Origin of the sequence: Fibrobacter sp. UWH9, from assembly GCF_900129715.1 — a bacterium.
Taxonomy (GTDB): domain Bacteria; phylum Fibrobacterota; class Fibrobacteria; order Fibrobacterales; family Fibrobacteraceae; genus Fibrobacter.
In genome coordinates this window covers 1-57,445 of sequence record NZ_FQWP01000019.1, presented here as the reverse complement: position 1 = coordinate 57,445, position 57,445 = coordinate 1, and the positions used below count along the sequence as shown (strand labels likewise).

The 57,445-nt window shown below is 48.3% G+C and carries 55 protein-coding genes and 2 pseudogenes (1 of these 57 cut by a window edge); 24 read left to right on the top strand and 33 right to left on the bottom strand.

The window, feature by feature from the left end; translation table 11 throughout:
• Positions 1–115, top strand: partial view of a replication-associated recombination protein A gene (locus BUB94_RS13150; RefSeq protein ID WP_073161208.1) — the 3' portion only. It extends 1,220 nt beyond the left edge of the window; the window shows 115 of its 1,335 coding nt (coding positions 1,221–1,335); its start codon lies off the left edge, out of view; the stop codon is at positions 113–115.
• An 83-nt stretch (positions 116–198) separates the two neighbouring features.
• On the opposite strand, the gene BUB94_RS13145 is transcribed toward BUB94_RS13150, so the two are convergent.
• From BUB94_RS13145 to BUB94_RS13115, 7 genes are all read right to left on the bottom strand, one after another.
• On the bottom strand, positions 199–1,272 hold the full coding sequence (locus BUB94_RS13145) for a M48 family metallopeptidase (RefSeq protein WP_073237791.1): 1,074 nt from the start codon (positions 1,270–1,272) through the stop codon (positions 199–201).
• Between the two features lie 79 nt (positions 1,273–1,351).
• Positions 1,352–1,912: a LemA family protein gene (locus BUB94_RS13140; protein ID WP_073237788.1), complete on the bottom strand. Its 561-nt coding sequence runs from the start codon at positions 1,910–1,912 to the stop codon at positions 1,352–1,354.
• Positions 1,913–2,006: 94 nt separating this feature from the next.
• Positions 2,007–2,471, bottom strand: coding sequence for a nuclease-related domain-containing protein (locus BUB94_RS13135; RefSeq protein WP_254793741.1), 465 nt, complete (start codon positions 2,469–2,471; stop codon positions 2,007–2,009).
• A complete protein-coding gene (locus BUB94_RS13130; RefSeq protein ID WP_139259245.1) occupies positions 2,405–2,809 on the bottom strand; it encodes a hypothetical protein in 405 nt (134 codons plus the stop codon). The genes BUB94_RS13135 and BUB94_RS13130 overlap by 67 nt, the downstream gene beginning before the upstream one ends.
• 15 nt (positions 2,810–2,824) lie before the next feature.
• Positions 2,825–3,628, bottom strand: coding sequence for a YggS family pyridoxal phosphate-dependent enzyme (locus tag BUB94_RS13125; RefSeq protein ID WP_073237782.1), 804 nt, complete (start codon positions 3,626–3,628; stop codon positions 2,825–2,827).
• Between the two features lie 116 nt (positions 3,629–3,744).
• Positions 3,745–4,455 (bottom strand): fibrobacter succinogenes major paralogous domain-containing protein, encoded by a 711-nt coding sequence (locus tag BUB94_RS13120; protein ID WP_254793740.1) that lies wholly within the window; start codon positions 4,453–4,455, stop codon positions 3,745–3,747.
• An 89-nt stretch (positions 4,456–4,544) separates the two neighbouring features.
• Entirely contained in the window at positions 4,545–5,078 is a 534-nt protein-coding gene (locus tag BUB94_RS13115; RefSeq protein WP_073161215.1) for a hypothetical protein, read from the bottom strand.
• Positions 5,079–5,275: 197 nt separating this feature from the next.
• Here BUB94_RS13115 and BUB94_RS13110 point away from each other — a divergent pair, with 197 nt between their 5' ends.
• Entirely contained in the window at positions 5,276–5,800 is a 525-nt protein-coding gene (locus BUB94_RS13110; protein WP_073237779.1) for a phospholipase D-like domain-containing protein, read from the top strand.
• Between the two features lie 2 nt (positions 5,801–5,802).
• Here the strand turns inward: BUB94_RS13110 and BUB94_RS13105 are convergent, their stop codons facing one another.
• The 3 genes from BUB94_RS13105 to BUB94_RS13095 form a co-directional block, all read right to left on the bottom strand.
• Complete coding sequence (locus BUB94_RS13105; RefSeq protein WP_083538283.1) at positions 5,803–6,450, bottom strand: fibrobacter succinogenes major paralogous domain-containing protein; 648 nt, start codon at positions 6,448–6,450, stop codon at positions 5,803–5,805.
• 119 nt (positions 6,451–6,569) lie between these two features.
• Positions 6,570–7,508 (bottom strand): hypothetical protein, encoded by a 939-nt coding sequence (locus tag BUB94_RS13100; RefSeq protein WP_139260235.1) that lies wholly within the window; start codon positions 7,506–7,508, stop codon positions 6,570–6,572.
• A 710-nt stretch (positions 7,509–8,218) separates the two neighbouring features.
• Positions 8,219–9,538 (bottom strand): aspartate kinase, encoded by a 1,320-nt coding sequence (locus BUB94_RS13095; protein ID WP_073237773.1) that lies wholly within the window; start codon positions 9,536–9,538, stop codon positions 8,219–8,221.
• 241 nt (positions 9,539–9,779) lie between these two features.
• Between BUB94_RS13095 and BUB94_RS13090 the strand changes: the two genes are divergently transcribed.
• Positions 9,780–10,748, top strand: a complete 969-nt coding sequence (locus BUB94_RS13090) for a sigma 54-interacting transcriptional regulator (protein WP_249269393.1) — start codon at positions 9,780–9,782, stop codon at positions 10,746–10,748.
• On the opposite strand, the gene BUB94_RS13085 is transcribed toward BUB94_RS13090, so the two are convergent.
• Both BUB94_RS13085 and BUB94_RS13080 read right to left on the bottom strand, forming a co-directional pair.
• The gene (locus tag BUB94_RS13085) at positions 10,737–11,663 is read right to left on the bottom strand and encodes a PorV/PorQ family protein (RefSeq protein WP_073161220.1); all 927 of its coding nucleotides are present in this window, start codon (positions 11,661–11,663) and stop codon (positions 10,737–10,739) included. The two genes, BUB94_RS13090 and BUB94_RS13085, sit on opposite strands and share 12 nt — an antisense overlap.
• Before the next feature lie 74 nt (positions 11,664–11,737).
• Entirely contained in the window at positions 11,738–13,276 is a 1,539-nt protein-coding gene (locus BUB94_RS13080) for a phosphomannomutase (RefSeq protein WP_073161221.1), read from the bottom strand.
• 58 nt (positions 13,277–13,334) lie between these two features.
• Here BUB94_RS13080 and BUB94_RS13075 point away from each other — a divergent pair, with 58 nt between their 5' ends.
• The 3 genes from BUB94_RS13075 to rsmA are packed head-to-tail and all read left to right on the top strand — an operon-like array spanning position 13,335 to position 16,729.
• Positions 13,335–15,041, top strand: a complete 1,707-nt coding sequence (locus tag BUB94_RS13075; RefSeq protein WP_139260233.1) for a hypothetical protein — start codon at positions 13,335–13,337, stop codon at positions 15,039–15,041.
• A 6-nt stretch (positions 15,042–15,047) separates the two neighbouring features.
• On the top strand, positions 15,048–15,947 hold the full coding sequence (locus BUB94_RS13070; protein ID WP_254793739.1) for a patatin-like phospholipase family protein: 900 nt from the start codon (positions 15,048–15,050) through the stop codon (positions 15,945–15,947).
• Between the two features lie 2 nt (positions 15,948–15,949).
• On the top strand, positions 15,950–16,729 hold the full coding sequence (gene rsmA, locus BUB94_RS13065; protein WP_073161224.1) for a 16S rRNA (adenine(1518)-N(6)/adenine(1519)-N(6))-dimethyltransferase RsmA: 780 nt from the start codon (positions 15,950–15,952) through the stop codon (positions 16,727–16,729).
• Positions 16,730–16,742: 13 nt separating this feature from the next.
• Here the strand turns inward: rsmA and BUB94_RS13060 are convergent, their stop codons facing one another.
• Positions 16,743–17,828 carry a glycoside hydrolase family 5 protein gene (locus BUB94_RS13060; protein WP_073237765.1) on the bottom strand — a complete coding sequence of 362 codons (1,086 nt, stop codon included), beginning with the start codon at positions 17,826–17,828 and terminating at the stop codon, positions 16,743–16,745.
• 148 nt (positions 17,829–17,976) lie between these two features.
• On the opposite strand from BUB94_RS13060, the gene BUB94_RS13055 reads away from it, so the two are divergent.
• Both BUB94_RS13055 and BUB94_RS13050 read left to right on the top strand, forming a co-directional pair.
• A complete protein-coding gene (locus BUB94_RS13055; protein WP_073287236.1) occupies positions 17,977–19,554 on the top strand; it encodes a ribonuclease E domain-containing protein in 1,578 nt (525 codons plus the stop codon).
• 98 nt (positions 19,555–19,652) lie between these two features.
• Positions 19,653–20,213 carry a flavin reductase family protein gene (locus BUB94_RS13050; protein WP_073161227.1) on the top strand — a complete coding sequence of 187 codons (561 nt, stop codon included), beginning with the start codon at positions 19,653–19,655 and terminating at the stop codon, positions 20,211–20,213.
• Here the strand turns inward: BUB94_RS13050 and BUB94_RS13045 are convergent.
• Positions 20,206–20,799 (bottom strand): hypothetical protein, encoded by a 594-nt coding sequence (locus tag BUB94_RS13045; RefSeq protein ID WP_254793738.1) that lies wholly within the window; start codon positions 20,797–20,799, stop codon positions 20,206–20,208. The two genes, BUB94_RS13050 and BUB94_RS13045, sit on opposite strands and share 8 nt — an antisense overlap.
• 32 nt (positions 20,800–20,831) lie before the next feature.
• The gene (locus tag BUB94_RS13040; protein WP_073237757.1) at positions 20,832–21,671 is read right to left on the bottom strand and encodes a metallophosphoesterase; all 840 of its coding nucleotides are present in this window, start codon (positions 21,669–21,671) and stop codon (positions 20,832–20,834) included.
• Positions 21,672–21,715: 44 nt separating this feature from the next.
• On the opposite strand from BUB94_RS13040, the gene BUB94_RS13035 reads away from it, so the two are divergent.
• Positions 21,716–22,291, top strand: coding sequence for a GNAT family N-acetyltransferase (locus BUB94_RS13035; protein WP_217653138.1), 576 nt, complete (start codon positions 21,716–21,718; stop codon positions 22,289–22,291).
• 345 nt (positions 22,292–22,636) lie between these two features.
• On the opposite strand, the gene BUB94_RS13025 is transcribed toward BUB94_RS13035, so the two are convergent.
• From BUB94_RS13025 to BUB94_RS13000, 6 genes and pseudogenes are all read right to left on the bottom strand, one after another.
• Complete coding sequence (locus BUB94_RS13025; protein WP_073237752.1) at positions 22,637–22,999, bottom strand: DUF1016 N-terminal domain-containing protein; 363 nt, start codon at positions 22,997–22,999, stop codon at positions 22,637–22,639.
• A gap of 21 nt (positions 23,000–23,020) precedes the next feature.
• Positions 23,021–24,103 (bottom strand): annotated as a pseudogene (locus tag BUB94_RS13020) (YhcG family protein).
• Between the two features lie 155 nt (positions 24,104–24,258).
• Positions 24,259–24,915 carry an HAD family hydrolase gene (locus BUB94_RS13015; RefSeq protein WP_073237749.1) on the bottom strand — a complete coding sequence of 219 codons (657 nt, stop codon included), beginning with the start codon at positions 24,913–24,915 and terminating at the stop codon, positions 24,259–24,261.
• 14 nt (positions 24,916–24,929) lie between these two features.
• The gene (locus BUB94_RS13010; RefSeq protein ID WP_139260231.1) at positions 24,930–25,976 is read right to left on the bottom strand and encodes a polysaccharide lyase; all 1,047 of its coding nucleotides are present in this window, start codon (positions 25,974–25,976) and stop codon (positions 24,930–24,932) included.
• Positions 25,977–26,062: 86 nt separating this feature from the next.
• Positions 26,063–27,241: a hypothetical protein gene (locus tag BUB94_RS13005; protein WP_073237744.1), complete on the bottom strand. Its 1,179-nt coding sequence runs from the start codon at positions 27,239–27,241 to the stop codon at positions 26,063–26,065.
• Positions 27,238–28,068, bottom strand: a complete 831-nt coding sequence (locus BUB94_RS13000) for a TIGR02147 family protein (RefSeq protein WP_346348721.1) — start codon at positions 28,066–28,068, stop codon at positions 27,238–27,240. Before BUB94_RS13000 ends, BUB94_RS13005 begins: the two co-directional genes overlap by 4 nt.
• A 238-nt stretch (positions 28,069–28,306) precedes the next feature.
• Here BUB94_RS13000 and BUB94_RS17520 point away from each other — a divergent pair.
• From BUB94_RS17520 to BUB94_RS12975, 5 genes and pseudogenes are all read left to right on the top strand, one after another.
• Positions 28,307–28,411, top strand: a pseudogene (locus BUB94_RS17520) (DUF763 domain-containing protein); the annotation flags it as partial.
• Between the two features lie 640 nt (positions 28,412–29,051).
• A complete protein-coding gene (locus tag BUB94_RS12990) occupies positions 29,052–29,711 on the top strand; it encodes a hypothetical protein (protein ID WP_073237741.1) in 660 nt (219 codons plus the stop codon).
• A gap of 21 nt (positions 29,712–29,732) precedes the next feature.
• Entirely contained in the window at positions 29,733–30,383 is a 651-nt protein-coding gene (locus tag BUB94_RS12985; protein ID WP_073237738.1) for a S41 family peptidase, read from the top strand.
• Positions 30,384–30,669: 286 nt separating this feature from the next.
• Complete coding sequence (locus tag BUB94_RS12980; RefSeq protein ID WP_073161239.1) at positions 30,670–31,677, top strand: virulence RhuM family protein; 1,008 nt, start codon at positions 30,670–30,672, stop codon at positions 31,675–31,677.
• 41 nt (positions 31,678–31,718) lie between these two features.
• Positions 31,719–33,008, top strand: a complete 1,290-nt coding sequence (locus BUB94_RS12975; protein ID WP_073161240.1) for a DUF763 domain-containing protein — start codon at positions 31,719–31,721, stop codon at positions 33,006–33,008.
• Positions 33,009–33,011: 3 nt separating this feature from the next.
• Here BUB94_RS12975 and BUB94_RS12970 read toward each other — a convergent pair whose 3' ends face one another.
• The 5 genes from BUB94_RS12970 to BUB94_RS17230 all read right to left on the bottom strand — a co-directional run bounded on the left by BUB94_RS12970 (position 33,012) and on the right by BUB94_RS17230 (position 36,688).
• Positions 33,012–33,227 carry a BrnA antitoxin family protein gene (locus BUB94_RS12970; protein WP_073161241.1) on the bottom strand — a complete coding sequence of 72 codons (216 nt, stop codon included), beginning with the start codon at positions 33,225–33,227 and terminating at the stop codon, positions 33,012–33,014.
• Entirely contained in the window at positions 33,224–33,538 is a 315-nt protein-coding gene (locus BUB94_RS12965) for a BrnT family toxin (RefSeq protein ID WP_199505716.1), read from the bottom strand. The genes BUB94_RS12970 and BUB94_RS12965 overlap by 4 nt, the downstream gene beginning before the upstream one ends.
• Before the next feature lie 272 nt (positions 33,539–33,810).
• A complete protein-coding gene (locus BUB94_RS12960; protein ID WP_073161243.1) occupies positions 33,811–34,422 on the bottom strand; it encodes a DUF1349 domain-containing protein in 612 nt (203 codons plus the stop codon).
• Positions 34,422–35,009, bottom strand: coding sequence for a fibrobacter succinogenes major paralogous domain-containing protein (locus tag BUB94_RS12955; RefSeq protein ID WP_158535551.1), 588 nt, complete (start codon positions 35,007–35,009; stop codon positions 34,422–34,424). Before BUB94_RS12955 ends, BUB94_RS12960 begins: the two co-directional genes overlap by 1 nt.
• Positions 35,010–35,122: 113 nt before the next feature.
• Positions 35,123–36,688, bottom strand: coding sequence for a sialate O-acetylesterase (locus tag BUB94_RS17230; RefSeq protein WP_254793736.1), 1,566 nt, complete (start codon positions 36,686–36,688; stop codon positions 35,123–35,125).
• Between the two features lie 132 nt (positions 36,689–36,820).
• Here BUB94_RS17230 and BUB94_RS12945 point away from each other — a divergent pair, with 132 nt between their 5' ends.
• Together BUB94_RS12945 and BUB94_RS12940 are read left to right on the top strand one after the other, a co-directional pair.
• A complete protein-coding gene (locus BUB94_RS12945; protein ID WP_073237729.1) occupies positions 36,821–37,726 on the top strand; it encodes an MBL fold metallo-hydrolase in 906 nt (301 codons plus the stop codon).
• A gap of 92 nt (positions 37,727–37,818) precedes the next feature.
• Positions 37,819–39,237: a Na+/H+ antiporter NhaC family protein gene (locus BUB94_RS12940; protein ID WP_073237726.1), complete on the top strand. Its 1,419-nt coding sequence runs from the start codon at positions 37,819–37,821 to the stop codon at positions 39,235–39,237.
• Between the two features lie 506 nt (positions 39,238–39,743).
• Here the strand turns inward: BUB94_RS12940 and BUB94_RS12935 are convergent.
• Positions 39,744–40,745, bottom strand: a complete 1,002-nt coding sequence (locus BUB94_RS12935) for a hypothetical protein (RefSeq protein ID WP_249506461.1) — start codon at positions 40,743–40,745, stop codon at positions 39,744–39,746.
• A gap of 125 nt (positions 40,746–40,870) precedes the next feature.
• On the opposite strand from BUB94_RS12935, the gene BUB94_RS12930 reads away from it, so the two are divergent.
• Entirely contained in the window at positions 40,871–41,902 is a 1,032-nt protein-coding gene (locus BUB94_RS12930) for a hypothetical protein (RefSeq protein WP_073237723.1), read from the top strand.
• 70 nt (positions 41,903–41,972) lie between these two features.
• On the opposite strand, the gene BUB94_RS12925 is transcribed toward BUB94_RS12930, so the two are convergent.
• Positions 41,973–42,527, bottom strand: a complete 555-nt coding sequence (locus BUB94_RS12925) for a M48 family metalloprotease (protein WP_073237719.1) — start codon at positions 42,525–42,527, stop codon at positions 41,973–41,975.
• Between the two features lie 3 nt (positions 42,528–42,530).
• Complete coding sequence (locus BUB94_RS12920; protein WP_254793735.1) at positions 42,531–44,390, bottom strand: DUF4954 family protein; 1,860 nt, start codon at positions 44,388–44,390, stop codon at positions 42,531–42,533.
• 55 nt (positions 44,391–44,445) lie between these two features.
• Between BUB94_RS12920 and BUB94_RS12915 the strand changes: the two genes are divergently transcribed.
• Both BUB94_RS12915 and BUB94_RS12910 read left to right on the top strand, forming a co-directional pair.
• Positions 44,446–44,925: a hypothetical protein gene (locus BUB94_RS12915; RefSeq protein WP_073161251.1), complete on the top strand. Its 480-nt coding sequence runs from the start codon at positions 44,446–44,448 to the stop codon at positions 44,923–44,925.
• A gap of 1 nt (position 44,926) precedes the next feature.
• Positions 44,927–46,138, top strand: coding sequence for a glycosyltransferase (locus BUB94_RS12910; RefSeq protein WP_073237716.1), 1,212 nt, complete (start codon positions 44,927–44,929; stop codon positions 46,136–46,138).
• 10 nt (positions 46,139–46,148) lie between these two features.
• Here BUB94_RS12910 and BUB94_RS12905 read toward each other — a convergent pair whose 3' ends face one another.
• From BUB94_RS12905 to BUB94_RS12890, 4 genes are all read right to left on the bottom strand, one after another.
• The gene (locus tag BUB94_RS12905; protein ID WP_083538282.1) at positions 46,149–48,320 is read right to left on the bottom strand and encodes an ATP-binding protein; all 2,172 of its coding nucleotides are present in this window, start codon (positions 48,318–48,320) and stop codon (positions 46,149–46,151) included.
• 96 nt (positions 48,321–48,416) lie between these two features.
• Positions 48,417–49,031, bottom strand: a complete 615-nt coding sequence (locus BUB94_RS12900) for a chromate transporter (protein WP_073237710.1) — start codon at positions 49,029–49,031, stop codon at positions 48,417–48,419.
• Positions 49,028–49,648 (bottom strand): chromate transporter, encoded by a 621-nt coding sequence (locus tag BUB94_RS12895; protein ID WP_083538281.1) that lies wholly within the window; start codon positions 49,646–49,648, stop codon positions 49,028–49,030. Before BUB94_RS12895 ends, BUB94_RS12900 begins: the two co-directional genes overlap by 4 nt.
• 18 nt (positions 49,649–49,666) lie before the next feature.
• Positions 49,667–51,445, bottom strand: a complete 1,779-nt coding sequence (locus tag BUB94_RS12890; protein WP_073237708.1) for an AAA family ATPase — start codon at positions 51,443–51,445, stop codon at positions 49,667–49,669.
• 192 nt (positions 51,446–51,637) lie between these two features.
• On the opposite strand from BUB94_RS12890, the gene BUB94_RS12885 reads away from it, so the two are divergent.
• From BUB94_RS12885 to BUB94_RS12865, 5 genes are all read left to right on the top strand, one after another.
• The gene (locus tag BUB94_RS12885; RefSeq protein WP_073161256.1) at positions 51,638–52,261 is read left to right on the top strand and encodes a TM1812 family CRISPR-associated protein; all 624 of its coding nucleotides are present in this window, start codon (positions 51,638–51,640) and stop codon (positions 52,259–52,261) included.
• Between the two features lie 2 nt (positions 52,262–52,263).
• A complete protein-coding gene (locus tag BUB94_RS12880) occupies positions 52,264–52,974 on the top strand; it encodes a hypothetical protein (protein WP_073237705.1) in 711 nt (236 codons plus the stop codon).
• 8 nt (positions 52,975–52,982) lie between these two features.
• Positions 52,983–55,706: a hypothetical protein gene (locus BUB94_RS12875; protein WP_139260229.1), complete on the top strand. Its 2,724-nt coding sequence runs from the start codon at positions 52,983–52,985 to the stop codon at positions 55,704–55,706.
• A gap of 226 nt (positions 55,707–55,932) precedes the next feature.
• Positions 55,933–56,175, top strand: a complete 243-nt coding sequence (locus BUB94_RS12870; protein ID WP_073161259.1) for a hypothetical protein — start codon at positions 55,933–55,935, stop codon at positions 56,173–56,175.
• A 16-nt stretch (positions 56,176–56,191) separates the two neighbouring features.
• On the top strand, positions 56,192–57,193 hold the full coding sequence (locus tag BUB94_RS12865; RefSeq protein WP_073237699.1) for a viperin family antiviral radical SAM protein: 1,002 nt from the start codon (positions 56,192–56,194) through the stop codon (positions 57,191–57,193).
• Positions 57,194–57,445 lie beyond the last annotated feature (252 nt).

Below are 57,445 nucleotides of genomic sequence, written 5' to 3'. Positions count from 1 at the left end.
GGAAAAACTTTTTGCGGAACGCCTGGAACAGCTGAAAGCCATCAAGAAGCAGAAGAACGGCAAGCCCGACGAACCTGCCAGCGGCGAAAAAGACGTTCCTGCCGGCGAAAAATAACGAACCCTTTATATTCAAAATGCCGCGGTTTTAACCGTGGCATTTTTTATAGTTAGCGGGACCTGCCCTATGTCCACCCATAATCAGAACTGTTCCAGGATCTGGATTCGTTCGGGGGTGTCGGGATGGGTCCAGAAAATGGAATCCACCTTCTTGGCGATGCTTCGGAAAACGCCGTTGTCTTCCTCTTCTTCGGGATGGATGATGTAGAGCTGGGCCACGTCGTTTCGCTGGACGTTCACAAGGCCCGGGGTCTCGGAGATTTTGCGGAGGGCGCTTGCCAAGGCCAGTGGGTCGCCGCAGAGTTCCGCCGCACCGGCGTCGGCCACGTATTCGCGCTTGCGGGAAATGGCCAGGCGGTTGATGAAGCTGAAGAAATAGGCGATCGAGGTAATGACCACGCCTACCAGCGCAAAGAAGATGATGATTATGGCTCCGCCATCGCCCTTCCTTCGGCCACGGGAACGCCTGGAGCCGCGGACCATGCCCTTGAGGATTTCGATAAAGACGGTCTGCATCAGCGAAACCATGCCCACAAAGACAATGCACACCACCATCAGTCGGGTGTCACGGTTTTTGATGTGGGTCAGTTCGTGGGCCACTACGGCGGATAGTTCCTCGTCGTTCAGCTTTTCAACGATGCCGGTGGTCAGGGTGATGGTGAATGTCTTTACGTCGATGCCGCTGGCGAACGCGTTCAGGCCGGGTTCTTCCACAATGTTGATTTGCGGCATTTCGATACCGCCCGCAATGCAGAGGTTTTCGACAATGTTGTAGACGCGGACGTTTTCCTTGCGTTCCAGGGGGCGGGCGCGGGTAATGCGGCGGATGATGGAAACGTTACTGCTGTAGGCCAGGGCAAACCAGGTGGTGACAACGATCGCCACCGCAGGCAGAGCCTTTAAGAAGCAGAACCACACCACAGGCCAGCGGGTGCCATAGGTCATGGGATTTTCGCGGCAGACATCGCCAATGGTGGTTATGGGCGATCCGCTGATGAGGGCGTCAGGCGTAAAACTGCAGAACACCCCGAAATAGTCCATCACAAAGACAAAGGCCCAGAACATGGCAAAAATGATAATAGGGTACATAAACAACAGGATGACGGTGTTCCTGTTGTTCCGCCAGATCTGGGTTTGCATTCCAACGTATTTCATAGAGCCATGAGCCGTGCGTAGCGAGCTGTGAGCAATGAGTAGTAAAATTTTCTCGTAGCTCAAAACTCAAAGCGTGTCGCTAGAATTTGACTTCGGGAGCCTTGTTCAGGGTATCGCGACTTTCGGTAGCTTCGTACATGGCGGCGCGGCGGAAGCCGAACATGCCAGCGAAAATATTGTTGGGGAAAACTTCGCAGGCGTTGTTGAATTCCTTGGTGGCGGAATTGAAGAAGCGACGGGCTGCGGCCAGCTTGTTCTCGATGTCGGAAAGTTCGTTCTGGAGCTGCAGGAAGTTAGTGTTGGCCTTCAGTTCCGGGTAAGCTTCCAATGTGACCTTGAGGCCGGCGAGGGCACCGGACATGGCCTTGTCGGCGGCAACCTTTTCGTCGACGGTGGAGGCGCTCATGGCGGAATTACGGGCGGCGATGACCTTTTCCAGAGTTTCCTTTTCGTGGGAGGCATAACCCTTGACGGAAGATACCAGCTGGGGCACCAGATCGTAGCGCTGCTTCAGCTGGACGTCGATATTTGCAAATGCGTTTTCGCGGTTGTTGCGAAGTTTGACCAGGCCGTTGTAAATGCCAGCCACGATGATGACCAGAACAACGATAACGCCAACGGCGGCGAGTGCGATTGCCATAAAATTCTCCTTGATAGCTTTTTTACAAATGTATATAAAAAAGTTTGAATATGAAAAAAAGCGGGAATAAAATCCGCTAACTTTTTATAGTTCATTAATTGTGATGATGCAGCCTTTGAATAGACTCTGCATGCGATTTTTTTACAGATTCATCAACATTTACACAAGATTGCAGTTCTTTCCACCAAGTTTCAAGTTGCTTTGAATGATAAATAGAAGGCCGTTTCATCATAGACTCCTTAAGAACACCTTTCAACTCACTCAAATGCAGCAAACGCCAGCAATCATCACCCCGTCCAAAAGTTCCACTTACAGGGGCAAGACGTAATGTACAGCGATCACTAAAGACAATAAAAGAATAAATCGGTGTTTTCTCAAGCCTTACATGCAATTTATGCAAAAGAGCTCGCATATGTCCCATATTCTGCAACACAGGATTATAGAAGGAATGGGAAGCACGACTATTGACAATCTGACTCCACTGCTTCTGTTCTATGCTACCAGAAATGGCTCCAGAAATATTTTTCGTTTCAAAAACATAGATTCCAGTCTCATGCAGAAGAACAGTATCAATTTCAGTGAATCCCGAATGAGTCGAAACATAAACATTTTTCCATGTTTGTCATCTGCAAGACTGGCATCAATTTTTTCGGCATTCTTTGGATCGATAAAAGCCTCTTTCTCATTTCGATATTTGACATTTTGGGATTTCCAAAACGCCTTCTCATCAAAAGGTTTTGTCTGCGAAAAATCTTTATGTGGTGGATTGTATCGTATTTTCGTTTTTTGGAATTTTTGTCGTTGAACGAAATCACGTCGTTTAACCCGCTCTCGTTTTTCTTGTTTTGGAGAGACAAGCAACAACAGGACGCCAAAAACAACTATCGCAATTAACACAAAATACATTTCTAATTACACAGGATCGTTAACGGGCTTGCTGTAGTCGCGTTCGCCGAAGAGGGCTGTGCCTACGCGGATCATGGTGGAGCCTTCTTCAATGGCGACTTCCAGGTCGCCGGTCATGCCCATAGACAGCTGATCGAATGCAGCGAATACGCCGCCGCGAGCCAGGTACTTCTGCTGGAGATTGCGGAGGAAGGCGAAACATTCGCGGGAATCTTCGGCCACGCCGGTGTTCTTGCCGATGGTCATGAGGCCACGGAATTTAAGGTGAGGGAATTTTTCGCTCTTGCCGTCAGGGCCACAGGCGCCCGCGACTTTTTCAAGTTCGGCAAGGAAGGCGTCGGCATTGGCAACGTCCAGACCACTCTTTGTTTCTTCTTCGCCGGCGTTCACCTGGAAGAGAATTTCCAGAGTTTTGCCTTCGGGGTGGGCGGCATCGGCGAGACCAGCACAAACCTTCTCCAACTTTTCAACGGCTTCCATGTTTGCGATGGAGTGAATGCAGTCGGCAACGATGGCGGCCTTCTTCAGTTTGTTGCTCTGCACAGGTCCAATCACATGGCACTGCACGGTCGAGCCGTCCAGAGCGATGCGGCGTTCGCTGAACTTGGATTCCGCTTCCTGCACGCGGTTTTCGCCAAAGACCTTTGCGCCCAGGGCAATTGCGTTTTCTACAGCTTCGGCCGGATGGAACTTGCTCACCCAAACCAGAAGCACGGATTCACGGGAACGTCCAGCCTTTTCGCAAGCGGCAGAAATTCTCGTTTCTAGTTTGGCCAGCTGGCCACGCATTTCTTCAAGAGTGAATTCCATTTTCCAAATTCCTGTTAAACAGTTTGCGGGACCTTTATGACATCAAGCCCCTTTTTATCAAAAATAAAAAAACGACAACGAAATGACGTGCCCACCGAAATAATCCGCCAGGAGAATCAGTTTTTGACGCAGCGGACGGAGCGGGCCGAATTCTTGTCGAAGGATTTCATTTCGGCGGCAGGGCTGCTGAAATCCAAAAAGAGATAATGGGCGAAGGCGGGTTCAACCGCATCCAGGGTGGAGCTCCAGAAATAGGCGTAGCCACCGATGCCGTCAAACTTGCCCACTGCGGGTTGATTGCTATCGGATTGATTATCGGAGGATTCTGCCGCTGCCATGTAGCCTGCGGGAAGAGCGGCGAAACCTACAGCGTCTATACCATTGCCATTCTTGAACCAGCCGCTGGTGGATTTCAGCAGTTTACCGACAGTTGTAATGTTGGTTGCCTGAGCCATGGCGGCGCCACGAGTATCCGTTGCGGCAACAGCCAGGAACATGGCGTTAAATTCATCGGCGGTGGGCAGGCGCCAACCTGCGGGGCATGCGTTCTGCGCCGCATTCCATGTGTAGAGGCGACCGTACTTTTTGCAGTTGCGATTGTCGCCCTCGGGGCAGAAACTTTCTGCTGCAATAGTTTTGTCGAAGGCATCGCCAGCCGCGTCGCCAGCGAAGTTCAAGTTCTCAGCCATCCAGAGTTGAGAACCGATTTGCACCACGCCGTAGCTCTGCCCGTCACGATCATCGGTAATGGACTGGCCGCAAGAAGTAATGGCGCAAAAAAGCATTCCGTAAAAACAGCACGCCACAAGGGCCCCAAGAAATTTCATCCGTTTCATTTTTTCCAGTTTGCGTTAATAAATCTGACAACCAAATAAATAGAAAAACCCGCCAACCCTGCGGGTCAAAATCAAGGGTTTTAGAACACCTCCACCCTCTTGCCATTATTTTTCGCCCGGTTGTAAATGGACTGCACAAGGCCCCCCTCTTTCATAGACCAGATGGCAAGACTGCTTGAATACCTGTCGGCAAGCTGGGCACAATAGCGGGCCGTGGCATAGGAATGATGTTCGCGATTAAAACAGGAGACCATCAGCAGGCGGCCTTTTCGAATGGCACCCTTGCAAAAGTTGGGCAGTTCCGCAGGGAGCGCACACCCCATAAGCCACACCGCCGACCCGCCAAATTTCAGCACATGGTAAAGAATCTCACATTCCCCCGGAGAATGAAATGTACCGATGATGCAACAGCGCTTGCGCCCCTTGGACATGGCCCACTGTTCCCGAAGTATCCCCATGGCCGGATCCGTAGAACGCGAGGCGAATACCCCGACGCGTTTCCAGGGCAAAGTCAAGAGCGTGGGGTCTCCAATGTAATTGCCGCCGACCATTTCCAATTTTTCAAAGCGCACCGGATGAGGGAGCAAAGCTTCTTTCATTTTCTTGCGATTCATTTTACCACCTTTTCTGTTTCAGCCACTGCAACCATTTTAGCCGCGAACGATTCAGCAATCCGCGAACGTTTTAAAAACAAAAAAGACCGCCCCTGCGGTCCGCCGGCAAAATCCGGTTTCTGGCAGGATAGCGATCTATTAATTATTTTTTGTGTTACGTCAATATAGTAAAAGCTACCTGTTTTGAGAAAGAAAAGATGGCAGAAATTTTCACCAAGTACATCGCCAACGAAGAGCATTACAGCGAAGTCATCGAACGCATCGCAAAAGTTCGTGACACCCTGTGGATCGGTACCGCCGACATCAAGGACTTGTACGTAAAGCAGAACGGCGAGGCCATTCCTTTGCTGGGGCAGATTGCAGGCTTGTTGAAACGCGGTGTGGGCGTGCGCCTGGTACACGCAAAAGAACCCGGGCCAAATTTTCGCGAGGACTTCGACCGATTCCCAATTTTGGCGACGGACCTGGAACGAGTGCTTTGTCCGCGAGTGCATTTCAAGATGGTGATCTTCGACCTGGAAGTGGCCTACATCGGATCTGCCAACTTGACAGGTGCGGGCATCGGCATGAAAAGCGCCCTAAGGCGAAACTTCGAGGCAGGCATTCTCACCAACGACCCGCAAATCGTCGAAGCCGCCATCAACCAGTTTGACACCCTATGGATGGGCGCCCACTGCAAAAACTGCGGTCGTCTGGAATATTGCGGGGATAGGATTAAATAGGGCTAGGGATTTTTGACACAACGAACCGAGAAGCCGCTACTCTTATCGTAGTCGTACACGCCGGCGCCCTCGTAGGAGCAGTCCAAAACCAGGTAGTACGCATCGTTACTAGAGTACTCCGTAGAAGACCAGAAGAGCGCGTAGTTGCCCTCGTCGTGGAAGTCGTCGAGGTCGCTGAAGTAGCTGCCAGCGGGCAACGCCCCAAAGCCGAGGCCGTCGGTACCGTTTCCACTCTTGCCGCTATTTACCTTCCAGCCAGTACTAGACTTCAACACGGTTCCTGCCATGTCAATACCAGCCTTTTGACCGGCCGTTATTTTCAAATCTTCAAGTTCCTGCTTATTAGGCAGGTGCCAGCCATCCGGGCAAGCGGTAACGGCTTCACTCCAAACATAAAGGCGGCCATACTTGTCGCAGTTTTCGGGTTTGTTGTCGTAACACTTGCTTTCGCCGGTCTGATAGTTCAGGTTTTCCGCCATCCAGACCTTGTCACCGATTTTCACGGTCTTGTAGGTCTTGCCATCGCGAGAGTCAACCATTTTTGCATCGGCATAAGGATTCGTTCCAGAATCTTCGCCGCAGCCACTCAAGGCCATAACCGTTCCAAGAGCCAGCAGAACAGCACCAATCTTTGCAATAAAGTTCTTCATAGGATTTCCTTTCACTTGTACAAGGTAATTATAGAAAATTTATCTAAAATTCCATCGTCGCTTCACAATTTCTACAAAAAAACATGCTGACTACTTTCAACATGGTTTGATCCAAAACATTACAGCAAATATTTCCTCGCCAGCGCCTCCACGGTGGCGGGGTTCAGCGGGCGTTCCTGATTTTCCATGGTGAAGATGAGGGTTTCGCCGGGGAAGATTCCGTTGGCGATGTAGGTCTCGAATTTTCCTAGAGTTTCTGCGATGTATTCGGAATCGTCCATTCGCCCGAAATGCTCCCAGATGAATTCACGGCGGGTGCGGAGATTGAGGCAGGTGAAATCCGGATGGAACGTTACAGTGCGGCGAGAGCTGTCGTGTTTACGCGAGTTGTCTTGCCTGCAGAAGTTTTCGGATGGACTGCCTTGCAGATTGCGAGATCCGTCACCTTGCCTGCAGAAGTTTTCGGGTTGACGGCTCTGCATGCGGATGTCGTCGGACGGATTGACCTGCGGGTTGCGTAATGCGGCGCCAGCAGGGTCTATTGCCGCAGCGACACCTCGCCCGCGGCTGTTTCTGCGGACTTTCAGCTGGTGCGGAAATTCATAGCGGTAAGGAATTTTCAGGCGGTCGAGGGTATCCGCGATGATGACCTCCGACTTGGAGCGGACCCGCTCCCCGCGGGAGGTTTCCAGCAGGGGCGCGTCAGCAGCCATCCCCTTCCCGCTGTACTTTACCGCAAGCCACTGCTCCGCATATTCCTCGTCGGGGAGATGCACTGGCTGTACAAAATGCTGACGTTCTGGAGCAAGATTGCTGTAAACCGCATTGAGACGCTCCGGCTGATATTCCTTAAGAAACTTGTCAATTACGAAAAGTTCCCGCTGCAGTTCCTTGAGAGCGCATTTATCATAATCCTTCTGCGCCAAAGCTTTGATGGTCGCCACATCTGATTGAGGAATATAATCGCCAACAATATCGGCAGAACTTTTTACATGAAAGTAATGTACTAATTTTTTGCGACGGGCCATACGGAGACGCCCCTCTATTGATTTCCTCAAACGCTTATCAATTGTGGTAATTGCAGCAAGTAGCTCTTCCGCTTTTGCCTGAACAACAGACACCAGCTTATCCGGCGAAATCAATTCTTTAAATTGCATCTGCACTCCTTTTTTAGGGCATAAAAAAAGACCGCCTCTGCGGTCCGCCGGCAAATTCCGGTTTTATGCAGGATGGCGATCTATGAACTATGCCTCAAATATACAAATAATTGGTGGTTCGGCCAATTTTGTTGCCATGCAAAAGGACTTTTTGTCAAAATGGGTTACTAAATGGGTAATATAAAGGCATCTAGTAACCCGATTATTATTTTGTACGCAAACAAAAGTCTCAAAAAAGGAACGTCTTCTTAATTACCCATACCCCAAAGGTTACTAAAATAGGGATTTTCGGTTAGTTAGTAACCTATTTTCTAACTAAACCATGGCATTGTAATTAATTTATTTGTAAAACAGGTTACTAAAAAGATGTTTTTCGGCCGTTTAGTAACCTAATTTCGTGTTTCAGCCCCATCCAGCGACCAAATTTTCCCATCCAGCCCCTCCCCATGCGCCGCAGCGACCACACCTAGGTACAAAAAAGCCCGCAGCGTTGAACTGCGGGCTTTTTTGCGACTTTCGACACGCTCGGGGCCTTTGCTAGATCCTTCGCGCCACAGGCGCTCAGGATGACACGCCGCAAGCGCCCCCTCGGCAATCCCGAGGGTTTCACCTTACTTTGTGAATGCGTCGTAGATGGCCTTGATGGCCTTGTTCATGTCGTCTTCATCCACACCGGTGATGATGTTGATCTGGGAAGAACCCTGGTCGATGATTCGGACGTTCACCTGGTTTTCTGCAAGGGCGGTGAAGAGCTTTGCAGCGACACCGATCTTGTTGGTCATGCCATGGCCAACGGTAGCGATAAGGCTGATGCCCTTGAAGATCTTGATGCGGTCCGGATGCATCTGCTGAGTGATGTCTTCCATGACGACATGTTCAACAGCTTCCAGCTTCTTGGTATCCACAACGATGCTCATGGAGTCGATAGCGCTGGGGCACAGTTCGTAGGAAAGGCCTTCGCTTTCCAGAACGGCAAGCACGCGGCGACCGAAACCAACTTCCTTGTTCATCATGGACTTTTCGATGTAGATCATGGAGAAGCCCTTACGGCCGGCAACGCCGGTGATGGGAAGCTTGGTGGATTCCGGAGTGGGGCCGATGATGGTGCCGGCGTCTTCGGGGCGGTTGGTGTTGCGGATATTGATAGGAATCTTCTTGGCGCGGCAAGGAGCGATGGATTCGTCATGAAGGACGCTTGCGCCGGAGTAGGCCAGTTCGCGGATTTCGCGGTAGGACACGTATTCGATGGGCAGCGGATTTTCGACGATGCGGGGGTCAGCCATCAGCATGCCGGAAACGTCGGTCCAGTTTTCGTAGGTTTCCGCGTCGATGGCGTGAGCGAGAATTGCGCCGGTAATGTCGGAGCCGCCGCGGCTGAAGGTCTTCAGTTCGCCACGGGTGTTGGAACCATAGAAGCCCGGAAGCACATAGAGCTTGTTTTCGTCGGAAAGGGCCTTTGCGATGGTTTCGTAGCTGGAGGGAAGAATGCGGTACTTTTCATCGAAAGTGATGATGGGGAAAGTATCCACGAATTCAGCGCCCAGATAGACGGACATGACGCGGGCGCTCAGGTATTCACCGCGGCTCACCAGGTAATCGGTGGTGATGGATTCAACGTCGTCGCGGAGCTGCTTTTCCAGGATGTCCAGGTCTTCGGCAACCTTGGGTTCGATACCCAGGTCTGCACAAATTTCGAGATAGCGGTTACGGATCAAGTTCCAGGGCTGAGAGAAATCCAGGTGCTTGGAAGCCAGATCATAGGTGCTGTAGAGAAGGTCGGTCAGCTTGGTTTCCTTGGGATTGCGCTTGCCCGGAGCAGAAACCACAACCACTTTGCGCTTTGCGTCGGAGGAAACGATGTTCTTGATTTTCTTGAACTGACCAGCGTCGGCAACGGAGCTGCCGCCGAACTTACATACGATTCTAGACATTTTTATCCTTTGGACCACCAGACCTCTCGCCTTCGAACAGAACCGCTCAATCACGATTCACACCCCACCCGGGATGCCGCTCAAGACTACCCACCTGGCCAGCCCTATTTGTTTGTCTTTATGTGATGCGCCTCTACAAAATCAGCCGTATTTTCTGCGACTTTTGTAAAAAAATCAGCGCGGGCGTAAAAATAGTAATAAAGAGGGGTGCGTAAAAGGGAAAAACACGTGTATATCAATTATGAAGTACAAAAATTTGATGCTCATCGCCGCAAAATCCAACATGTCCGTACTCCTGCAAGGTGAATCCGGAGCCGGAAAGGAAGTTGCCGCCCGTTACATACACGACAACAGCCACCGAAAATCAGGCCCCTTTGTGGCCCTGAACTGTGGCGCCATCGCCAGGAATCTGGCCGAAAGCATTCTTGAAGGAGCTCGAAAGGGAGCCTTCACCGGAGCCACCGACCAACAGGGCGTCGTCCGCGCCGCCGAAGGGGGAACCCTGTTCCTAGATGAAATTGGGGAGATGCCGCTGGACACACAATGCAAACTGTTAAGAGTCCTGCAAGAAAGATCCGTTCTGCCCCTGGGGCAAACCCAGAGCATACCGGTAAACTTCAGGCTAATCTGCGCCACCAACCGCGACCTGAAAACTGAAGTGGCCGCCGGGCGTTTCCGTGAAGACCTTTATTTTAGGCTGAACGTTTTCCCAGTAAAAATTCCAGCCCTTAGAGAAAGGGATGACATCAGGGAGTTATCGCAAACCTTATGGGCTGACGCCCTAAAAGAAATATACCCCATCGAGAACGCCTATCACACCCATAATTCAAACGCCGAAGATGAACTGCTCTGCTCCCTGAACGAACAGGAACTACGGATTATTTCTCAAAAGCGTTGGCCCGGGAACGTCCGTCAGCTGAAAAACGTACTGCAACGCTACGCCCTGCTGAAACCCCACGGAATAACCTTATACGAAATCATCACCGATGAATACGACAACCAGGGATCCCTGCAAGATTCCGGGAAGAGTTTCACAACTCCAGTTCCCATTGCAAGCACAAGGCCATACGCCACAGCCCCCAATTGGGGCACCATCTTCACGGAACTGCAAAACACCGGATGGAACAAATCCGTTGCCGCCAAGAACCTAGGAATCAGCCGCGGCTGCCTGGCCTATCAAATCAAGAAAAACGGAGGCCTAGAACTTTAGACCCACGGTAATGTAATGCTGGCCGCCTTCAAATGCCGGGCGGGGGCTGTAGCCGTAATCAAACACGATCATCCCGAAATTCAGGCCCAGACCGCAACTGATACCATCTTCGGTATCGGGACGGATGGCATAACCCATACGAAAACCCAGAATGTCGGCGTAATTAATTTCGCCGCCAAAAAGCCAATAAGGGTCCGTATCCGCACGACGGTATGCATCGGCAGAAGCATGGATATTCCAGTTTTCGGTAATGGGCAAAATACCGGTAATGCCAGCCTGCAACGCCATAGGAGCAGCCTCATCTTCGCCGTCATAATCGCCCATGTAGCCAAAGTTGGTCAAGGTCGCTGCAAAAGCCAGATACTTATTCACGCGGTAGGATCCGCCAATATCTCCAAGGAAGGCCACAGCGGATTCATCGTCAATGGTCTGGGTCGCAAAGCGGGCGGACGCAGCCCAGTTGAAAACCTTACCGCGGCTACCGAGACCTGCCTGAATGCTCCAGGCGTAGGCTCCATAGCTAGAGGTTTCGTTGCCAAACTCATCACGCCCTTCGATATCCTCGTAACCCAGAAAATCCACCGTCATGGAGTAGGTCAAGGGCATCGTGCCAAAACTAAAAGGCAGACCATAATAAGCCGATACAAAGTTGTCGGCGGAATTATCGTCAAACACCAGCTGGTTCACGCCGAACTCCGCATTTTCTACAGAGCTCATAGCCAGGGGATTGCGGCTCACTTCGGCCGCACGGGAAGCGTCGGCAACACCGGCACCAGACATAGCCGCACTGCGGGCAGACACCTGCATCGAAAGATACTTCATAGAAACACCGCCCAAATCCACATTCCAATGTTCGCCGGCAAAGACGGTGACAACTGTAGATAGGGTAAGCGTAGCAAGAAGTTTCTTCATCATGAGATTTAAGATACAAAAAAGAGTGGAACGTCACTGGATTCTTCGCATCTTCGATGCTCAGAATGACGTAAGCATTACTTGCGCCAGCCTTCCATGACCTTGAGGCAGTCAGCCAGAAGTTCAGCGGAACGTTCCTTGCCTTCGGTTTCCACGTAGCAGCGGAATTCCGGGGCGTTGCCACTGGGACGCAGGTGAACGATGTCACCGGAATCAAATTCCATACGGTAGCCGTCCACTTCGTTAAGGGAGACCATCTTTCCGTGGAAGGGTGCGCCCTTGTTGAACTTGCTGGGCTTGGCGGCGAACTTGCCGAACAACTTTTCACCCAGCTTCTGTTCGCGGATTTCTGCAAGCTTGGCCTTGGAAATTTCGGTGGGGAATTCCTTGAGGCGGTCGCTGACAGTAAAGCGCTTGGGAAGCTTGCGGAGAAGATCTACCACGCACATCTTCTGTTCGCGAACCATGACCATGACAGCAATCATGGGGAGCAATGCATCGCGAGTGGGCAGAGCCTTCAGAGTGCGGGTAACGCCATCATAGGCGGTGCGCTTCAGATCGGTCTGCAGCAGGAAACCGCCGTTGGCTTCGTAACCGGCGACGGACACGCCGGCGGCAGCACTTGCTGCGGCGTCACCTTCCATAAGGCTTTCCATGCCGGCAATGACATAGGGGGAGCCGATGCGGGTACGGCAAATCTTTTCGAAGCTTTCGGACTTTTCGAGGGAGGTGTTGCAGCTGACGGGAGTAGCGATGCGCTTGATGCCCAGAGCCTGGGATGCCAAAATACCCAGCACGTCACCGCGGAGCCACATGCCCACATCATCAGCCAGAAGCGGGCGGTCGCTATCGCCATCGGTACTGAACACGGCGTCCACATAATCCTTGTGGGTAAATTCGCGGGCCAGTTCTTCATCTTCGGGGCGGATCGCTTCGGTATCCACCGGAACAAAAACGTCACTGCGGCCGAAGGGCTTTACGCAGGCGCCCAGGCTTTCGAGAACGCGGACCACAATGTCGCGGCCAACAGCGGAATGCTGATAGACGCCGATGGTCAAGCCCTGCAAAGCCTTTTCACCAAAGAATTCGGGATAACGCTTGCAGTAATTTTCTTCGGCTTCGGTTTCAACAGCGGGAAGTTCCGGAGCATTCTTCAACATGCCGGCAGCATCGAACAAAGCTTCGTCAAAATCAACAGACTGAGAAACAATGCCCTGTTCGTCGGCCTTTGTAATTTCGCCGTTGGGGTGGTTAAACTTGATACCGTTACGGTCGGCAGGAATGTGGGATCCTGTCACCATGATGGTGGGCAAGCTCTTATCAAGACCATAAAGTGCAATGGCAGGAGAAGGAATGCGACCGCAATAAGTCACCTTCCAGCCAGCATCCTGGCCGGCCTTCACCAGAGCCTGCAAAATGCGACCAGTACTTGGGCGAAGGTCTCCAGCAATAGCGATATTCTTTTCGCACTTGTAGCTAGCTTCGCAGTACTTGATAAAGGAGCGTGCATAAACATAGCACACACGGTCGGTCATTGCAGAAACCAGGCCGCGAGCACCACTGGTACCAAAGGCCACACCGGACTGTTTCATTACATCTTGCATTGCAACGGACATAAAAACCTCAATGGAAATTATACTTCCTAAAAATACCTTTTAACCAAAAATAGAAAAAATGATTAAGTTTATCTCCATGAACATCAGTAAGAAAATTTTTCTAGCCGCAATCAGCTTGTCATCAGCAACAATCTGGGCTCAAAATGCACCCGTTTTAACGCAGCAACCCCCTCAGGATAATTCAGCAGAAACCATCTTGCAATCGATGGACGGAGAATCTATCCAGCCCGCGGCACCGCAGGACTCCGAAATTCCTGCCCCCATCGTCTCCAGCGATACGTCAAATACATTTGCACCCATTGAAAGTTCCGAAATGGAGAATAATGCCGTTGCGGAACCTGCCCCTGAATATGTGGATCCCAACGCCCCCGTTCCTGTTAGCGAAAGTGCGGAACTTCTCCAGCCTATGCCCAAACCCGAGCCTATGCCCATGGAAGAGCCCAGCTATGTGGAGCCGGCAGGCATTTCCTTTATACCTACCGATTCGGCAGCAACCCAGACAGCACTTCAGCCCGTCGAAGAAATCCCTGCAGCCGAAAATCCAGAGTTAGACCAAACTGCAGAAAGTATCTGGGATACGATACCAGCCATGCCCCTGACACAACAGGAAGCAGAAAGTATCGCCGAGCAACCAGTCCAGGCAACTGCCGAAAAACACGTTCTGGATATTTTCCACGGCAGGGCCTACAACGCCGTCGGCAATGAAGCCGCAGCCGCCAACGTCGCCGGTGAAATTTCGATGCCCCACAAAATGCACAACCGCAAGTTCGTCTACATCGAACCTGTAGACGGATACGGTGTTGTAAGTTTCGGAGAAGGCAGCACATTCTTCCTGGCCTTTGACAACAACAAGACCAATGCCGCCAACTACAGCGAACTGGGCCTTGTTACCTTGGGCTACGCGGGGCAAAACTTCGGTTTCAGCCTAGAGGCCGCAACAGGGAAATCCTGGAGCTACATCGATAACGACATCGATTCCTCCAGCACGACATACAAGATTACCAATCCCGGCACTCAGTTCGGTGGAACAGCATCTGCAAATCTGGCCAACATCGACCTTGCATTAGGAGTGACCTACGCCAACCCCAACGGTTCCTATTTCATCAGCGAATTTGGCGAAGAACACGAAAAGGACGAATGGGCCCTGGGAGGAAAGCTAACCGTAGCTCATACCACAAGCAATGCCTTGTCCTGGTCCGTTAACCTGAACTTCCTTAGGTACAAAGCCAGCACTAGCAGCAAAACCGAATCCATATTCACAGAAAACGGCGAAACCTATAAGGCGACCTACAAGTCGACCGTTACCGACACCACGACCCGTGTAGAAGTCATTCCCGAATTTAATGTGGGCGCCCCCATTCTGCAGAACCAGAAAGCCCGCGTATTCCTTGGTCTGAATACAGCCGTTCCCCTGATTGCGTACGACCGAATCGATGGCGTTGTCAGCAGACATAACGAATATGGTTTGACCTTGACACCCAACGTCCTGGCAGAAGTGGCCCTGGGCCAGTACGTCATGGCATTCGGCAGCGTCAGCTATTGCTGGGACGTAGCAGACTATCGTGATTCCTACATCAACAACGTTTCTGTAAAGGCACTGGAAATGGAATCCGGAGAAACCACAGCCATTCTCGGCATGCGTCTCCAGTATGAATTTGCCGCCCTCGAAATGGCATTTACCAAACAGTTCCTGCAGAACCCCTTCGGCAGCTTCTCGGATCATGATGAAATCGCCATGTCCATTGGCGCATTCGTGAACTTCTAATCTTTTATGGAACCGATCCAGGATTCAGAAAAAGGAATGTTTAAAGTATTCTTGAAAGACACCGCCTTGGTACTGGAAGGTGGCGGTATGCGTGGAGCTTACTCCGCCGGCGTTCTTGACGCGTTGCTAGATGAAGGTTTAAAGTTTGGCGGCTACGCCGGAACCTCGGCAGGGGCAACCCACCTTTGCAATTACCTTTCGGAACAGCGGGATAGAAACTTCCGACTGGATACAGTCCATTCCAAGGACAAGCGCTACATGAGCTTCGGAAACTGGATTCGTACCGGCAACTACTTTGACCTGGAATTCTGCTACCATACAGTACCCGAAGTCATCGATCCTTTCGACTTTGACACCTTCAAGAAGAATGCCGCCGAATCAAAATTCTATGTGGCCGCAAGCAACGTGGAAACTGGTGGCGCCGAATACTTCCAGGTTCACAACTTGCGCCAGGATATGGATGCCATCCGTTCTTCCTCTTCGCTGCCGCTCATGAGCAGCCTGGTTCATTACCAGGGCAAGAAAATGTTTGACGGAAATATCGCCGACAGCATCCCCTTTGAATTCATGGACCGCACCGGCTATAAAAAGCAGGTTGTCATCACCACACGACACAAGGGTTACCAAAAAGAGGCGAACAGTTTTCTTCCCGTATACAAGATCGTCTACCGCAAGTATCCTAACTTCGTAAAGGCCGTTGGCGATCGACATATCCGTTACAACAAGAGCCTCGAAACTCTGGCCCAATGGGAAGCCAATGGAAAGGCTTTCGTTTTCCGCCCCGAAACAGACTTGAAAATCAGCCGCGTCGAAAAGGACACTTCAAAACTTGTAGCCCTTTATGAATTGGGTCTGAAAGACGGCCGCGAAAGAATGGCCGACCTGAAGGAATTTCTATCTTTATAGACATGGATAGAGCTCGTCGTCGTAAATTTGGCCAGAACTTTCTGGATGTTCCCACCGCCATCGCCATCGCAGGTGACCTGCCTGCCGAAAAGGGCGAAGCCGTTCTCGAGATCGGCCCCGGCCATGGCGCCCTGACAGAACACCTGCTGAACCGCGGCGTGGAACTGACAGCCGTCGAAATCGACGAACAGTGCGTGGCCGTGTTGAACGAAAAGTTCGGCGACCGCGAAAACTTCCATATCACCAACATCGACTTCTTGAAATTCGACTTGCAGGCCTTTCTGGATGCACACGAAAAGCCCTGGGTCACCGGCAACCTGCCCTACAATGTTTCTACGGCAATTATCGCAGGGCTCATGCCCCGACTGCATCTGACCAAGGGCTTTATGGGAATGGTGCAGCTGGAAGTTGCCGAACGCATTTGCGCCTCGCCCTGCAGCAGCAATTACGGCAGCCTTTCTGTTCTGGTATCCGCTTTCGCCAACACCCAGATTTTACGCAAGATCGGTCCCGAGCATTTTACACCGAAGCCCAACGTAGACAGCGCCACCATGCTGCTCACCCCCCGCGCAGACGCATTGCAGGCTCCCGAGGGATTCTTCGATTTCGTTCGTGCCGCCTTTACCCAGAAGCGTAAGACCTTGGCCAATTCCTTCGGTCGCGCCTACGACAAGAAGAAAATCCAGGAAGCCATCGAACTCCTGGATTATCCTACCACTGTCCGTGCCGAGGAACTTTCCCCCGAACAGTTCATGGAATTTTATAAAGTGATTGTCGGATAGCTTTTCCTAAAGCTTACTTTGCCTTGCAGGCCTTGTAAGAATCGGGATTTGCAGATAGATATCCCTTCACCAATTCACCGGATACCGTATACACAAGAGAGTCTACTCGGCTCTCCTGCGCAAATGCAGCAGTACCTTCGTTAATCATGGAAGCGGACCAGTTGGCGGATGAAAGCTTGCGTTCATCCATCCATTCCTGCCATTGATCATTGCGGTCTACATCAGGCACGCCCTTTCCACTTGCATTTGCAGTACCCCATTCGCTAACAAACAGGGACAACCCCGCATTCATCGCTTCTTCGGCATTCCGTCCTTCGAGCTTGATGCTGTGGCTATTAGCGTAGTAATGGAATGTGTAGGCAATATTATGAAGTGAATCGGCGATCTCTTTTCCTATAGCCCAATTGGGCGACTGGTCCCACATGGGGTTACCCACAAGAATCAAATTGTCAGAATGCTTTCGAATGGTCGCGACGACGGTATCGCCATAAGCCTTCACCTGCTCCCAGACAATTCTGGTAGGCTCATTAAAAATTTCAAAAATCACATTGTTATACTGGCCGTATTTTTGAGCCATTTCGTCGAAGAAGGCGATAGCATCACTCAACTGCTTATGCGCACTATGGGAATGCCAGTCGATAATTACATAGATGTCATTCTTTATGGCCGCCTTAACAGCCTGATCGATCAATTCGCGCTGAGCATCCGGATCCAACAAAAATCCCAATGTCCCGCCCCAATTTTCTTCGGTACCAATGGCGGCACGAATCACTTCGATTTTCATGTCGTTCACCATGGTCGTAATGCCGGTATCGGAATAAAACTTTGTAGCGGGTTTCAAAAGGCTCCAGTAAAGGCTCATGCCTCGTACCTGAACTTCGTTACCATCAGATACGCCCTTGCAACTGCCGTATATTCGGCCCTTGCCCTCGGAATTCACTCCGGCAATCAGCCTTCCATACTGACTGACAGGGCCGATTCTTTCGCCAATAGGTTCATCCAGCTTTTCATAGGAGACTTCAGTAACGTTCTCTCCGTTACAGCCCCATAAAGTCAGAATTCCAGCTAAAAACAGCCCTGATAAGCGCAGTAGTGACATTAATTTACTCCGTCGTTTTTTCCAAAGTTAAACTTCTCCTCTCGATTATGCACCAAAATTCTTGAAGTTTTTGTATACGCCTGTTCCCAAAAAAATGATTTATTCTTAATAAGGTTCGTCATGATTTGTTTATGTTGAAGACATGAATATGAAAATGTCTCTTCTTATCGCCACTTTAGGCACCGTTGTAAATCTTTACGCCCAGGAAGCCACTCCTAGCGCAACCGTATCTGACACAACAGCAGCACCTGCCGCTGAACAAAATGCAGCCGCCATCGCGGAAGCTCCCGCCTCTAGCGAAGCCCCCGCTGCAGCAGAAGCAGCCCCCGCAGAAGAGGTCAAGGCAGAAGAAACCGCTGCCGTAAACCCTGAAAAGAGTGCCGAAGAAACGGCCACGGCAGAAGCCTCCACTCCCGCAACAAACGAGACTGCCCCTGCCGCAAATGAGACAACCCCCGCAGAAGCCGCTGACGAAACTGCTCGCGAAACTGCTCGCGAAACTGCAGAAAATGTACCCGCAGCCGAAACCACCCCAGAGCAGGTCGCTGTAGCCGACACCGCAACCACCAGCGATTCCGTGGCAGTCCCCCAGGATTCCACCGCTCCCATTCAGGAACCTGCACAAACCGCAGAAAAGCCCACCAAGGGCCCCCTGGATGTCTTGCATGCCAACATTTATAATGCTGTAGGTAACGAAGCCGCAGCCGCAACCATCGGCGGAAATATAGCCGCACCCCGCAAGATGTACGGAATCAAGGGACTGTACCTTGAACCCACCAACGAAAGGGCTGCACTGGCCTTCGGAAATACCACCACATACTTCCTCGCCTTCGACAATTCCCAGAGCATGGGATTACTCACCGCCGGTGTGGCATTCCAGAAGTTCGGCGTTTCCGTTGACGGATCCTTCGGCAAACAGTGGAACGATGCAGAATATCCCATTACCGAACAAAATGAAAAAATCACCTATGGCGGCTCCAGCATCGGCGCAACAGCCTCATTGCAGGTCGGTTCCTTCGACATCGTCGCAAGCGGCCACTACGTAAAACCCGAATCCGAAGGATACAGCGCAGACCCCTTCAATAAATGGGAACAGAACATCTGGGACGCTACCGGAAAGCTAGCCCTTTCTTACTCCGGTGAAGAAGTCTTCTGGACTTTCGGAGTGGAAGGTTTGCGCCATAGCTTTACCACCGACACCAAGGTCACCGTGGAAGAAGTCATCAAGGGCGAAAAGAATCACGTCATTACCAAGAGCTCCGTCTCCGATACCTCTTCACGAATCGAGTTCAAGCCTACATTCAACATTGGCGCAGCTGTCCTCAAGGCTGAAGATGCCCGCATCTATCTTGGCGTCAACACCCGATTCCCCTTCGCCATCTACGATGAAATCGAAAACATCATGGATAGCCATACAAGATTCAGCGCATTCGTCACACCTAACATTTTTGGCGAAGTCGCATTGAATCAGCATATGATGATTTTCGGCGGCGCAAATCTTGACTGGAACGTATTCTCCTACGAAAAGTACGAACTGGCTGATTTTGTCGCAACCAGCAGAACCACATTCGCCAACACGACCACAGTCAACCTGGGCTCCCGTTTTGAATATGGCCGTGTTGCCGCAGAACTTGCATTCACAAAGCAGTTCCTGCAGAACCCCTTCGGCAGCTTCTCTACCACCGACGGGTTCGCTGTTGACCTAGGCCTATTCGTTAACTTCTAGTGAAATTTTCTCCCATCATGAAAGTCTGCAGAAATGCAGGCTTTTTTTGTTGTAATTGAAAATCTTTTTATTATTTTCAATGGAAAGAGGAAATTTCTATGCGTAAAAATCTTGGTGCCAAACCCTATCTTTATCCCCAGCCCGTATTGGTTATCGGAACCTACAACGAAGACGGTACGCCCAACGCCATGGTGGCCGCATGGGGTTCCGTCAGCGACATGAACCAGGTCGCCATCTACGTAGCCAACAGCCATAAGACCATGGACAACATCAAGGCACGCAAGTGCTTTACCGTTAGCATGGCCACCGCCGAAAACATCAAGGAAATTGATTTCCTTGGACTTAACTCCGGCCACAAAGTGGCAGACAAGTTTGAAAAATCCGGACTTACCGCCGTCAAGAGCAAGAACGTCGACGCGCCCCTCATTGCAGAACTGCCCCTCACCCTGGAATGCAAGATGGTAAGCTACGCCGAAGAACCGGAACTGCTTTTAGGCGAAGTGGTGAACGTTACCGCCGACGAATCCATCCTCGACGCCGAAGAAAAAATTGACATCAAAAAACTGAACCCAATCTGCTACGATACGGCAGGACATGGTTACTATGCCATCGGCGAAAAGGTTGGCAACGCCTTCTCCGACGGAAAAAACATCAAATAATCATTTCGCAGGCGAATAAAATTCCGGCCAGCGGCACGATAAAAATCCACACGCCCCGGAAATAATTTTTTAGGTCCGCGTCACTCATGGTAGAATGATCTACCAGCGAAACAAACAGATACCAAAGCCCTATATAGCCCCACCAAGTGTGGGGCGTTTTTATGATATACTGCAAAAGGAAATAGCCAACGGTAAATCCTACCACAGTAGGAGCCACCGCAATCAAGGCATGCTGAACCATCTGCATGGGGAACGGCCCCCGGGCACAATAACTCACATGCCCTAGGCAACCATCCTTGTTTTCGAACATGCATACATCCGTCACCTTGGCCCCAGTAACGACCGCCAAAATCAAGTGCGACGTCTCATGAATAAAAGTCCCCGGGAAGGTCACGAAATTCACAAAGGCATACGCAAAATTCACGCTGATCATTCCGAGCAATTTTATCTGGAGACGCTCCAAGGCATATAGGGCAAAACCCGCAACAACCGGCACAAAGATAATGGCAACCGCCACCATAAAGCTGACTGCGGCGACGGCACCCGACTCGTGGCCCCAGCCAAACCAGGAAATAATTTGATGCATCGAGGGTACGTTAAACATAAAAAACCGGAAGCCTAAATATCCAACAGGAAATCTTCCCTATGCAAATTGTTTTCGCGATACGGTTCTTCATCAGGGTAGCCAACAGGATTGCAAAGCAGCAAATGATTTTTTCCGAGGCTGTCCCGAACTACCTTCTTGATGGCGGAATGGGTGTGTCCCGCCTGCCAGATGGAACCATCATCCAGATTACTCAAGAATTTTTCACCTTGAAAATAGAAGTAGGTCGACAGCGGATCCTTCAGATACATTTCGGCCATGCCGAATTCCATGGGCAAAAAATGACTCATCATCACCTTCGGGCGGGCAGCCGTCAAACTGTCCATAATTCCCGCATAATGATTCCAGAGGGCCTCCGTATCATTGCCTTTGTAATTCCAATGGCGACCGTCAAACCAGCGGGTAGACCAGATTATCTTATACTCTTCTACAGAAGCGTCGGGAACATGCTTGTAGGTAAAATCGCACATGCCCATGCACCCGGCAAAAACATCTACCGTCAAATTTTCCAGCAGGTGAAGGTTTGGAATTTTCGCAGCCTCTTCCAGGTAAAAGGTAATCTTACTTTCGGACGTAGGGAAATCTCGATCCGAACCGAAAACGCCCTCACGTTCACAAATGACATCGTGATTTCCCAGGCATACAAAAACCCGGCTGTACTTCGTCGCGATAAACTTCAGAAATTCGACGTAGGTAAAATAATTGTTGGCAATGTCCCCTGCGATACAGCAAACATCCGCCGGCAAAAAATTCCTGTCGAAAAATTCCTGAAAATAGCGATGCAGTAAAGATACGGTCCGTGTCAGGGGCGCGTAAAAATCAATATGCAAATCGCTAACGAAGAAACATTTCATAGGTGCAAATTTACATTTAAAAATTTTTCCTGTTAAGTTGCTTTTTGTTAGATTTCCTGGTCACCATGATCAAGATCCGTTCCGCAAGAATCGAAGACGCCGCCGCGCTACAGGCCATCTACAAACCCTATGTAGAAGACACCGCCATTACCTTCGAGTATGACGCCCCCACCGTAGAAGAATTTGCAGCAAGGATTGGGGGAACGCTGGAAAAGTACCCCTACCTGGTAATAGAACGAGCAGGAGCCGCCACGGGTTCCGACGAGAACAGCACAGAAATTCTAGGCTATTGCTACGCGGGAGTTTTCAAGGGACGAGCCGCCTACAATCGCAGCGTAGAAACATCCATCTACGTAAAGCTTGGCGAACATGGGAAAGGCTACGGCCGCGCGCTATACAGCGAACTGAATCGCGAACTAAAATCTCGCGGGATTCTAAACGCCTACGCCTGCATCGCTTCGCCAAAACCTGGCAGCACCCACCTGGACAACAGCAGCCAGAAATTTCACGAAAAGCTAGGCTACACCCTAGTAGGAACCTTCCACGATTGCGCCTACAAATTCGGGCAATGGTACAACATGATCTGGATGGAAAAGATGCTAGGGGAACACAAGGATTAATTTTTAACCAACGGAAAAGCCAATTCCATAGCCGATGCCGACAAGAAAATGGTCCAGCAATTTATGGCCTGGAATCATTGGCTAGACTCAACGCAAAAAGAACTTGAAGCAAAGGCTACACCTCATCAGCGACGCCACGTCTTCGATGAAATAAAATTTGCCCTAAACGAGCAAAATTCTCCCGACAGTCTTTTCGTCCAATTACTAAAAATCAGAATCAAGGCCTACGCGCGTTATAATTTTCTTTATTCCACAGGAAATGGGAAAGGCACGTATATTCTTCAGCGATGGATTCTCGCAAATAAGTGAATCCATACACGATGCGACTGATACAAAGGTTCTACCCTACAAGTACACTTTTCGCATTCCTGAAAATCCCATTCCTGCTCTACGAAAAAAAGTTGAAACCTTATTCAAGGAAAAACGTTTCAACGAAATGGCATCAAAACCATAGAATTGGCTAAATTCGTTCAAATTCGCCAATTCCTTTTGTAACTGCTCGCTAATCTGCTTAATTGCATTGCCACCCCAACGCCCGTAACGCGTATTCAGGGAAACAAATCGCCCCACCGAAAAGTACAACGCCAACTGAATCTTGTTGGTGGAACTAGCCGTCATGTACTGGCTTTGCAGAATGGCCGACTTGATTGTATCAACAGCAACCGGAATGGAAACTGTATTTTGTGAACTGGGATTTTTTCTGGGCATAGTATCTCCTTTGAATAAAATTCATCCACCTAACTGATCTTCCAGTTCCTTGATAGAGGGCAGGCAACTCTTGAAATCCTTCGGGTAAATTTTCAACAATTCAAATTCTGAGATGGCGATGGGATTGACCGAGCCCTCCAAGGAATATTGCGCAAGAACCTCGTCCTTGTCCTTGCACACCAAAATGCCAAGCGTAGGCTTGTCTTCTGCGCTTTTCAACAAGTGATTCACGGCCACCACGTAAGTGCTAAGTTGTCCAATATACGCAGGTTCAAACTTCCCTGTTTTCACTTCAACAACCACATAGCAATGCAACTTGGTGTTGTAAAAAAGCATATCCAGAAATTATTCCGTTTCACCGACCTGCAAACGATATTCTCGCCCCATGTAAGCAAAACCGCGACCAAGTTCCATCAGGAACATTTCAATATTCTTGAGCAAAGCGTCTTTCAATTCCCGTTCCTCAAAATCGTTACGAACTTCCACAAAGTCAAAGCAATACGGGTCCCGAGTCAATTCACGAGCCAAGTCCCCCTGCTCCTTGGGCAAAGTCGTTGTGAAGTTAGTAACGGCTCTACCTTCACGCTCATACAGGTCTGTATCAAGAAACGTGAGCAACATGGAACGGGACCAGTTGTTTTCAATGGTCTTTTTTACGAAGAAAAGAGCCTTTTTTGGGGAATTTTTACAAGAATCAATAATAAAGCGATGATGTCCCCAAGGGATTTTCTTCAAATCGTCCACAAGTTGTGGACGAATTCGGTTGTTCAAATCGTCAGCAAGTTGCTGACGATTTTGTCCTTCTACATAATCCTTGTACAAATCGTAGAAATACACGGCGTATTTCAGAGTCGTCGGCGAAAAAACCTTGGCATTCGGGATTTCACGGCGTAAATCATCGCTGAGTTTTTTATAGAACCCGCTGCCATAGGTATTCTGAAATTGTTTCTGCTGAATATCGCGACCCAAGCTATAGTAAAAGCCAATCAACTCGCCGTTAACAGCAATGGAAGCCTTGATTTGCGACTGGGCATAACGCTTCTTGAGTTCAGAAATCCAGGTAGTGTAAGTCTGTGGCAGATTATTTGGATTTTTTCCGGGCATAGTATCTCCTTTTTTTTGAAAAAAATTTTTCTACAAAACAAAAAAAACACCTGATTTTTTATCAGGTGTTCAGGAGACTTTTCGTAACGCTCGGGATGAACAATAGCTTTTATATAAAAATTGGCAATGGTTACTTTGTTAAAGATTTGTAAATTCTAGAAAAGTTTTTCCAAAACTCCCGGCAGCTCGCTAAAGTCGTGAAGAACCGCAGCGGGATTCTTTGCTGAGCCGAAACCGTAGGCGGCATGGATAAAGGGAATGCCCGCAAAGTTTGCAGCAGTTTCATCGCCCAGGGTGTCGCCAACATAAACCACACTTGGCGCGAGATTCGCATCGGCGGCACCCGCGCACAATCCGTTTCGTTCACAGATGGCCTTGATGTTTTCGCCCTTGCTTTTGCCAGTGCGTCCGGACATTTCAAAGTCCTTGAAGTACTTCTGCAAATGGCAGGATTCCAGAAAAGCTTCGATGTACCCGCAGGGGCAATTGCTGACGATGAACAATTCGTATTTTGCGTAAAGTTTTTCCAGCGTTGCGAGGTCCAAAAACAGGGGCGTGCCATGATCCTTCAGGTAAGCGCAATGAGCCACCGCGCACTGGCTGAAAATATCGGCGCGACGTTCTTCTGCCATGTCAGGGAAATAGATGCGACCTATTTCCTGAAGGTTCTTTCCCATCACATTTCGCAGGTCATCTTCAGAAATCACCTTGCCCGTATTGTTCTTCTGGAACACCTGATTCCATATCAGCGTCAAGGGAGCAACGGTATCCCAAAGGGTTCCATCCAAGTCAAAAATTAGGGCGTTAGACATGACCGCAAATTTAATTATTGCTGCTGCCCCTTGGCGTTAAAGTCTTTTTCGTTCTTGAAATATTTTGGTGTTTCGCCTGGGCGAAGGGCACTACGTTTGCCGATGCGGTTGCCGACGCAATCACCGGCTTTTCCATTGAGAAGCGTGGACTTAATAGCCGTAGAGCCTTCGTCGGATACGCCGGGCTTCGCGTTCGCCACAGGAATGGAATCCGTGGAGACCACGAAGTTATCGTAACGCACGAACACATCTGTGGAGGGCGCCCAGGTGTCATCGTCTCCGCCATGGAATGTAGAGAGATAGAACTCGTCTATTTTCTGGTCCTGGAAATCACGCAAACGCAAGGTATCCAAATCTAAAGCAAGTTCTCCGTCGAACCAGCTTTGCACAATACCGTTCTTGTCGCCCGTGCCTTCGGTGGAAACAGAATTCATAACCACGCGGGTCACCACACGGTGCCATTTACCCGGCACAAAATGTTTTTGTTCCGCAGTTTCGCCCAGGTTCCATTTGGCGTCATCGCCATAGGTACTCGCCTGATCCACAAAGTACAGATACTGCACCACAGCTCCATTTGCACGCCACATGATGCGGGCGCTCCAGCCGTCACCTACAGAGGGGCGATTTCCGCCAGTATAACATTCACCGCCACAAAGTCCCGGCAGCTTTCCACCTTTCACAAATTCAAAACCAGGCTCAAACTGAATATCGTACGCCACCCACATTTCTTCTGCAGAAACGTTGAGCGGCTGCTTCACCTGCCCGGCGCAGGCGGGGCGCTCGCCCTCGTCATTGGGCCCTACGCAACCCTTTGGGTACTTCAGCTGCAGAACCATCCCGTGCTCTTCATCGTCCTGCACAATCTTTGCATTCTGGCCCCCATTCTGCTCCATGGCATACCAACTGGATACGCCCGCCTTTTTAGGGAAGTCCTCCTGGGCCATCTTATTGGTGTACAGGCCGACAGCACGATTTTCAAAATCCACGGAGAACACCACGTCGGCAAGAACTGACGTAGCGAAAGACAAGATAAATAGACTGATTCCACTGACAAATCTCATAACGCAGCTCTATTGCGAAGACTCACTCCCCTGAAAATACAATCTTTTCGAGGAAAGTGATCCCGCAGATTCAATGAAGCGCAATGCTACTTCGTCAAATATTCTGCAAAATTGAAGCTGTTCAACGAATCAAGCATTATTCCTTCGGGATAATCCTCCATGTTGAACCTCTTCAGCTCCTCCCGGCAAACTCCTGCAAATTCCTGGGCCAGATTATTAAGAATCTTTTCCGCCTTTGCTACAGGCACCACACCCGCACACTCATAATTCATGAAGAAGTCTTCGGATTTGGCGAAAGTTTCAGTTGCCCTGGCTACAGAGCAATCCCCTTCAGACACCATCTCGCCACCAATCCCTTCGCATTTTTCCTGGAAGAAAAGACTATCCCGCTGGCAATGATCCTCGAACAACTCCATGGTCTCGTATACACTGACACCGAGGTAGACCAATTCCGGATTTTTCACATCATTCACAAATTCTTCATTCTCTGTATACAGAAAGTTTACGGATACGGAAAACTGCAACTCGCCTCGACCTATACCGGCGTTATGGTAGTCCAGCCAATAGTTGTTGAGACCAGGAACTTCAATAAACTCCAGTCGCTTATGGGGAAACACGTCAGCCGGACTTCCAACAAAGCACACCTTCAAATCGCCCAAACTAAAACCATACACACCCACCAGGGTATCCATACCCGCTTCGTAACTCTCCTGGAACGAACGACATCCATCCACATACTGCTTGCGATAGGCGTTCCATACAGCGGCCGTATCTATCATGTCCAGCTTCAAAATGCAGGCATGTTCCTGTTCATGGAATTGACCATGCCTGGTTTCGCAATCCTTGCCGAATTCCTCATGATATCCCGAGGTCGTGTCCAAAGAGCCTCCAGATTCCAATTCGTAGATTCGCTCCACAACAAACCAATTCTTATCCTTTTTCACAAGTTGCATAGACTTGTCACTATAATCCTGCCCGTGAATTTCAATCTGGAGAACTTCCTTATACTCCCCATCGCTAAAATTGCGGACCTCACAAGAACCCACGCGACTTACAAAATTATAAAGGACTTCGTATTCCGGACCATCATGCCTAATGCAGGGGAACGAATCCGCGTCTCCTTCAAAATACTCCTTTTCAGCATCATCCATCTCCACAAAGGAATACTTATCGGCATTTGGAAGTTCGGCGGATCCACCCGCCACTTTTTCGCTGGAACAGGCACAGAGCATAGACAACAGAGCGCCATAGATATACTTCTTCATTTTTCACCTCCTATTGTATTGCGGGTCAGCGGAAAAAACTGCAGGTTCAAATGATAGACCTGTTCAGCAGAATTCTTCTCGGTGGCAATGGCCACCACCTTTCTCCGCAATTCCTCTATTTCACCAACAATTTTTTCGTAGTCCTCTCGGTCGATACCCACGGTGACACCCGAAATATTGCGTTCTTCAACAGAGACCTTGTCCATGGACTCCTTGGCAAAGTCACTCATTTGCTTATGCATGGAGCGCACCAGCATAGGTAGGGCCGCAGCCGATGCTGCCACAGACTTGTTGGTCTGGCGATAACCTTCCCCATCCTTCTCCAAGAACCCCGCTTTAACCAGGAAACTCAAAGTCTCGCTAACCTCGGCGGCTGTGATGGACGGTATGCACATTTTGGCCATTTCCAAAGGCTTCGCCCCTGGCATCATGGGAGCCAGTTCCCGGATCACGGTATTTTTCCAGGATTCATAAAATGCGTAAGCCTCCCCTTCCAGCAGGCGCACCCTATGGGCTCCAGCGATATCGCACATTTCCTTGTAGGCATTCTTTTTATCGGAATCCTTCTTGGCTTGGCTGAACATCACCAGGGAACGGAAGTACACACGTTCAATCCCTACGAAACCCATGACGGATGCCACACGCTCCACACTGAGGGGAGAAAGACCGCTCTTACCTTCGCACACCAGCTTGATGAAATTCGGCGAACTGAAACCAGCCCGCTTGGCAAATTCCCGCCAGGTGAAAGCGCCGGTCCTTTTGCGGTCTTCGTAGAAGTCCTGCATGTACTGACGGTAGTCCTCGTATTCAATTATGGATTTCAGCATGACGATAAATTAACTTCGTTATTTTACCTCGTCAATAAAAAAATTATACAAAATTAATCTTTTTACACAAAATTCACGCTTTTTATAGCTTCTATACAAAAAATTAAAGTTTTACTATACAACAGTATTCACCATATAGGTGTTCAAGGCAAGCTCAATGCCCTTTTGAGTTTGACAAGCCGTTTTAAATTTGAGTACCTATGAGAAATGCCCAAACGTACTGGTGTAGCAGACCTGCCTCTGCGCCAAGGTGGACAACACTGCCGTACAGGATGGGTTCCAGCTTTACCAGCATAATTTCATTGTGACCGATGAAGGCGACTGGGCGGTGGTTCAGCAGGGCTATTGCGAAAATTCCACGAGCAAGGTTCATAAGGTCCCTCAACAAGAAATGTGGACTCTATTGAAAATATATTTTTGGACCATGGCGTGATTTAATAAGAGGATAAATCATGCTTTCATATTCATTGTTAAATGATTTCCAAACCGAGTGTCGCAAAAACATGTTTACATGTTTTTATGACCGAGGCGTAGGACTTTCTGGAAAAGTCCGCGACCAAGATTGCCAAGGATATTGGTGTCACAGCAAATACCGTGTGCAGGTGGGTCCAGGATTACCGAAGGCAGAACAATTCGCCATCTTACGAGGAAGAACGCCGCCTCAAGAGGGTCTCCATTGAAGAACTCGCGACAAAGAATCGTGAATTGGAACGGAAACTTAAACAACGTGAAAAGGAACTTGCCGAAGAAAAGTCCGCAAGTCGAATATCATAAAATAAACTTTTTTCATTAATTCACCTCCTAATGGTCATTGAATACAAACTATTTTTTTCTTATTCAACAACAAAAAACATCGTTTGGCGCGCAAATATAAAAACATTTTTAATTACATACAACTTAAAAAATGATTGTTTTATTCATGATGCTTCAAAAGCGTTAGACAATTTGTTATCTTTTCACGAAAATCAAACATGTCATCTATTATGAAAAATCTTCTTTCAGTTGTCCTTATTCTTCTCACACATACTATTGCGCAGGCCGAATCTATCAGGAATACCGATATTACAATCTGCGAAGTCATTAGTCATGCAGGTTTCGCAATAGTTGACGAAAAAACATTCAATGAAGCATTCAGTTATCTAAAAGATTCGTCCTTTACACAACTGAGTTTCACAGTAAATGTAAGTGGAATGATAGACTCTGTATACGAAAAGTATGATCGTGTACATGATATGAACAACACAACTACATCTGTTCCTATAATAGGAATCGTTGATCACAAAGTCACAACCGTAAAGGCTGTAAAACTGAAGAATAGCAAGCTAACCTTGCCCAAAGGCAACGATTCAACAATGGTAAGGCGATTTAAGCCGGACCTTGTCTTTATTCCCAGTAAAATATCCGTTACGCCAGGTGACATCATTGATATTAAAAATTACGGCGCTCTACTGAACGACACCTGTTACGTAGGAGAAACAACACAGCAAAAGGCGCTCGTTTACGGAGAATACTCTCTATCGTCCACGCCATCTTCCCTACCAGCCAACAGTCATAAAAAAACAGCTAAGGTTATTTTGCATCACAATCGTGACGCCCAAGGCAAATTTTCAAAAAACGACTCCAAGTATTCAGTAAAGTTTTAACACCATTTTTTAGGAGGATAAATGATCAATGTAAGTAAAATAATTGCCACCTTTTTTTTCGCAATTGGCGTAGCTGTCGCATCCGAAAGTTTTGGCGGCATCGGCATTTCGTTTCAAAAAGAGAATGACGGCATCAAAATAGTTGACATTATTCCCAATACACCTGCAGCAGAAAGCAATCTCCAGGTCAGCGACCGGATTATAGCCATTGATGGAATTTCCTTAAAGGGAAAATCCAGCGAAGAAGCAAAACTTATGCTTCGCGGTCCCAAGAACAAGCCCATTGAAGTGACCTATGTCAATAACGGTGAAACCTACTCTACAGTTCTCTCTCGCATTCAAATTACCGTCAAGCCACTGAAAAACATTGAAGACTGGTACGACGGAAAAGAACAATTCAGCACCCACGAAGTCAAGGCCTTTGCTTCCTCTACGGAAAATGACAAGGAACTCCTGGCAGTCCTAAAGAAAGGATCGGTACTCCAGACGGAGGAATCAACTTCTGCGGACAATTTAGATGGCGTATACATCGAAAAGGCCCCAAAAGACGCACCTAAAAACAACAGAAGCGATATAACTAGGCCAGCAGCAAATAGAACTCAAACGCAACACTATCGCAACATCAACGGCGAAATTGTGAAAAAAGAGACTAAGCACTCCGTAAAGTTTTAATTCCCCGAGAGATTATTTCCAGCGGGAATAGCGTTCTCAACACAAAAAGAGCTAGGCTTCTTGGCTTAGCTCTTTTCATACAGTTTCGTCGGGTTAGTTGCGGACGCAACGGACGGAATAACCGTAGTCCTGTGGAGAGGTGGCATCAAGGGTCAGTTCAAGCGCAAATTCTCCCAAAACCGTCTAAACGTAAACTTGGGGCAACATTTGGGTTGGATTTAAACATTGAGGGTAAACAAAGTCAATTGGCTTGACACAGCCCCTTCTTTAGTGTACATTTGTATATATGAAAGAAGTCCGTCCTGAAGACAATTCCATATTGCTGTACAAAGATGAAAATGGCAAGACAAACGTCTCTGTCCGTTTTGCCGATGAAGATGTCTGGGTGACTCAGGTCCAGCTTGCGGAACTCTACGAGACGACGCAACAAAACGTTAGTCTCCATATCGACAATATTTATAAGGACGGCGAATTGCCTCGCGAGTCAACTCACAAGGATTTCTTGTTAGTTCGGCAAGAAGGCAAGCGGAATGTTCAACGCGAAATTGCACACTACAATCTCGATATCATCATTGCCATCGGTTACCGCGTGCAATCTCCAGTGGCGACTCGCTTCAGGACATGGGCCACAACGCGTCTGCACGAATTTATCCAAAAGGGTTTTGCGCTAGATGACGAACGATTGAAAAATGGCCGCAACCGCTATTTCAAGGAACTACTCCAGCGCATTCGCGACATCCGTTCCTCTGAACGAAATTTTTATCAGCAGGTGACAGACATTTACGCCACCGCCGTAGACTATGATCCCCGTAAAAAGATCACGCTGGATTTTTTTGCAACCGTGCAGAACAAATTGCACTATGCCGTTCACGAGCATACAGCCGCAGAACTGATTTACGAACGTGTGGATAGCGAAAAACCGTTTGTCGGCATGACTAACTTCAAGGGAAATTACGTTACCGAAGAAGATGTAAAAATCGCCAAGAATTATTTATCTGAAAAAGAATTACAACGTTTGAACCTGATGGTTTCTCAGTTCCTGGATTTTGCAGAATTGCAGGCCCTTGACGAAAAGCAAATGCGCATGCAGGACTGGATAGACGCCCTGGACAACCAGATTGTCATGAGCCAGAGAAAATTACTCGAGGGCAATGGTAAGATTTCTCACGAAGATGCCATGGAAAAAGCTGAACGCGAATACAAGCTCTTCAAGCGAAAGGAACTTGCAAATCTGAAAAGCGACTTTGACAACTTTTTGGAACTTCGCGAAAAGATTGCCTCTTATAAAGCATAGGAAACTTTAGCAGCACACAACCCAAACCTCAATAACTTATCATGCCTAAGCGTACTGGTGTTGCAGACTTGCCTTTGCATACGGGGACTGTTCCCCGTTGGCTCGCAGACCGTATGCGTGATTTGGGCAGACTCATTGCCGAATCCATTGTGGAGAATTACGGCAAGAAGGAATTTCTGGTTCGCCTAAGTGACCCGCTGTGGTTTCAGTCCTTCGGGGCGGTCATGGGCATGGACTGGCATTCCTCGGGAATTACCACCAGCGTGATGTATGCCCTGAAGCGTGGGCTGAACCCTATTGCAAGGGACCTTGGGATTTATGTGTGCGGCGGTCGCGGAAAGTTTTCGCGGGAGACTCCTACGGAACTGCTGCAGATTGCAGACCAGACCGGCGTGGACGGGAATTACCTGAAGCGCACCAGCTGTCTTTGCGCCAAGGTGGACAACACCGCGGTGCAAGACGGATTCCAGCTTTATCAGCATAATTTTATCGTGACGGATGAGGGCGACTGGGCGGTGGTTCAGCAGGGCATGAATACGGACGCCCGGGCTGCAAGACGTTACCACTGGTGTTCTTCTAACTTGCGTTCTTTTGTAGAAGAACCCCACGCAGGCGTGGTAGGCGAAAACCGCGGGCAGATTCTGAACTTGACTCATCAGGAAGCAGGCATTACCCGCAACTCCATTCTGGAACTGACTCACGAAAATCCCGACAGGATGATGCGCGAAATTCGTCAGATGGTAACCCCTAGCTCTTCTATGGTGGTGTCGCCACAGATGGATTTATTTGCGCCCATTGTCGCGCCGGATGGTACGCCGGTCCGCCTCGGTTCCCGAGATCCCATTATCGCAAATTCTTCCCGGGATTGCATTATGCCCAACCGCCATGAAGTCCGCGCAGAAGATGTGGACCTGAAGCGCCTTGGGGGCGTACTTGCAACCGCCTACGAATCCGACCCCAAGGATTTTGAAAGTCTGCTGTTAACACCGGGACTTGGCCCCCGCACTTTGCAATCCCTCACTCTCGTCAGCGAAGTGATTAACGGAACTCCTTCCCGCTTTAGGGACCCTGCCCGCTATTCCTTCGCCCACGGTGGCAAGGATGGGCACCCCTTCCCTGTTCCCACCCGCGTTTACGACGAATCCATTCGCGTTCTGAAAGGCGCTATTGAAAAGGCGAAAATCGGCGATCGAGATAAAATGGATTGCCTCAACCGCCTTCACGCCACCCAGCTGGCCATCGAAAAAGACTGCGAACCCCTCGCCGACTTCGATAAAACTCTGGAGCATGAAAAATCCCACTCGCAAGAGTGGGGCGGAAGAACGGTTTAAGGCCTATTTCCATTCAATTGAAATCTTTCTCTTTTTGACAGCACAATCTGTCAAATAAGAATCAATCAAAGTCTGATAAGGAATGCCCTGATCCTTTGACATTTTCTTGAAATACTCAATGGTTGAAGAATTCAACCGAATGGTAATTTGTTTTTTTAATGCAGCCGCATAAGGATTTCTTACAGCCTTCATTTTTTCAAAATCATACTCTTTCTTCATGGTTCATCTCCTTTACGCGCATTCCAATAATACTGAAACTCTTTCTTCGTCGCTTTCCGGGCACTAATGATGCGATTGACAATCAAATCATCATCACCATTAACACGTTCCGTATAGACAACAATCAAGGTTCTTAGTTCAGAAGACAATCCTATAAGAATAGAACGATCTTCATCTTTTGAATGTTCTACATCAAAGAAAACTCTAGCATGATCATCTTCAAAGCAACTCTTGGCTTCTTCAAAAGATACGCCATGCTTTTTCCGATTTATCTCATTCTTCTTTTCATCCCACTCGAAATCTATTTCCATAATAGACCTCGATGTATAACTACAATATAATTACATTCAAAAATAAACGCAAGTGCCTGCAATGCGATTGCGGACGCATTTAACTCAATTCTGAGTATTTTCACTTTTTTCCTGAAGAACGCATTTCCCTTTGAGATTGATCTCTTGTGCCCTTGTCGAGGACGGACAGCACTTAGGAATTTATTCCTTAGTGCGCATGATCCCCTTTAGGGGAGATATAAAAAAAGATCCCACTCCCAAGAGTGGGGCGGAAGAACGGTTTAAGGAGCGTTCTAGATTTTTTCGTCAGGGGCTTGTCCGTCGTGGGCAAGCCATTTGCATTCCGTCAATTCCATATCCGTAAAGGTCGCCTTGAAGGAAGAATCCTCGGGACTGCAAGCGTAAATGCCAAACTGAATTTCATCGGTTGCCTTCCACATGTGGCAAATTCTCATTTGCGTGAAGTTGGAGCCGTCTTCGGAACATTCAATGCAGAAATCATTTTCGCGACGGCTGAAGCGATACCACATGGACTTGATATCGGCACGGATCGCAGTTGTAGCCCAGTCCGAATATCCCATGTTGGTAGCAACACTTCCAAGATGCTGAAACTTTTCATTCTCGTATTCGATGGAAGCCTTCAACCAGTTTTCGCTATCCAGATACATGGCCACGCCGCACTGATCAAAGCGACGCTTGCTTTCAAACGAAGTTTTAACCACAAAGGAAAAGAACTTTTCCGCTGTCTTTATTTGAAGAACCGGAGCGTTGTCATTACGGAAATGATAATACGTTCTCTGCCATAAATCCGTGTGCGGTTCCGTAACGATTTCGACGGAATCGTCGGTAATGATAAATTTTTTCGGAGCCCGAGTCCAGAACCAATCCTTGGCATTAATTTTCATTATTCATCCTTCACACAGCGAACGGATAGTCCGAAGTTCTTTGCATAAGGGTAGACGGAAACATCCTTGCGGCCAGCCATCATGTGGACGCCGATTGCTTTTTTGCTGGGCGCGGCATCACCATCCTGCAAGTTTGTGCCATCCTGCGACACACCCTCTTCCGTCGCACTCCACAAATAAGCATACAACGTCTGACGATCGAAGCGCCCGCGGTAATCACGGAAACCCGAGGGCGTTGCGTTAAAGCCGTACTCGTCGGAACCGTTGCCGTAATGGCTCCAGCCTTCAGCGGATTTCAACTTGACTGCGGCAGAATCGCGGCCACCTACCGATTCAAATAGTAGATCGAACTCCTCGGCAGTAGGCAGGTGCCAACCGGCGGGGCAGACGTTCTTCGCCACATCCCAGTTATAAAATCTGCCGTACTTTCTACAATCATAACCAAAGCGGGTATAGCACCAACTTTCTTCCGCGGCAAAACTCAGGTTCTCCGCCATCCAAATCTGGGAGCCAATTTTTACCGTCCTGTATTCCTGATTATCGCGGGAATCCTTCAAGACGTCCTGTGCAAATACTTGCAAACTCATCAGAAGGAATACAAATATGCCAAAGCGAAATTTCATCATCAGATATTAAAATAAAAAAAGCCGATGCCGATTTTCATCGGCATGACTTCAATCATCAGGAACATGAGCTTTTATCAACGATTCAATCGGACCGTTCGCCTAATTCCATCAGCAGATTGCAACAGGTAAACGCCCTTGTTATACCCAGCAGTCTTTAGGCTCGTTTCAAAAGCGGCGCCATCCACGCGGACACTTCCCAAGACCTTGCCCATCAAATCAAAGACTCGGTAATTCTTGGAAGCAGCATTCATTGCATAGCTACGGATAATTCCAACACTGGAATCAGGAGGAGTGATGGGGTCACCGGATACAGCGAACGTAATATAATCAATATCCATCCAGCTTCCCGTTACCGTGAATCGCAAGACATGTTCACCTTCGCTGAGATTCACGCCACTGGCCGCGTTAACATTGTTGAAATCGTCGTAGTTGTCTTTGCCCTCATTCTTGGGGACCGCAATGGATTCCGTAATGTCCTTGCCATCCATGGAAAGCTTGAAACTGGAAGTATTGTTGGCGGAAGCTACGGAAGCAAATACATCGTACTTGCCGGTTTCTGCAACCTTCACCGTGTATTCCAGCCATTCCCCTTCCTGGTTGTAGCCCACCACAACCTTGTCGCCTTTCTTATAAAGGTCAACGCCAGTATCCTTGCGGTAACCGCTGTCGCCGTGATTTTCAGAATCGTTATCCTTGTAGGAATCGTTACCGGAACCTACGCCGGGAATGTCAAAATCTTCCGCCTGGATTCTTCCGGGAATAGTCGCCGCCACACCGTGAAACGGCTGCTGAGGCACAGGTTCAACAGGAGCACGGTTCATATGTTCCAGCATCACCTTAGCGTAACGCTTGCCAAATTCAATGTAACCGTCGCGGTTAAAATGATAGCTATCGCCAGCGCTTCCAAGACCAGATGAAGAAACGGGCCAGGCATTATCCATCACCTTGGTAATGCGCTGCACCTGACTTGTGCTAAAGCCCCTGCAGCAGCCATCTTCACGCATTTCGCCAGCCAGCAGCGGCACCGTATCGGAACTGAGTCCAAGATCGGTCAGCATGTCGTCACGAATTTTCTTGAGGTCTTCGGCCCAATGGTTATTGTTCCAGTCCGATTCACCCTGGTGAACAATGATACCCTTGATGACACCATCCTTCTGGGCAATCTTTGCAAGGTCTATAATTCGCTTGTACAAATTGCTATCGTAAGCCTTGGCCCAGTTAATAATCCAGTTTTCCTTTTGACGATCAGGATCTTCGAGATAAGCCTGCCAGTTGTCCTTATCGAACAACTTGAGTGCAGTACCACCCACAGCAACTGAAATAATGCCAACGGTTACATCGGGCAAGGAATCCACCAAGGTGCGGCCAAAATAATCTGCAACAGAAATACTGGGAGGATTATCGCAGTTTGCCAACTGGGAAGTTGCATCGGTCCAGACACCCATGGTGCGACCCTTTGCGGGGCAATCCATAGAAGGCAAAAGTTTAAATCGTGGATAAGGCTTTGTTTCTGGTTCTGCAGCGCCTGCGGCACCCGCCATATTGGACTGGCCAAAGGCAATGTAGATGTGGAAATTCGGATCGGGTGCAGCGCTCGCCAAAGTGGCCGCCGCAGCCAAGGACAAAATCATTTTTTTCATATTGGTACCCATACAATCTTAAGATACCCTTTTGCGCCACAAAAAAGCCCATATATATGGAACTTCTCCTGGACAAATTATCCACGAGGTCCGGCACTTTTTCAAGGGACATATTTTTTATCATTGTGCAGGATGAAAATTTCAGTTCTTATAGACAATCGTAAATTTTCGGGAAATCCAGGTGCCAAAACCGAAGTCTGTTCCTGCGACGCATTGACGCCGGAATGGGGACTCTCCGCATTCATTGAATTCAATGGTCATCGAATTCTTTTGGATACCGGAGCGTCAGCAAACTTTGCAGAAAACGCAACTGCACTGGGAGTAGATTTAAGCACCGTTGACGCAGGCGTTCTAAGCCACGCCCATTATGACCACGCCGGTGGCATGGAAGATTTTTTCAAGGCAAATGACCACGCCTGTTTTTACCTGCGGGAAGGTGCCGGCGAAAACTGCTACAGCAGGCATAAATTCCTCAAGCTGTTTTCCTATCAGAAATATATCGGCATACACCGCGGATGGCTCAAGCGCTACAGCGAACGCATCAAGTTTGTAGGCAGTTCCTCTCGCGAAGCCGCGAGTAGTCCCACGGAAATCCTGCCGGGCGTTTTTCTGGTAGGTCACAACGACACAATATTCAGCGCAGAAAGCCGCGCCGCAATCGCCGCCCGCAACGGCCTTTCCATCAAGCTGAACGGCAAATACATTCCCGACAGTTTCAATCACGAACAGAGCCTTGTCTTCGACACTCCTCAGGGCCTGTTCATCATGAACAGCTGCAGCCACGGCGGTGCCGACAACATCGTCAAGGAAATCCAGCTGGCCTTCCCCAACAAAAAGATTTACGCCATCCTGGGCGGTTTCCATTTATACAAGACGCCGGATTCTAAAGTCCGTGAATTTGCAGAACGCCTCCGCGCCCTCGATGTCCAGAAAATTTATACAGGCCACTGCACTGGCGATCGCGCCTACGAAATTTTAAAGGGCGTTCTCGGAGACCGCGCAGAGCAAATGTACACGGGCTTGGAAATAGAAATTTAGCCTTTCGGCTACACTCAAGGATATGGATCCTTCACTACGTTCAGGATGACGATTTTAAACAAATAATCAAAAACAATACTATCTTATTGAACATGAAAAACGAAAGTATTTCCCTCGACCATCTTGAAAACATCAAGGGCAATCCCAAGGCCCTTTTGCCGATCGCCATCTTCCTAGTGCTTTATCTTGGACTTGGCATCACCTTTGAATACGTCCTGAAGGTCCCCATGGGATTCTACAACATTCCCATTGTAGCAGCGTTCCTCATTGCCATTTTTGTGGCTTGCATTCAGAACCGCAAGTTGAATTTTGACAAGAAGATGAACGTGATGGCAGGCGCTTTAGGTGACCGCAACATTTTCCTCATGATTCTGGTGTTCCTGTGCGCCGGTATCTTCGCTGGAATTCTGGGGCGTTCCAGCGCCAGTGCGGCAGCCTACTTGCTATTGGATTTTATTCCGTCCCAGTTTGCGGTGGTGGTCTTGTTCGTAGTGGCGGCCTTCGTCTCTACCGCCATGGGAACTTCCGTAGGCACAATCGCGGTGGTTTCGCCAATCGCCATTGAAGTGGCAGGTGCCGCAGGATTCAGCATCCCCTTCTGCGTGGCATCTGTCATTGGCGGCGCCATGTTCGGCGATAACTTGAGCTTTATTTCTGACACCACCATCGCAGCCACCTCCACACAGGGCTGCAAGATGAAGGATAAGTTCAAGGTGAATTTCTGGATCGCCTTGCCTGCCGCCTTGGCAGCCATCGTGATTATTACAGCCATCTCCTTCGCCACCGACGCCCACGAAGTAGTAAGCGCCGACTACAAGCTGATCCAGCTGATGCCCTACGTTTTGGTACTGGCTTTGGCTCTGGTCGGCATCAACGTCTTCATGGTCTTGCTGGTGGGTATCGTAGCGGCCGCCGTCGTTATGGTAGGTAGCGGCGAGCTCAACTTTGTCGGACTTCTCTCCCACATCGGCAATGGAATTTCCGGCATGTACGAAACCATCATGGTAGCCGTTTTGGTCAGCGCCCTCTGCGGACTTATTCGCATTCACGGCGGATTCGCCGCTCTGCTGGATTTCATCCACAAGGTTTTCAAGGGCCATAGAAGCGGTCAGCTGGGCGTCGGCCTTCTGGTAAGCGCCATGGACGTAGCCACTGCCAACAACACCGTAGCCATCGTCATGGCGGCTCCCATCGCCAAGCAGATGAGCGACGAATACAGAATCTCCCCGCAAAAGACCGCCTCCCTCCTGGACATTTTCGGATGCATTTTGCAAGGTCTGCTCCCCTACGGTGCCCAGATGCTGGTAGCCCTTTCCGCCATCGCATCGGCAGCAACCGCAAATACCGCAGCCGGCGCAGTGGTCAACGGTGTCGAAGCAGTGGTCAACGGTGTCGAAGCGGTGAACGTCAGCGCCTTCGACATCATCCCCTACATGTTCTATCCCTTCCTGCTCTTGATCAGTGTGCTGGCCTTTATCGCCATCTCCCCCAAGAGAAAGAAGAATGTCTAAGGCCGCTTTTCGCGCGATCCTGGCAATTCCACATTGGAATAGCGATTTGCAGCACTCCCCCTTGCGTCCACGAACATTCTGCCGTATATTATAGACATAGACCGGATGTTAACCGGAACGCGGGGCCTGCGGGACCTGCTGAGATAGAAACGAGTCGGCCCTTCGGCGCCGACCGTTTTTTTTGGGACTTTTTTCAAAAATAGGTTACTAAACAAGCGTTTTAATACGATTTAGTAACCCCAATTTTAGTTTATTCAAAATGAGAACCACATTCACGAGCTATTTTACAAGGTGCACAGGTTACTACTATCTATTTTTTATCCTTTTTAGTAACCCCAAAAACGTATTTTTCCTCATCAAAGTAGATAAAACAATTAATTTATACAAAATAAAGGTTACTAAATGAACTTTTCTTGCCCATTTAGTAACCTCAAAATAAAAATCTGACTTTTTAAAATCGCTTTTCGAATTTAGCGAATGGCACGAAGCCTTGTTCCCTCGCGGGGCTATTTCTTCTTGGACTTTTTCTTGGCGGCCTTCACATTGGCGAGAGCGGCTTTCAAGGCTTCCTTTTCGGCCTGCTGTTCTTCGGGAGTGGGCTTGGTATCTTCAACCAGACGGTCGGCCCATTCATCCCAGAAGCGGCAACGTTCGCCGTCCAATTTCATCTTGGCGAATTTGACGGGTTCCGTTTCTACAGCCAGAGTTACAACAGATTCCTTGTAAGCCTGCGGGAGGCCAGAAACGTGAGCCATGCGCTGCTTCAGTTCCGCCACAGTAGCGTCAAGAATTTCTACGCCAAAGCGACGTTCAATGTAACGGCGGGTAATGAAGCCCATAGACATAAAGTAGTCGCCCTGGTTTCCTTCGGCAAGGTAATTGCGAACGCGAAGTTCCTTGAGAGCCAAGACCGCTTCTTCGTAAGGCGGCAGACGGGGAGCCGCACCCTGCTTGCGTAATTTCTTGTGCAGGAGCCAGCCAGCCACCACCAGCAAGATGGCACCAAGTACACCCAGCAAAATATACAGCCACTGAGGCAGGCGGGGGTCAGCCATGGGGTCTTCCACTTCCAGGATGTCCTCTTCTTCGCCGGTGGTGCGGGGAGCAACCTTCACGGCCACGGGGTCTGTATTGGTGCGCACGGTATCGCTACCCACAACAGCCAACACCTGCTGGGGAGCGATCATGAAATCGCCGCCGACAAAAGTGTTCAACGTTGCAAGCCAGGTAAATTTTGCAGTGCCCTTGGGCATACCCTCGGTAATACGTTCATTCTTCATTTCCTTCACTTCGAAGCTACCGAGATTTCCTACGAAGCTGGGCAAATCCACAATGGCGTTTTCGGGAGCGGTCACGGAGATTTCGTAATTGAACATATCACCGATAAACACCTGGGCGTTATCCACGTTGGCCTTGACACTTACATCGAAGGCGAAACTCCAGGAAGCCACAAGACATACCAGCAGGGCAATCAGCGAAAAACGACGTACCAAAATAATGTTCTTCATAAAAATTAGCGTTCCAAAACCGCGATTTCAATATTCTTCAAGGAATATACAAAATTTCGACTATGGCAAGCCAACCCAAAAATGTGGACTCGGGAAAGAAAAAGCTAGATTGAAAGAACTACGTTATGAATGGATCCGTTTTCAAGAAGCTGGCAATTGCGCTATTGGGCTGCACCCTTTTTTGGGGAGTGCCCGCCTGCGCGCAGACAGATTCTACGCAAACGGATTCCGCCCAAACAGCCACGGTCCAGACCGAGGCGGCCATTGACTCTAGCTTTCGAACCAGCGTAAACCACAACTTTACCTGGGCAGCCTTTGTACTGACTCACAAGGCGCTCCGCAATTCGGAATCCCTGCACAATTGGCCGTTCTTCCCGCTGGCAGCCCCCATTGCCTGGAACAGCGATTTCCGTGCCGAAAAGGATCTGGGCAAACTGCTGACTTTGAAAGGAATGGTGGGTTCAAACCTGAGCATCATGGACCTGGGATTCAACAGCGACATTACCCTGGAAGCGATCCACTTGTTGGAGCTGGGCATATCCGCAAACATCCATTCCTCCTTCAACTACGGAAGTTACGCCACCTTCATGGGCGTATACAATGCTGAGGAAGGTGCGTTTGACAGGGATATGTTCATGACGGCTTTTTCCTACGGAATCAAATACCGAGTGGGCGCCACCATTCCCTTGATTGCCTTTTTGCCCAGGAGCAAATGGACCAGGATTGTATTGAGGCCAAACGCCAACTGGACCTTTACCAAGTACACCAATGCCGAAGAGGGTGAAATCTGGAAATGCGGTTCGGAGTATTCTGCAAACGGATACCGCTACCGGTATGGAGGAACATTAATTTATATGTTGCCATTCCAGCGATTCCCCATGCTCATGGTCAACGCCGGTGTAGGCGGATTTTTAAGGTCCACCAAATTTGACGAAGTTTACGATGGTTATGATCCCTACTTCAAGACCTTTAGCATCATGCCCATGCTGAGCATAAAGGTTAACGAAAAATGGAATGGCATGATCATGGCAAACTTCTCCAGGGATCGCAAATACAGGAATTACCATTACGAAGTCACTGAGGAACTTCTACAGGAAAGAATCGGAAGCGAGTGGGGCACAAAAGTCATCATGGCGACTTTTTCCCGAAAGTTCTAGGGGATCGACTAAACGCAAGCGGCCAAGCGATTTGGAATCTCACCTAGGCGAGACTTTGGCAGCCCGACGTTTAACGGCCCAGCAGTCTTTTCTTCCGCAACGCTGCAGACGGATGTTCACGATAAATTAACGAAAAAAGAATCGTATGCGGAATCTCGCAAGAGGCAAGTTCGCGCAGCGCCTTTTTAGCCACCTGCTTGTCAGTCGCTTCCAGAGCATACTTGTCGCATTCGTATTCCTGATTCCAGCAATAGAAATGGAACAGCACGCGGCCAGGAACCGCCACCACATGGAGCCAGAGGATAGCCGCCCACAGAGGCAAACCGTAGCGTCCCATCAGCATGGCCAACAGACCCACCGCAAGCATAAGCACCGCCACCTTGAAAAGGTTCCGCAAAACACTGTGGTGATAAACACCGTGAGCTTCTTCATGGAACTTCACGAAGTTCCCGACCAGAGGTTCCTTGCGGCTTTCGGGCAATGGTACAATATCGTTCACCAGAGGAATCAGGCGAAGCACCCCAAAGGCGCCAGCCTTCACCTGCGTCAGGCGGGCTTCACGCACTTCGAGAACAGCACGGGCCACCACCTCCACGGCAAGCAAAATCCAGAGGGCCACCATCATGGGCTAGACCTCAAGCTTTGAAACTTTAGCCACAGAGGTAAGCTTACGCAGCTTCTCTTCGACGCGGGCCTTTTCCCATTCCGTAAAGCCCTTGTCCACAGGATGGGCATCGTCGTAGTCGTCAAAGATTTCGCGACCGCGTTCGTTATCCTTGTCAAGACCGTGAGACACGCGTTCGAACCAGTCCTTTTCTAGCTGGCGGTAACGCTTCAGAAGATCTTCCAGAGTTTCGGGCAGGGGCACCACACGGACAACATCCTTGTTGGTTTCAGTTTCCGTCATAATCAGGCGGCGCAGTTCCTTGACCGGCTGCATCTGCAAATTGGCATCGCCCGCCACAAAGTTGATGATGGCATCCAGGACGTAACGTTCCAGATATTCCGCATAAGTATGCAGAGCCTGCTGACGTACTCGTTCACGCAAAAAGTTTTCGCCAAGGCCATCGATATGTTCCTTGGTGTAGACATCGCGAATAGTGGACACCTGCAAACGGCAATAGGCATCGTAAACATAGCGCACCGTTTCGGGGCTAAAGATGCTATAGAATCCGACAGGAATAATACCCTTGCCGCGAACGGAATACTTATAGGCATTACGGTCCAGGGCGTAGGCATTGCGGGCATAGTTCCAGCCCGGTACAATTTCGTTCAGGCGTGCAGGCACACCCATAAGCTGCGGATCGCCGGGGCGCACCAGGGAGAAGGGGAACTTCAAACGCTGGGGCATGGTGGTCACGCCGGTGGCAATCAACGAAAACGGTGACTCGCGATAGTTGGCGGGGAACTTGATGTTCACGCCCAGGCCAAAGAACATCCCCTGACCAGGCATCACTTCCTGATCGGGCATGCGGCCGGTATGGTTACTACCCACGTTGGCGCCATAACCCAGGTTGCCGCAACCATCGGGCCAGAGAGCAGCAATCAACAGGGAATGGTGATGCATCTGGGTCATGGGACCCATATAGGAACTGTTGACCTCACCCTCTTCGATATGGCAGCAGGGGGCGATAATAGAAGACTTGACGATGGCCTTGCAAGCCACCTTCACGCGGTTCATCAGAACGGATCCCTGAACTTCGGCACCGGTGTGGATGGTAACGCCCATCTGCACATTGGAGTTCTCAAGAATCACGGAGTCATAAACGTGGCTGGGATCTTCCAGAGAACTGAGCACCACAGAATTTCTGATCTTGGAAGCGCCTTCGATACGGGCGTGGGAACCAATCCAGCTGTTACGAATGATATTTGTATTGCTTACGACAGCGCCCTTACCCACCAGACCAAAGGGAAGATCCATCTCTTCGCGGTAGGCGGCCAGCTGTTCGGCAAAGGCCTTATTCACTTCGGCATCGGCCTTGTGGAAAAGCTGGGCATCCACAAGGTCCATGGTAATTTCCGGGAACACCAGAACAGAGCGGCCACCCATCTCGTTACCCACAGACATGGACGAACCGATTTTATAGCTGATCTTTCCACTGCTAACAATGGAACCTACGTTGTGTATGACAGCGCTACTGCGAACAAGAACGTTACTAAGCATGGCCACCTTATAGATCAGCGCATTCTCGATAATGCAACCATGGACCATGCTGTCATAGACACCTGTCGGGAACGAAACGTCACCCGGGAGCAACAAAGTTCCAAAAAAGCGGGGCAGGTACACCTCACCTACAAAAATGGACCGATGAATACGACCGGCATCGAAATCCGGTTCCACCATCACCTTATCCCAAGATTCAGAACGGTTGCCGTTACCTTCCAGAATCTGAATTTCTTCGGGAGTCAACGGGCGATATTTGGAAGTGGCTGCCTTAATTGCCTTGAAGTTTTCAACGGCAGCAGCCAAAACACTATTCTTCAGCACTTTTTTCAATTTCAACAGTCGTTGCATGGCACAAAAATAGCCTAAATTTGTGCCGATGATGAAAGACCTGCTATTCAATTTGATTGGAAAACACAAATACGATATTTCTATCTACACAGAAGAAATTTTTGAAAGACGTTGCCAAGAAGAAATTATCCGTAGCGATGAGGATAACAGTTCTTTCGTGTATATCGAATTTGACTTCGAAACCGTTCGCAAGGAACTGGGCAGCGACGAAGCCAACGATAAATTCTGGGAAGTCTTCCTAGCCTCCCTGCACAAGAGCAATCGCGGAAGCGACATTATCGGTTTCCTGGAAATGGGATCCGGACTAGGCATGCTCTTGCTGGATTCTAAAATCGAAGGCTGGAACAGAGTGAGGGGCCGTATCGAACAGATGGGATCCACCATGGGTTTCAATCAGGTCAACAAGCTGCTGAACAGCGTCGTAAAGCCCATCGTTTACCCAACCTGCATCCAGGTTTCTGGCGACACGACCACCATGAATGTCGTCAACGCAGATATCACAGGTTAAGATGGTCCAGAAAGTTCTTGTCATCGGCTCAGTCTATCCCCGCTTTCATGAAGACGCCGAAGTCCCCTGGCTCCGAGCCTCCATCGCCCACTTGAAAGAAGCGGGCATCGACGTACAAGTACTTGCTCCTACATACAAAGGTCTGAAGAGCCACGAAATTGACGGCGTGCCGGTCAACCGATTCCGCTACGCCCCCAAGGACTGGGAAATGCTGACCCATGAAGAAGGCGCCCCCAGCAAGATGGCCTCCAAGCCCTGGCTGCAGCTTCTGGCAATTCCCTATATCATCAGCGGTTTCTTCCGCTGCATCAGCCTTTGCCGCAAGTGGAAACCGGACGTGATTCACGCCCACTGGCCCTTCCCCCACGCCTACATCGCCCTAGGCGCCGCCAAGCTTTTTAGGATTCCCCTGGTGCTGAACTTTCATGGTGCGGAACTCCTTCTGATCCGAAAGAAGAAATGGGTGAAGCCCCTATTGAAATTTGCAATCGGTCAAGCGCAAGCTGTTTTTGCCAACAGCAGTTTTACCGCAGGCAAGATCAAGGCCATCCGCAACGTGAACGTGGAATGGAGCCCCTACGGAACAACGCTTGGTTCAGACGAGAGGGACGGCAAGCCCGAGAATCAGATGCACCCAGTCAACGGAAAGTTCAAGATTCTTTTCGTGGGTAGACATATTGAACGTAAAGGGATCTGCTACCTGATCGAGGCCGCCAAACACTTGCCTGCAGACAAGTTCGAAATCCGTATCGTCGGAGTAGGCGACCTGACCGAAGAACTGAAAAAGCAGGCGGCTCTGTTAGACGAGAGCGCAGGTCAACACTGCGACATCATTTTTACAGGTAAGCTTTCTCCTGCAGACCTGGAAGCGGAATACCGTAACGCCAATGTCTTTACCCTACCCGCCATCGTAGACCACAAGGGTGACACCGAAGGTTTGGGTGTGGTATTGATCGAAGCCATGGAACTGGGACTCCCTATCGTGGCAAGCAACGTAGGCGGAATTCCCGACGTAGTTGTAGACAACGTAAGTGGTCTGCTAGTTCCGGAAAAAGATCCGGTCGCCCTGGCCGACGCCTTCAAGCGACTGGCTGCCGAACCCGAACTGGTCCAGAAACTCCTTGCAGGTTCCCGCAAGCGAATCCAGGATTGCTTTACCTGGGACGGCATCATCCAGAGACAGATTGCCGTTTACAACAAAGTCATTAAATAATCAATAAAAGTTAGACGTAACAGGCCGGCTTTCTAAACCCTTCTGTCAAGTTCTTGACCAGGAGCTTCACGTCGATGGGCTTAGCCAGGTGACCATCCATACCAACCTCAAGAGCCTTCTTCTTGTCTTCTTCAAAGGCATTTGCAGTCATGGCATAAATGGGGATGTTGGCCTTCAGGCGGTTTTCCATATTCCTGATAACGCGGGTTGCCTTGTAGCCATCCATGTTGGGCATCTGGATATCCATGAGGATCAGGTCGTAGTAGCCCATTTCAGACTTACCCAGAGCATTGACACACTCGACACCGTCTTCCACATGATCCACCAGCAGGCCAAGGTCTTCGAGAATGGTCCTGGCGATTTCGGCGTTGAGTTCGTTATCTTCCGCCAGAAGAATTCGCTTACCCTTGAAGTCCATGTTATCTTCGTTCTGGCCAAGGCGCTTTTCCAGGAACTTTTCCGGAGAATCGATAATCTTGTGGGTGTTGATGACACGGAATGTGGTACCCTTTCCAAGTTCACTTTCCATCTCGATCTGGCCACCCATCAGGTCCACCAGCTTCTTCACGATAGACATGCCGAGACCCGTACCGGAAATACCGCAGTCCGTAGTGTTGCGTTCGCGGGTAAAGGAATCGTAAATCTTTTCCTGGAATTCCTTGGACATGCCGATACCGTTATCGCGGACGGTAGTCACATAGGTGCCGTAACCTTCGCGATCGCAGGGCAATTCTGTAAATTCAAGATGGATCTCGCCACCTTCACCGGTATACTTCACGGCGTTGCTGACCAGGTTCACCATGATCTGGCGAAGCTTGGCGGAATCCGCATACACATACCGGTGCTTGATATCCGATGTGGGATAAATCTTGATGTTCTTTCTCTTCAGCTCACCTTCGATAATGGCGTCGAAACTGTTGGAGGCATCCAGCACATCCATGAAGCCTTCGTCCAGCTGAACCTTTCCGCTATCGATACTGGCAAGATCCAAAACGTTGTTGATAATGGCCAGCAGGTATTCGCCAGAGAAGCGGATCTTCTTCAGGTAGTCCGCCACCACCACCGGATTGTTCACCACACCTTCCATCAGCCTTGCGAAACCAAGGACTGCATTCATGGGCGTACGGATGTCGTGGGACATGTTGCTCAGGAAGTTGGTCTTTGCGATGTTGGCCGCTTCAGCCCTTTCCAAGGCGTCCTTCAACTGCTTCTGTCTTGCGTTCTCGGCTGCCACTTCGGCATCGGTATTCACGTAGCCCACAGAAATTCTAGTGGGAGCTTCGTTGATGGCGTCAAACTTGATGACAATGAAGTTCACCCAGATGTAGTTGTGTTCCAGATCCAGGCAGCGGAACTTGGTAGAGAATCTCTTCTTGTCCTTCAGGCATTCCGTAATGTAATCCCTGCTGCTAAACTTGAGCATCTGTTCAAGATCTTCGGGATGGCAGAGGAACTGCATGGCGGTAACAAAACCATCGTAGAAGAGCGGGGTCCCCTGGCCGGTGAAATCCATAAATTCCTTGGAAGCTTTCTTACCGCCAATGTAAGCGTCAAACTGACCGGATTCCAGATCCACTACCATAAGCTGGTTGTATTCGCTGGCCAGACCGCCAATTGCAGAAATATCGTCTTCCAGCTGCTTTTCCAGAGCCTTCTCCTGCTTCTGGGCACGGGAGTACTGGATACCACGGAATATGGCGCTAGCAATAACGGAAAGAAGTATCAGGTGCTGGCTGTTCCTATGGGGGTTCTCCACAGACAATACACCCACCACGCTATTCTTATATAGGAGGGGAGATACAACCAGGCGCTGAACGTTAGACTTGGAGAGAATGTCATAGGCTTCAGGACTTTCAGCACGGAAAGCCTCGTTGACTTCTACATAAAGACCGGTCTCATCCTTAAAATACTCATCCCACTTCCTGAAAGTGCTCTTTGCCGCGTTTCTAGGATTTTCCCTTACAGAAACGAGTCCTTCCTTACACCATTCATAGGTACTGATGGACACATCACTATTGCCGTCCACCTCGAAAATGCAGGTACGATCGGCATCGTAATGTTCATTCAAACGCTTCAAAAGGTCGTTAATGGTCACATTAACACCGTCAAAGCCGCTGAGCAGATACATAAACTCTTTTATTGCTGCAGCCTGTTCATCTAAAACGTTTGAAGATTTGTCCATAATCAATCACCTCGGCTTATGAAAATACAACTTTAAATTGTATTTATCAATATGCCATGTTGGAGTATGGGCGTTTTTGTGGTGCTACACAACAAATTACAGAAGAACTGCACCAATAACGGCGGCCAAGACAATCATTTTTATAGGGCTGACTTTTATTTTGTGATGTCCAACCGAAAAACCCTTGGTCAAGACAAAGGAAATCACAAAAAGGGCCACGGCCACGGCAAACTGCTTCGCCTGAAGGGGATCGCCACCAAAATCAGCAAAGGGATTGCCAAAGTTCTCGCCATTCATGAGCATCAGGGTCGCCGAAAGCAACAAACCTACCACTACCGGACGCAGTCCATCAAAAATGGATCGCACCTTGGGGTGATTGGCATACTTCATAAAGAAACGGCTGATCAGGAGCATCAGGATCAAGGAAGGCAGCACTAGGGAGAAGGTTGCCGCCAGGCTCCCCAGGAAGCATACCCAAGGGTCCGCCCCGGTATTCTGCAGGGCCGTATAGCCGGCGTAAGTGGCACAGTTGATTCCTACGGGGCCGGGGGTCATCTGGCTAATGGCCACGATGTCGGTAAAGTCGGCAGAACTCATCCAGGGGTGATTGACCACCACATCCTGCTGAATCAACGAGAGCATGCCGTAACCGCCACCGAACCCGAACAGGCCGATCTTAAAGAATGTAATGAACAGCTGGAGGAAGATCATTTCTTGCCTCCGCGGCCCAGGATGTAGCCAGCGATTCCTGCCGCGATAATGATCAGGATGGGAGAAACTCCCAACTGCCAAATCAGCAGGGCACTCACAATGGGAACCCAGAAGGTGTAGCGGTTCAACTTCGCCTTCTTCGCCAGGTTGTAAGTGGGAACGGCAATCAGGGCGACCACCGCAGGACGAATGCCGCGGAATGCCGCCGCGATGATTTCATTATCCTTGAACTGATGGAAAAACAACGCGATCAGCAGAATGATAATGAAGGAGGGCAGCGCCGTGCCGATGCAACTTACAATGGCACCCTTCACGCGACGCAAACGGTAACCGATAAAGATGGCGATGTTTATGGCGAACACACCCGGACAGCTCTGGGCAATGGCCATCAGGTCCAGGAATTCTTCCTTGCCCACCCACTTCTTCTTCTCGATGATTTCCGCCTCGATCAGCGGAATCATGGCGTAACCGCCACCGATAGTAAACAGCCCTATCTTGAAGAAAGTCAGGAATGCGTCGAGATAGATGTTGCGGGAGACCGCGACGTCATTTGAGGCCTGTGCGGGATCCTGTGAAGGATGCTGCGCGGACTTTGACTGAGGCACTTTTTCGGGCATAGAACAAATTTAGCAAAACTAAAGTTCGCGCAAATATTCTTCCACATTCAAGTAATTAATACCATCAATCACCTGTGACGCGCCGCGGTAAATCACGTTCTTGCTTACAATGGTGCCGTAGCGGAACTCCGTATCGCGGCTCTTTTTTGCATCCTTCAAGTGGCGATACTGTTCTTTTGCCACAATTTCGGAATGCTTGATTTCATAGATTTCGCAGGTCGCATTTTCAGAATTTGCAACAACCATGTCGAACTCGCCGACCGCAAACTGCAACTTAAAAACATGGCAATCAGGTCGCGCCATTTTTGTTTCGAGCAGCACGATTTCTTCCATCATGCGGCCCTTGATTTCATTAAGAATACGTTCCGCAATAGACTTGCGCTCCACCAGGGAACAACTACGAAAGGCATCGTCCAGCAAAAGGGAATCAATCAGAGCCTTCGCCTGGGCATAGCGAAGTCCCGGCTGTGAAATCGTGGTCAATCGCTCCCGTTGATTGAAATTCCCAAAGTTTTCCACATCAATGTCAACCGTCAAATCCAGCAAGTCAAGGTATTCACGAATTTCCCGTACATGGTCCTGGGAAATAGCGACGCTCATTTCCTGACGATTTTTCACATCAAGATTCTTCATCAGGCGTGCAGTAACCTTCACCACATTCACTCGGTCCAAAATATCCGTAGGGTGAAACCTGTCTCTACGCAAATTCTTTGCCGACAAACTCAAATCACCGGAACGAAAATCACGAGTCAGCACATCCAAGGTAAAACGATGGTTGATGTCCTCTACAATGCGGTTGATGGCATTGGTCAGCTCACCCGCCTCGTACAGAGATTTCAACGAACGAAAGTGACCTTCGTACTGGTAGCATTTCAGGGAATGCTGAATATTCTTCGCGATGGCGCTGTCCACATACTCATTGGCGCTCTTCACATTCGCAAAGGTAAAACGGTCCTTATTGTATTCACGGCCGCCCATGCTCATGGTACCGCCATATTGAATGTACTCGTCAATACCATTCAAACCAAGAACACGCTCAAATTCGCGATACGGAATAAATGTGGTGTGCAACATTTCCGCACGGTCGTAAAGCTGTTCATCCTCGGAAAAAACAAAACCCAGAGAGTCTGTACCCGAAAGAACAATCTTCATGCCGCAGGAAGCGAACACATCTGCAAACAGGGCCGCCCCCTCGATGAAATCGGCAAGCATCGTCACCTCATCGATGAACACATACTTGAAGCCCGCACCCTCCAGAATTTTAAGATCAGCGTTCAAGTCCGCAAGACTGTTCCTTGAATTTACCTGGACGAAAGCCGTCTTCACCAAGTCCCCAGGCGCCATCTCTCCAAACAGCTGGCGGATCAAAGTCGTCTTACCCGTGCGGCGAAGCCCATACAGAATGAAAACACGGTCATTGCCAGGGCCATAAATGTAACCACGCAGACGTTCAAAGCCATCGCGTTTTTTCCATTGCAGAACATTGGCCGAAAAATTCTTCAGGGTGACGCCAAGCTTCACATCTGTCTTGAAAGACTGTCCAGCCGAGCCATTCGTCACGGCGACAAGAGCTCCACCAGCAAAATAAGCCGCCCCATTATCGCGAAGCAACAAGCCTTTCGTGAGCGAAGAGGCATCCTTCTTAGCCTTGCGTTGTTCTATCTCTGCTAAAAGCGCCGGCAGTTCCTCATCCTTCACGCGGCGGGAACGCTGCTTGCCATCTTCCATCCACTGGTAATACGCATAACGCTTACCGTTGATGGTCTTGTAAGTGATTCCGCCGACGCTCTTTGCCATAATGTTCCGCCCCTTTGCACTTCATCGCTTTTTAACTTAAAATTTAACTTATTAAGTTAAAAGAAGCAAGTAAGACAATAGAACTTCCAAAAAATTCAAATAAAACAACTCTCAAAGGGATTTTTTAATTTTCATTCAATTTTTTGTCAACTGCGACTTATTTTTACTCTATATAGAGATTAGAGGTAAAAAATGAAAATTGTTTTTGTGAATATCCCCATGAAAAAGGCATCTGATCCCAAACATTACCCTGTGGATGGAAATAGCGAAATTGAATACGAGGGCAACGTACGTTTCCCCATTAACGCCGTATTGGCAAAAAGCCTTAAAAAGGGAGAATCCGTAAAAATCGTAAAGTTCATCACCAAAGATTCCAAGAATAATTACCTTGAAAACTCAAGATTTTTTAATGAGGAACTGGATCTGTTGAACCAAGGCATTGGCGCGAATATCCAATACAACGAAATCATCGAAGAATATTCCGAAGATCTTCGCACCCATGAAAATCGATTCAGGAAGCTTATTAACGAACTAGAAGACGGCGCAGACATCCTTGTGGATATCACCTATGGGCAAAAGACTCTACCCATCCTGCTCTTTTCTACCCTGTCCTTTGCGGAGAAATTCTATAACGCAAACATCCAGAACATTATTTACGGCAAGATCAACTACGATTCCGACAACAATATCATCGATGGATCCCAGAAGATCTATGACATTACCTCCCTGTACTATTTGAATACGCTTACCGCATCCATGGAAGCTCCGAATGGAGAAACTGCAAAGGAAATGATTGACAATTTCTTTGAGATGTAACCATGAACGAAAAGGAATTGAACATTTTGCAAGAGCTTGAGGAGCTCTGTAGAGAATATCAATCTTTACAGAATCGTTCTAACATGGACTCCCGAAGGCTTACCATCAGTAAGCTATTTGCGGCTTGTGTATTTAGAGATTATTGCCCTCTTTATTGGAAACGGGATGATATCAAGAACGCCGGTTTAGAGATATCCAAAACAATCACTTCCGTATTCGCCAACTACAATCCTAAAGAAAGCGAGTTTTCTCACTATCTAAACAGCGCATTAAAAAATGCAATTCTTAAAGGGCGACAAAATGCAATCGTAGGGGATTCTGAAAATCTTAAGAAGATCCAAAAAGACACCATTGCAGACAGCGAAACAGCACTCAGCAATGAACCCACGGAACACCACTCCACAGAGACCGTCCAAATTGACGACAACATATTGGACACCATTACCCGTACATGGGAGCGAGAGAACGAGAGACACAGGCCTTTCCTTTCGCTTTATCTGAATTCAATCTTCCATGAATTTGGTGATTACGGTAATTTGTGCCATAAATACGAATTCTTATCAGCAACATGCAAGGAATTTTCTCCAAGTATGCAGCAACAGGAAATGGCCGCCAAGTACGGCATTGAGAAGACAAACGCCAGCAAGATTATCGCTCGTTTCAAGGCTAAAATGCAATATCTCCAGTCAACGCTGAAAAATAACCGAACATAAAGTCCAAAGTGAAAGATATTATGAAAAAAAATTTACCAAATCTACAAATCCTCTTACAGGATATGATTAAGTCCTCCGAAGTTCGACGCACGAAGCAGGATATTTTGGTGTCGTCGGACCAGCCTTTAACGCTGCTGGATGTAAAGAAATCTGTTTCCGAGCAGTTCAACGTTCTGCAAGAATCAGAAGAAAACAAGGCTGATTTTACCAACGAGAATGTAGCCCTCATCTTTAGCACAAGAGCTATCTTCTACTTCTTTACCAAAGCAATTCAAGTCAAAGACAGGGACTTTTTAGCTGATACCATAGAATCACAAAAGGCATCGATTCTAGACGCTATTCAGTATATTCACCATAACCAGTTGTTGAATGAGAATATTGATCAAGAACGAGAATTCTTTGAACAAAACAAACAATACGGAAACAAGCCCCAGGCATGTTATACCCTAATGGAGGGAAATATGCCCAAGGAGCATTTTGAATACGCACTTGGTTTTTATATCACCATATGTGCTAGTCATCATCCTGAAAAAAAGGACCAACTTCATGAAATAGCATATTGGTACCATCATTTTAAGTCTCTTTTTAGTTATGTAAGCAATGCTGAAGATATAGGCAAATTCGATATTCTTGTAAATGAGACTTTGCTCAAATACTTCTATATCTTCTGTGATCTGCAGACCATGAACAAGAAGTTCATGTACACGGAGCTTCCTTTCATGGAAAGGCGAATTGCTCAAAATGGCTACACGCACGAGGTACTGCCATGTATAGACATTCAAAAAATATATGATATACTCTGCATTGACTGCGTTATTAGGCCCGATCAAAAGCAGTATCTTGTAGAAGAATTGGTTGCAAAAATTTTCTTCAACCGTTACTCTATAGCACACAGCCTAGACGATCACCGTGCTCAGGTTGATTTTATCAACTCCTTTAAGTATTTTGAAGGCCAAGCTCGCCCCATGAAATTCGCCGGTTTCAAAAGGGACGACTATTACACAACTCCTTCCCAGCTGTTTGAAAAGATTATATACCTTTTCAAGGAAGAAATTTCTGATAACTACGGAATCCTTGCCTGCCTTTATATGCTTTCCAAAGAGATGGATATTGACGAATTCGCCAGCCTTTTTATGGAAGAGAAGGAAGAGTCATTTACACTTAGAAAACACTATCTAAAGCTCATTGACAATGCTCTAAAATTCGAAGTGCAAAAGAATGCTGAATTAGATAGTAAAAATTGGCAAGGCAAGGAATATCGTCGCTATTATAATATTTTTGGTGGATACAAAGATCGAATAAAAAAAGCGAGAACAGCAGAAATATTACGTATTCAGAAACAACAACAAGATATTGATTTAGGTCTAGATAATTCTACAAGCCTGAAAAAAGATTTACTTCAATATTTCCTTTGGTTTGTCATTTTTGATAAAATAGGTCTATACTACGATAACGATGAAAACATATATCAACCCCATTCTGAACGCGAAAAAATGTCTATTCCTTTCTGTAATGCCACAATGGATCGGGAATATAAGGACATCAATAAGGTTAACAAATGGTTCAATGATTTATTAAAAAAAATCGGCGTAGAAATCGGCGTAGAAAACGAGGTTAACCTATCCTTAGACAAGGTAAAAGATTACTGGAGCGTTATCTTACTCGCTTACAATTTGTCCCGAATTGAGCCCGCAAGCAAGGACGCTATTGTTAACGAACTCAACTACATTCGCGAACAACAGAAAAGTTTGCTACATATTGATATAAAGGATATTTCAAAAAAAGAGAAGGATCAAAACAAGATTGACGAAATTCGCAAGTACAATGATGATTCAAGAATGAATCATGAAAAACTTAGGAAAATTGATTGCGGTTTCAAGATAGAGACCTTTGCCCAAAAATTCTATCCATTTACATCAAGTTCTTTTGTAAAAGAAGGTACGCAAAACCCAAAAGATTATTTTATCCATGGATTCGAGCGTTCCATCCAATGTAAATGTCTTTGGGAAACTGACAACGAATACTTTGATGATGGTTCTCTTGATTGGGTAAAAATCAACAGCAAGGGACTAGAGACGCGCTATCTTTACCGCGATAGAAACGCCTATTCTCACCATACCAAATTTGCAAATGTAAAAGCATTATTAGAACCTTCCAATTGGAAAAACCTGCTTATAGCACTATCAGAATTCCATCTTCTTTTAAATACGGACTTATGGGCAGAACGTGTAGGATTTAGACTAAATTCACCTGTAGATTCCTCAATTCAAAACGATGACGTTTTCTTTCAGAACATATATCTTCAAAATGAAGCAGAAAACTTGTTTGACACGCTGATTCTTTATGTACAAGAAAAATATAAATGCGCTCCAAGAATTTTCAAAATTTTGGATTCTCAAAAATATAAAGAGACAAGATGTAATGGTGGTGACTGGAAAAAGGAATGCCTTCCCATCTACAAGTGTATTGAGTATATTGAAAACAATAAAACGAATAAAAATCCGGATATTGACTACTCTCAATGCAAAGGGCTTGACGACGAAAATGGAACCTTCGTAATCCGCCTTGAGAAAATGCTGAACATCATGTTCCTTGTAAACGATACATACGTCAGCGATGTCCAAAGTGTAAAGTTCATGGATTTCTATTCCCAGTACAATATGGAGATTTCCTTGTACTTGATTTATATGACCTTCGCTCTAAATTACTGTGATGAGGTAAAAATTGAGTAATTGAAATAAAGTTTCATCTTTATTGTCAACTTCCAATTATTCAAGCCCTATATGTTAATGAGCGGACAAACTGCTCAAAACATATAGGGTTTTATGTTTTAGCAGTCATTCTCTTCTAAACATAACCACAATACAATCTTACGAGGGATAAAGGCTTTTGCAACCGCAAAAGTCCATGGAGATTTTTGTCTTCAAGCAAAAATTTTACCCAAGAAAGGAGTTCTAAATGGCAAATCTGTCAACCGACAAAGAAATCAACACCCTCTGCAACCGCCTTTTGGCTACAGGCCTTTGGCAAGTCGTTCGCAAGGGAAAACATACGGTAATCAAGCATGTCGCAAAAGGAGCGAGAATGTTCTTCTCTGTTCCGTGTACCCCCAGCGATCCACGCGCCTATTCCAACTTCAAGAGAGATTACCTCAGATATCTACGCAACTATCTCATTCAAACAGGCACTATCATCCGATAAACCCAGGAGCCCACTAATGAACATCAAGACCATCGTCATCAACTGGCACATCACCGAATCTTGTAACTACAAGTGCAAATACTGTTTTGCGAAATGGAATCGAGTCAAGGAAATCTGGACAAACCCAGACAATGTCCGAAAGATACTTGAAAATCTTAAAAGCATTCGCCTCGAAGATTGCCTCTTCACCCAAAAGCGTCTCAATATCGTAGGTGGCGAGCCCATTCTGCAGCAGGAACGTCTTTGGCAGGTCATCAAAATGGCTCACGAAATGGACTTCGAAATTTCCATTATTACCAACGGAAGCCATCTTGAATACATCCGTCCCTTCGTCCACTTGATTTCCCAGGTAGGAGTTTCCATTGATTCCTTCGATCACAAAACCAATGTGAGAATAGGCAGGGAATGCAATGGTAAGACTATTTCCTTTCAGCAGTTGAAGGAAAAGTTGGAGGAACTCCGCACTCTTAATCCTGGCCTCAATATCAAAATCAACACCGTAGTGAACGAATACAACTTCAACGAAATTCTTGTGGACCGTATGGCCGAACTGAAAATTGACAAGTGGAAGATTCTTCGTCAGCTGCCTTTTGATGGAAAAGAAGGCATTTCTGATTTCAAGTTCAACACCTTCCTGTTCAACAATCTCAAGGAAGAAAAAATGCCAAAGAAAGATCCTCTGAGCAATTTCTTGGCGGCCTTCAGCGCACCCCAAAAACCAAACAACGTCATTTTCGTTGAAGACAACGATGTCATGACAGAAAGCTACCTGATGATCGCTCCCGACGGAAGACTTTTCCAGAATGGTCACAAGGAATACGAATACAGCCGCCCCCTCACTGAAATTTCTATTGATGAAGCCCTGGAGGAAATCAACTTTGACCAGGAAAAGTTTAACAACCGTTATGAAAACTACGCCACCGAAGAGGCCAAATATCGCATGGAGGAGTTCTTCCTTATGAACGAATACGAAGACGTTTCTTTCGACTGCTGCTGCCCATTTGGAGACAAGGATTAAGTCACCACGCCCCAAGAGCATCCCTCAACGGCTCATAAATTTGGTGCAACCAGGTTATCAAGGAGACTGGAATCGGCAAATAATTACGCCCTTGATAGCTTTGGTTGCACCATCCCTATCACCACCAACGTCCAAAATTCACTGTCGTCTAATACTAGGCGAATTTAAGTCGCCAAGTAAATTTGTTTAACTTGCCTAGAAATATACTCTAATGGGGTGAGAAATCCAAGTCGTTTTCTCGGCCGATTGTTC

What these genes read in the sequence shown, in the direction of transcription:
- BUB94_RS13145 (WP_073237791.1), bottom strand. Translation starts at nt 1,272, where the DNA reads ATGAAATACGTTGGAATGCAAACCCAGATCTGGCGGAACAACAGGAAC.
- BUB94_RS13140 (WP_073237788.1), bottom strand. Translation starts at nt 1,912, where the DNA reads ATGGCAATCGCACTCGCCGCCGTTGGCGTTATCGTTGTTCTGGTCATC.
- BUB94_RS13125 (WP_073237782.1), bottom strand. Translation starts at nt 3,628, where the DNA reads ATGGAATTCACTCTTGAAGAAATGCGTGGCCAGCTGGCCAAACTAGAA.
- BUB94_RS13120 (WP_254793740.1), bottom strand. Translation starts at nt 4,455, where the DNA reads ATGAAATTTCTTGGGGCCCTTGTGGCGTGCTGTTTTTACGGAATGCTT.
- BUB94_RS13115 (WP_073161215.1), bottom strand. Translation starts at nt 5,078, where the DNA reads ATGAATCGCAAGAAAATGAAAGAAGCTTTGCTCCCTCATCCGGTGCGC.
- BUB94_RS13110 (WP_073237779.1), top strand. Translation starts at nt 5,276, where the DNA reads ATGGCAGAAATTTTCACCAAGTACATCGCCAACGAAGAGCATTACAGC.
- BUB94_RS13105 (WP_083538283.1), bottom strand. Translation starts at nt 6,450, where the DNA reads ATGAAGAACTTTATTGCAAAGATTGGTGCTGTTCTGCTGGCTCTTGGA.
- BUB94_RS13095 (WP_073237773.1), bottom strand. Translation starts at nt 9,538, where the DNA reads ATGTCTAGAATCGTATGTAAGTTCGGCGGCAGCTCCGTTGCCGACGCT.
- BUB94_RS13090 (WP_249269393.1), top strand. Translation starts at nt 9,780, where the DNA reads ATGAAGTACAAAAATTTGATGCTCATCGCCGCAAAATCCAACATGTCC.
- BUB94_RS13085 (WP_073161220.1), bottom strand. Translation starts at nt 11,663, where the DNA reads ATGATGAAGAAACTTCTTGCTACGCTTACCCTATCTACAGTTGTCACC.
- BUB94_RS13080 (WP_073161221.1), bottom strand. Translation starts at nt 13,276, where the DNA reads ATGTCCGTTGCAATGCAAGATGTAATGAAACAGTCCGGTGTGGCCTTT.
- BUB94_RS13075 (WP_139260233.1), top strand. Translation starts at nt 13,335, where the DNA reads ATGATTAAGTTTATCTCCATGAACATCAGTAAGAAAATTTTTCTAGCC.
- BUB94_RS13070 (WP_254793739.1), top strand. Translation starts at nt 15,048, where the DNA reads ATGGAACCGATCCAGGATTCAGAAAAAGGAATGTTTAAAGTATTCTTG.
- rsmA (WP_073161224.1), top strand. Translation starts at nt 15,950, where the DNA reads ATGGATAGAGCTCGTCGTCGTAAATTTGGCCAGAACTTTCTGGATGTT.
- BUB94_RS13060 (WP_073237765.1), bottom strand. Translation starts at nt 17,828, where the DNA reads ATGTCACTACTGCGCTTATCAGGGCTGTTTTTAGCTGGAATTCTGACT.
- BUB94_RS13055 (WP_073287236.1), top strand. Translation starts at nt 17,977, where the DNA reads ATGAAAATGTCTCTTCTTATCGCCACTTTAGGCACCGTTGTAAATCTT.
- BUB94_RS13050 (WP_073161227.1), top strand. Translation starts at nt 19,653, where the DNA reads ATGCGTAAAAATCTTGGTGCCAAACCCTATCTTTATCCCCAGCCCGTA.
- BUB94_RS13045 (WP_254793738.1), bottom strand. Translation starts at nt 20,799, where the DNA reads ATGCATCAAATTATTTCCTGGTTTGGCTGGGGCCACGAGTCGGGTGCC.
- BUB94_RS13040 (WP_073237757.1), bottom strand. Translation starts at nt 21,671, where the DNA reads ATGAAATGTTTCTTCGTTAGCGATTTGCATATTGATTTTTACGCGCCC.
- BUB94_RS13025 (WP_073237752.1), bottom strand. Translation starts at nt 22,999, where the DNA reads ATGCCCAGAAAAAATCCCAGTTCACAAAATACAGTTTCCATTCCGGTT.
- BUB94_RS13015 (WP_073237749.1), bottom strand. Translation starts at nt 24,915, where the DNA reads ATGTCTAACGCCCTAATTTTTGACTTGGATGGAACCCTTTGGGATACC.
- BUB94_RS13010 (WP_139260231.1), bottom strand. Translation starts at nt 25,976, where the DNA reads ATGAGATTTGTCAGTGGAATCAGTCTATTTATCTTGTCTTTCGCTACG.
- BUB94_RS13005 (WP_073237744.1), bottom strand. Translation starts at nt 27,241, where the DNA reads ATGAAGAAGTATATCTATGGCGCTCTGTTGTCTATGCTCTGTGCCTGT.
- BUB94_RS13000 (WP_346348721.1), bottom strand. Translation starts at nt 28,068, where the DNA reads ATGCTGAAATCCATAATTGAATACGAGGACTACCGTCAGTACATGCAG.
- BUB94_RS12990 (WP_073237741.1), top strand. Translation starts at nt 29,052, where the DNA reads ATGAAAAATCTTCTTTCAGTTGTCCTTATTCTTCTCACACATACTATT.
- BUB94_RS12985 (WP_073237738.1), top strand. Translation starts at nt 29,733, where the DNA reads ATGATCAATGTAAGTAAAATAATTGCCACCTTTTTTTTCGCAATTGGC.
- BUB94_RS12980 (WP_073161239.1), top strand. Translation starts at nt 30,670, where the DNA reads ATGAAAGAAGTCCGTCCTGAAGACAATTCCATATTGCTGTACAAAGAT.
- BUB94_RS12975 (WP_073161240.1), top strand. Translation starts at nt 31,719, where the DNA reads ATGCCTAAGCGTACTGGTGTTGCAGACTTGCCTTTGCATACGGGGACT.
- BUB94_RS12970 (WP_073161241.1), bottom strand. Translation starts at nt 33,227, where the DNA reads ATGAAGAAAGAGTATGATTTTGAAAAAATGAAGGCTGTAAGAAATCCT.
- BUB94_RS12965 (WP_199505716.1), bottom strand. Translation starts at nt 33,538, where the DNA reads ATGGAAATAGATTTCGAGTGGGATGAAAAGAAGAATGAGATAAATCGG.
- BUB94_RS12960 (WP_073161243.1), bottom strand. Translation starts at nt 34,422, where the DNA reads ATGAAAATTAATGCCAAGGATTGGTTCTGGACTCGGGCTCCGAAAAAA.
- BUB94_RS12955 (WP_158535551.1), bottom strand. Translation starts at nt 35,009, where the DNA reads ATGAGTTTGCAAGTATTTGCACAGGACGTCTTGAAGGATTCCCGCGAT.
- BUB94_RS17230 (WP_254793736.1), bottom strand. Translation starts at nt 36,688, where the DNA reads ATGAAAAAAATGATTTTGTCCTTGGCTGCGGCGGCCACTTTGGCGAGC.
- BUB94_RS12945 (WP_073237729.1), top strand. Translation starts at nt 36,821, where the DNA reads ATGAAAATTTCAGTTCTTATAGACAATCGTAAATTTTCGGGAAATCCA.
- BUB94_RS12940 (WP_073237726.1), top strand. Translation starts at nt 37,819, where the DNA reads ATGAAAAACGAAAGTATTTCCCTCGACCATCTTGAAAACATCAAGGGC.
- BUB94_RS12935 (WP_249506461.1), bottom strand. Translation starts at nt 40,745, where the DNA reads ATGAAGAACATTATTTTGGTACGTCGTTTTTCGCTGATTGCCCTGCTG.
- BUB94_RS12930 (WP_073237723.1), top strand. Translation starts at nt 40,871, where the DNA reads ATGAATGGATCCGTTTTCAAGAAGCTGGCAATTGCGCTATTGGGCTGC.
- BUB94_RS12925 (WP_073237719.1), bottom strand. Translation starts at nt 42,527, where the DNA reads ATGATGGTGGCCCTCTGGATTTTGCTTGCCGTGGAGGTGGTGGCCCGT.
- BUB94_RS12915 (WP_073161251.1), top strand. Translation starts at nt 44,446, where the DNA reads ATGATGAAAGACCTGCTATTCAATTTGATTGGAAAACACAAATACGAT.
- BUB94_RS12910 (WP_073237716.1), top strand. Translation starts at nt 44,927, where the DNA reads ATGGTCCAGAAAGTTCTTGTCATCGGCTCAGTCTATCCCCGCTTTCAT.
- BUB94_RS12905 (WP_083538282.1), bottom strand. Translation starts at nt 48,320, where the DNA reads ATGGACAAATCTTCAAACGTTTTAGATGAACAGGCTGCAGCAATAAAA.
- BUB94_RS12900 (WP_073237710.1), bottom strand. Translation starts at nt 49,031, where the DNA reads ATGATCTTCCTCCAGCTGTTCATTACATTCTTTAAGATCGGCCTGTTC.
- BUB94_RS12895 (WP_083538281.1), bottom strand. Translation starts at nt 49,648, where the DNA reads ATGCCCGAAAAAGTGCCTCAGTCAAAGTCCGCGCAGCATCCTTCACAG.
- BUB94_RS12890 (WP_073237708.1), bottom strand. Translation starts at nt 51,445, where the DNA reads ATGGCAAAGAGCGTCGGCGGAATCACTTACAAGACCATCAACGGTAAG.
- BUB94_RS12885 (WP_073161256.1), top strand. Translation starts at nt 51,638, where the DNA reads ATGAAAATTGTTTTTGTGAATATCCCCATGAAAAAGGCATCTGATCCC.
- BUB94_RS12880 (WP_073237705.1), top strand. Translation starts at nt 52,264, where the DNA reads ATGAACGAAAAGGAATTGAACATTTTGCAAGAGCTTGAGGAGCTCTGT.
- BUB94_RS12870 (WP_073161259.1), top strand. Translation starts at nt 55,933, where the DNA reads ATGGCAAATCTGTCAACCGACAAAGAAATCAACACCCTCTGCAACCGC.
- BUB94_RS12865 (WP_073237699.1), top strand. Translation starts at nt 56,192, where the DNA reads ATGAACATCAAGACCATCGTCATCAACTGGCACATCACCGAATCTTGT.